At 56.5% G+C, this 55,418-nt stretch carries 58 protein-coding genes (2 of these 58 running past the window's edge); 25 read left to right on the forward strand and 33 right to left on the reverse strand.

What is annotated here, in order from left to right:
* The 5 genes from ccoG to ccoN form a co-directional block, all read right to left on the reverse strand.
* A protein-coding gene (ccoG, locus tag Q0Y21_RS08030; protein WP_297793545.1) for a cytochrome c oxidase accessory protein CcoG crosses the window boundary here: on the reverse strand, positions 1-858 show its 5' portion. 576 nt of this gene lie to the left of the window's left edge; the window shows 858 of its 1,434 coding nt (coding positions 1-858); the start codon lies at positions 856-858; its stop codon lies beyond the left edge, outside the window.
* 131 nt (positions 859-989) lie between these two features.
* Entirely contained in the window at positions 990-1,880 is an 891-nt protein-coding gene (gene ccoP, locus Q0Y21_RS08035; RefSeq protein WP_297793548.1) for a cytochrome-c oxidase, cbb3-type subunit III, read from the reverse strand.
* Entirely contained in the window at positions 1,877-2,062 is a 186-nt protein-coding gene (locus Q0Y21_RS08040; protein WP_297793551.1) for a cbb3-type cytochrome c oxidase subunit 3, read from the reverse strand. Before Q0Y21_RS08040 ends, ccoP begins: the two co-directional genes overlap by 4 nt.
* A 5-nt stretch (positions 2,063-2,067) precedes the next feature.
* Positions 2,068-2,676: a cytochrome-c oxidase, cbb3-type subunit II gene (gene ccoO, locus Q0Y21_RS08045; RefSeq protein WP_297793553.1), complete on the reverse strand. Its 609-nt coding sequence runs from the start codon at positions 2,674-2,676 to the stop codon at positions 2,068-2,070.
* Between the two features lie 15 nt (positions 2,677-2,691).
* Positions 2,692-4,122, reverse strand: coding sequence for a cytochrome-c oxidase, cbb3-type subunit I (ccoN, locus tag Q0Y21_RS08050; protein WP_297793556.1), 1,431 nt, complete (start codon positions 4,120-4,122; stop codon positions 2,692-2,694).
* A gap of 233 nt (positions 4,123-4,355) precedes the next feature.
* On the opposite strand from ccoN, the gene Q0Y21_RS08055 reads away from it, so the two are divergent.
* Positions 4,356-5,012: an alpha/beta family hydrolase gene (locus Q0Y21_RS08055; RefSeq protein ID WP_297793559.1), complete on the forward strand. Its 657-nt coding sequence runs from the start codon at positions 4,356-4,358 to the stop codon at positions 5,010-5,012.
* Here Q0Y21_RS08055 and Q0Y21_RS08060 read toward each other — a convergent pair.
* Entirely contained in the window at positions 5,009-6,850 is a 1,842-nt protein-coding gene (locus tag Q0Y21_RS08060; protein WP_297793562.1) for a diguanylate cyclase, read from the reverse strand. The two genes, Q0Y21_RS08055 and Q0Y21_RS08060, sit on opposite strands and share 4 nt — an antisense overlap.
* Positions 6,851-6,966: 116 nt before the next feature.
* Here Q0Y21_RS08060 and rlmM point away from each other — a divergent pair, with 116 nt between their 5' ends.
* Complete coding sequence (gene rlmM / locus Q0Y21_RS08065; RefSeq protein WP_297793567.1) at positions 6,967-8,043, forward strand: 23S rRNA (cytidine(2498)-2'-O)-methyltransferase RlmM; 1,077 nt, start codon at positions 6,967-6,969, stop codon at positions 8,041-8,043.
* Between the two features lie 14 nt (positions 8,044-8,057).
* On the opposite strand, the gene Q0Y21_RS08070 is transcribed toward rlmM, so the two are convergent.
* On the reverse strand, positions 8,058-8,342 hold the full coding sequence (locus Q0Y21_RS08070) for an antibiotic biosynthesis monooxygenase (protein WP_297793570.1): 285 nt from the start codon (positions 8,340-8,342) through the stop codon (positions 8,058-8,060).
* A gap of 102 nt (positions 8,343-8,444) precedes the next feature.
* On the opposite strand from Q0Y21_RS08070, the gene tusA reads away from it, so the two are divergent.
* Positions 8,445-8,684 carry a sulfurtransferase TusA gene (gene tusA, locus Q0Y21_RS08075; protein WP_297793572.1) on the forward strand — a complete coding sequence of 80 codons (240 nt, stop codon included), beginning with the start codon at positions 8,445-8,447 and terminating at the stop codon, positions 8,682-8,684.
* Here tusA and dsbD read toward each other — a convergent pair.
* A complete protein-coding gene (gene dsbD, locus Q0Y21_RS08080; protein WP_297793575.1) occupies positions 8,665-10,563 on the reverse strand; it encodes a protein-disulfide reductase DsbD in 1,899 nt (632 codons plus the stop codon). The two genes, tusA and dsbD, sit on opposite strands and share 20 nt — an antisense overlap.
* Positions 10,564-10,717: 154 nt before the next feature.
* Between dsbD and Q0Y21_RS08085 the strand changes: the two genes are divergently transcribed.
* From Q0Y21_RS08085 to pdxB, 3 genes are read left to right on the forward strand one after another with little or no spacing between them, the layout of a single operon-like run.
* Positions 10,718-11,296 carry an elongation factor P hydroxylase gene (locus Q0Y21_RS08085; protein WP_297793576.1) on the forward strand — a complete coding sequence of 193 codons (579 nt, stop codon included), beginning with the start codon at positions 10,718-10,720 and terminating at the stop codon, positions 11,294-11,296.
* Between the two features lie 6 nt (positions 11,297-11,302).
* A complete protein-coding gene (locus tag Q0Y21_RS08090) occupies positions 11,303-12,598 on the forward strand; it encodes a DEAD/DEAH box helicase (RefSeq protein WP_297793578.1) in 1,296 nt (431 codons plus the stop codon).
* 20 nt (positions 12,599-12,618) lie between these two features.
* On the forward strand, positions 12,619-13,773 hold the full coding sequence (gene pdxB, locus Q0Y21_RS08095) for a 4-phosphoerythronate dehydrogenase PdxB (protein WP_297793580.1): 1,155 nt from the start codon (positions 12,619-12,621) through the stop codon (positions 13,771-13,773).
* Here the strand turns inward: pdxB and htpX are convergent, their stop codons facing one another.
* From htpX to Q0Y21_RS08110, 3 genes are all read right to left on the reverse strand, one after another.
* Positions 13,774-14,655 (reverse strand): protease HtpX, encoded by an 882-nt coding sequence (gene htpX / locus Q0Y21_RS08100; RefSeq protein WP_297793583.1) that lies wholly within the window; start codon positions 14,653-14,655, stop codon positions 13,774-13,776.
* Between the two features lie 115 nt (positions 14,656-14,770).
* Positions 14,771-15,235 (reverse strand): hypothetical protein, encoded by a 465-nt coding sequence (locus Q0Y21_RS08105; RefSeq protein WP_297793586.1) that lies wholly within the window; start codon positions 15,233-15,235, stop codon positions 14,771-14,773.
* 12 nt (positions 15,236-15,247) lie between these two features.
* Positions 15,248-16,462, reverse strand: a complete 1,215-nt coding sequence (locus Q0Y21_RS08110) for a pyridoxal phosphate-dependent aminotransferase (RefSeq protein WP_297793588.1) — start codon at positions 16,460-16,462, stop codon at positions 15,248-15,250.
* A 235-nt stretch (positions 16,463-16,697) separates the two neighbouring features.
* On the opposite strand from Q0Y21_RS08110, the gene Q0Y21_RS08115 reads away from it, so the two are divergent.
* Together Q0Y21_RS08115 and Q0Y21_RS08120 are read left to right on the forward strand one after the other, a co-directional pair.
* Complete coding sequence (locus tag Q0Y21_RS08115) at positions 16,698-17,180, forward strand: glutathione peroxidase (RefSeq protein WP_297793591.1); 483 nt, start codon at positions 16,698-16,700, stop codon at positions 17,178-17,180.
* A gap of 3 nt (positions 17,181-17,183) precedes the next feature.
* Positions 17,184-17,651 carry a MarR family transcriptional regulator gene (locus Q0Y21_RS08120; RefSeq protein ID WP_297793594.1) on the forward strand — a complete coding sequence of 156 codons (468 nt, stop codon included), beginning with the start codon at positions 17,184-17,186 and terminating at the stop codon, positions 17,649-17,651.
* On the opposite strand, the gene Q0Y21_RS08125 is transcribed toward Q0Y21_RS08120, so the two are convergent.
* Positions 17,602-19,599 (reverse strand): ATP-binding protein, encoded by a 1,998-nt coding sequence (locus tag Q0Y21_RS08125; RefSeq protein ID WP_297793596.1) that lies wholly within the window; start codon positions 19,597-19,599, stop codon positions 17,602-17,604. The genes Q0Y21_RS08120 and Q0Y21_RS08125 overlap by 50 nt on opposite strands.
* Positions 19,600-19,656: 57 nt before the next feature.
* Positions 19,657-20,433, reverse strand: a complete 777-nt coding sequence (locus tag Q0Y21_RS08130) for a hypothetical protein (RefSeq protein ID WP_297793599.1) — start codon at positions 20,431-20,433, stop codon at positions 19,657-19,659.
* Between the two features lie 230 nt (positions 20,434-20,663).
* On the opposite strand from Q0Y21_RS08130, the gene Q0Y21_RS08135 reads away from it, so the two are divergent.
* Positions 20,664-21,674, forward strand: a complete 1,011-nt coding sequence (locus tag Q0Y21_RS08135) for a LysR family transcriptional regulator (protein WP_297793602.1) — start codon at positions 20,664-20,666, stop codon at positions 21,672-21,674.
* Here the strand turns inward: Q0Y21_RS08135 and Q0Y21_RS08140 are convergent.
* The 8 genes from Q0Y21_RS08140 to Q0Y21_RS08175 all read right to left on the reverse strand — a co-directional run bounded on the left by Q0Y21_RS08140 (position 21,663) and on the right by Q0Y21_RS08175 (position 28,711).
* Positions 21,663-22,625, reverse strand: coding sequence for a GNAT family N-acetyltransferase (locus tag Q0Y21_RS08140; protein ID WP_297793605.1), 963 nt, complete (start codon positions 22,623-22,625; stop codon positions 21,663-21,665). The two genes, Q0Y21_RS08135 and Q0Y21_RS08140, sit on opposite strands and share 12 nt — an antisense overlap.
* Complete coding sequence (locus Q0Y21_RS08145; RefSeq protein WP_297793608.1) at positions 22,622-23,773, reverse strand: cupin domain-containing protein; 1,152 nt, start codon at positions 23,771-23,773, stop codon at positions 22,622-22,624. Before Q0Y21_RS08145 ends, Q0Y21_RS08140 begins: the two co-directional genes overlap by 4 nt.
* Positions 23,774-23,790: 17 nt before the next feature.
* Positions 23,791-25,158: an adenylosuccinate lyase gene (purB, locus tag Q0Y21_RS08150; protein WP_297793611.1), complete on the reverse strand. Its 1,368-nt coding sequence runs from the start codon at positions 25,156-25,158 to the stop codon at positions 23,791-23,793.
* 78 nt (positions 25,159-25,236) lie between these two features.
* Positions 25,237-25,881, reverse strand: coding sequence for a high frequency lysogenization protein HflD (hflD, locus tag Q0Y21_RS08155; RefSeq protein ID WP_297793614.1), 645 nt, complete (start codon positions 25,879-25,881; stop codon positions 25,237-25,239).
* Positions 25,878-27,032, reverse strand: coding sequence for a tRNA 2-thiouridine(34) synthase MnmA (gene mnmA / locus Q0Y21_RS08160; protein ID WP_297793617.1), 1,155 nt, complete (start codon positions 27,030-27,032; stop codon positions 25,878-25,880). Before mnmA ends, hflD begins: the two co-directional genes overlap by 4 nt.
* 48 nt (positions 27,033-27,080) lie before the next feature.
* Positions 27,081-27,530, reverse strand: a complete 450-nt coding sequence (locus tag Q0Y21_RS08165; RefSeq protein ID WP_297793620.1) for an NUDIX hydrolase — start codon at positions 27,528-27,530, stop codon at positions 27,081-27,083.
* Positions 27,531-27,532: 2 nt separating this feature from the next.
* Entirely contained in the window at positions 27,533-28,165 is a 633-nt protein-coding gene (locus tag Q0Y21_RS08170) for a pseudouridine synthase (RefSeq protein WP_297793623.1), read from the reverse strand.
* A gap of 219 nt (positions 28,166-28,384) precedes the next feature.
* Entirely contained in the window at positions 28,385-28,711 is a 327-nt protein-coding gene (locus tag Q0Y21_RS08175; protein ID WP_297793626.1) for a cold shock domain-containing protein, read from the reverse strand.
* Between the two features lie 338 nt (positions 28,712-29,049).
* Between Q0Y21_RS08175 and clpS the strand changes: the two genes are divergently transcribed.
* From clpS to Q0Y21_RS08190, 3 genes are all read left to right on the forward strand, one after another.
* A complete protein-coding gene (clpS, locus tag Q0Y21_RS08180; protein WP_012137760.1) occupies positions 29,050-29,409 on the forward strand; it encodes an ATP-dependent Clp protease adapter ClpS in 360 nt (119 codons plus the stop codon).
* 18 nt (positions 29,410-29,427) lie between these two features.
* The gene (gene clpA, locus Q0Y21_RS08185) at positions 29,428-31,698 is read left to right on the forward strand and encodes an ATP-dependent Clp protease ATP-binding subunit ClpA (RefSeq protein WP_297793629.1); all 2,271 of its coding nucleotides are present in this window, start codon (positions 29,428-29,430) and stop codon (positions 31,696-31,698) included.
* A 214-nt stretch (positions 31,699-31,912) separates the two neighbouring features.
* Positions 31,913-32,944 (forward strand): putative solute-binding protein, encoded by a 1,032-nt coding sequence (locus Q0Y21_RS08190; protein WP_297793632.1) that lies wholly within the window; start codon positions 31,913-31,915, stop codon positions 32,942-32,944.
* A 60-nt stretch (positions 32,945-33,004) separates the two neighbouring features.
* On the opposite strand, the gene infA is transcribed toward Q0Y21_RS08190, so the two are convergent.
* The 9 genes from infA to Q0Y21_RS08235 form a co-directional block, all read right to left on the reverse strand.
* Positions 33,005-33,223, reverse strand: a complete 219-nt coding sequence (gene infA, locus Q0Y21_RS08195) for a translation initiation factor IF-1 (protein ID WP_008938619.1) — start codon at positions 33,221-33,223, stop codon at positions 33,005-33,007.
* A gap of 81 nt (positions 33,224-33,304) precedes the next feature.
* Positions 33,305-34,018 (reverse strand): arginyltransferase, encoded by a 714-nt coding sequence (locus Q0Y21_RS08200; protein ID WP_297793639.1) that lies wholly within the window; start codon positions 34,016-34,018, stop codon positions 33,305-33,307.
* On the reverse strand, positions 34,019-34,735 hold the full coding sequence (gene aat, locus Q0Y21_RS08205) for a leucyl/phenylalanyl-tRNA--protein transferase (RefSeq protein ID WP_297793641.1): 717 nt from the start codon (positions 34,733-34,735) through the stop codon (positions 34,019-34,021). It lies immediately after the preceding gene.
* Positions 34,736-34,940: 205 nt separating this feature from the next.
* On the reverse strand, positions 34,941-35,891 hold the full coding sequence (gene trxB / locus Q0Y21_RS08210) for a thioredoxin-disulfide reductase (RefSeq protein ID WP_297793643.1): 951 nt from the start codon (positions 35,889-35,891) through the stop codon (positions 34,941-34,943).
* A 127-nt stretch (positions 35,892-36,018) separates the two neighbouring features.
* Positions 36,019-36,930 carry an AAA family ATPase gene (locus Q0Y21_RS08215; RefSeq protein WP_297793646.1) on the reverse strand — a complete coding sequence of 304 codons (912 nt, stop codon included), beginning with the start codon at positions 36,928-36,930 and terminating at the stop codon, positions 36,019-36,021.
* A gap of 7 nt (positions 36,931-36,937) precedes the next feature.
* Entirely contained in the window at positions 36,938-37,849 is a 912-nt protein-coding gene (locus tag Q0Y21_RS08220) for a carbon-nitrogen hydrolase (protein WP_297793649.1), read from the reverse strand.
* A complete protein-coding gene (locus Q0Y21_RS08225; protein WP_297793651.1) occupies positions 37,846-38,898 on the reverse strand; it encodes an agmatine/peptidylarginine deiminase in 1,053 nt (350 codons plus the stop codon). Before Q0Y21_RS08225 ends, Q0Y21_RS08220 begins: the two co-directional genes overlap by 4 nt.
* An 88-nt stretch (positions 38,899-38,986) precedes the next feature.
* Positions 38,987-39,292, reverse strand: a complete 306-nt coding sequence (locus Q0Y21_RS08230; RefSeq protein WP_297793654.1) for a hypothetical protein — start codon at positions 39,290-39,292, stop codon at positions 38,987-38,989.
* A gap of 114 nt (positions 39,293-39,406) precedes the next feature.
* Positions 39,407-40,006 (reverse strand): PilZ domain-containing protein, encoded by a 600-nt coding sequence (locus tag Q0Y21_RS08235; RefSeq protein ID WP_297793657.1) that lies wholly within the window; start codon positions 40,004-40,006, stop codon positions 39,407-39,409.
* Between the two features lie 113 nt (positions 40,007-40,119).
* Here Q0Y21_RS08235 and Q0Y21_RS08240 point away from each other — a divergent pair, with 113 nt between their 5' ends.
* Both Q0Y21_RS08240 and Q0Y21_RS08245 read left to right on the forward strand, forming a co-directional pair.
* Positions 40,120-41,361 carry a lipoprotein-releasing ABC transporter permease subunit gene (locus Q0Y21_RS08240; RefSeq protein ID WP_297793660.1) on the forward strand — a complete coding sequence of 414 codons (1,242 nt, stop codon included), beginning with the start codon at positions 40,120-40,122 and terminating at the stop codon, positions 41,359-41,361.
* Positions 41,354-42,076, forward strand: a complete 723-nt coding sequence (locus tag Q0Y21_RS08245) for an ATP-binding cassette domain-containing protein (RefSeq protein ID WP_297793662.1) — start codon at positions 41,354-41,356, stop codon at positions 42,074-42,076. The genes Q0Y21_RS08240 and Q0Y21_RS08245 overlap by 8 nt, the downstream gene beginning before the upstream one ends.
* On the opposite strand, the gene Q0Y21_RS08250 is transcribed toward Q0Y21_RS08245, so the two are convergent.
* The gene (locus tag Q0Y21_RS08250; RefSeq protein WP_297793665.1) at positions 42,073-42,597 is read right to left on the reverse strand and encodes a DUF2062 domain-containing protein; all 525 of its coding nucleotides are present in this window, start codon (positions 42,595-42,597) and stop codon (positions 42,073-42,075) included. The genes Q0Y21_RS08245 and Q0Y21_RS08250 overlap by 4 nt on opposite strands.
* Before the next feature lie 80 nt (positions 42,598-42,677).
* On the opposite strand from Q0Y21_RS08250, the gene Q0Y21_RS08255 reads away from it, so the two are divergent.
* The 9 genes from Q0Y21_RS08255 to murB all read left to right on the forward strand — a co-directional run bounded on the left by Q0Y21_RS08255 (position 42,678) and on the right by murB (position 51,512).
* On the forward strand, positions 42,678-45,068 hold the full coding sequence (locus Q0Y21_RS08255) for a DNA internalization-related competence protein ComEC/Rec2 (protein WP_297793668.1): 2,391 nt from the start codon (positions 42,678-42,680) through the stop codon (positions 45,066-45,068).
* Positions 45,069-45,150: 82 nt separating this feature from the next.
* Positions 45,151-45,777 (forward strand): MotA/TolQ/ExbB proton channel family protein, encoded by a 627-nt coding sequence (locus tag Q0Y21_RS08260; RefSeq protein WP_127332786.1) that lies wholly within the window; start codon positions 45,151-45,153, stop codon positions 45,775-45,777.
* 5 nt (positions 45,778-45,782) lie between these two features.
* Positions 45,783-46,208: a biopolymer transporter ExbD gene (locus Q0Y21_RS08265; RefSeq protein ID WP_297793673.1), complete on the forward strand. Its 426-nt coding sequence runs from the start codon at positions 45,783-45,785 to the stop codon at positions 46,206-46,208.
* The gene (gene msbA / locus Q0Y21_RS08270; RefSeq protein ID WP_297793675.1) at positions 46,205-47,980 is read left to right on the forward strand and encodes a lipid A export permease/ATP-binding protein MsbA; all 1,776 of its coding nucleotides are present in this window, start codon (positions 46,205-46,207) and stop codon (positions 47,978-47,980) included. The genes Q0Y21_RS08265 and msbA overlap by 4 nt, the downstream gene beginning before the upstream one ends.
* Positions 47,977-49,005, forward strand: a complete 1,029-nt coding sequence (gene lpxK / locus Q0Y21_RS08275; RefSeq protein ID WP_297793678.1) for a tetraacyldisaccharide 4'-kinase — start codon at positions 47,977-47,979, stop codon at positions 49,003-49,005. The genes msbA and lpxK overlap by 4 nt, the downstream gene beginning before the upstream one ends.
* On the forward strand, positions 48,998-49,186 hold the full coding sequence (locus Q0Y21_RS08280) for a Trm112 family protein (RefSeq protein WP_012137741.1): 189 nt from the start codon (positions 48,998-49,000) through the stop codon (positions 49,184-49,186). The genes lpxK and Q0Y21_RS08280 overlap by 8 nt, the downstream gene beginning before the upstream one ends.
* A gap of 12 nt (positions 49,187-49,198) precedes the next feature.
* Positions 49,199-49,987, forward strand: a complete 789-nt coding sequence (gene kdsB / locus Q0Y21_RS08285) for a 3-deoxy-manno-octulosonate cytidylyltransferase (protein ID WP_297793681.1) — start codon at positions 49,199-49,201, stop codon at positions 49,985-49,987.
* 2 nt (positions 49,988-49,989) lie between these two features.
* The gene (locus tag Q0Y21_RS08290; RefSeq protein WP_297795345.1) at positions 49,990-50,469 is read left to right on the forward strand and encodes a low molecular weight protein-tyrosine-phosphatase; all 480 of its coding nucleotides are present in this window, start codon (positions 49,990-49,992) and stop codon (positions 50,467-50,469) included.
* Positions 50,466-51,512, forward strand: a complete 1,047-nt coding sequence (murB, locus tag Q0Y21_RS08295; protein ID WP_297793684.1) for a UDP-N-acetylmuramate dehydrogenase — start codon at positions 50,466-50,468, stop codon at positions 51,510-51,512. The genes Q0Y21_RS08290 and murB overlap by 4 nt, the downstream gene beginning before the upstream one ends.
* A 27-nt stretch (positions 51,513-51,539) precedes the next feature.
* Here the strand turns inward: murB and Q0Y21_RS08300 are convergent, their stop codons facing one another.
* Entirely contained in the window at positions 51,540-53,273 is a 1,734-nt protein-coding gene (locus Q0Y21_RS08300) for a proline--tRNA ligase (RefSeq protein WP_297793687.1), read from the reverse strand.
* Between the two features lie 277 nt (positions 53,274-53,550).
* Between Q0Y21_RS08300 and Q0Y21_RS08305 the strand changes: the two genes are divergently transcribed.
* Positions 53,551-54,039, forward strand: coding sequence for a TetR/AcrR family transcriptional regulator (locus tag Q0Y21_RS08305; RefSeq protein ID WP_297795348.1), 489 nt, complete (start codon positions 53,551-53,553; stop codon positions 54,037-54,039).
* Between the two features lie 11 nt (positions 54,040-54,050).
* Here Q0Y21_RS08305 and Q0Y21_RS08310 read toward each other — a convergent pair whose 3' ends face one another.
* Positions 54,051-54,548: an Lrp/AsnC family transcriptional regulator gene (locus Q0Y21_RS08310; protein WP_297793690.1), complete on the reverse strand. Its 498-nt coding sequence runs from the start codon at positions 54,546-54,548 to the stop codon at positions 54,051-54,053.
* A 146-nt stretch (positions 54,549-54,694) separates the two neighbouring features.
* Between Q0Y21_RS08310 and leuA the strand changes: the two genes are divergently transcribed.
* Positions 54,695-55,418, forward strand: partial view of a 2-isopropylmalate synthase gene (leuA, locus tag Q0Y21_RS08315; protein ID WP_297793693.1) — the start only. 974 nt of this gene lie beyond the right edge of the window; only the first 724 of its 1,698 coding nucleotides appear in the window; the start codon lies at positions 54,695-54,697; the stop codon falls past the right edge of the window.

Here is a 55,418-nt window from a genome sequence, read left to right on the forward strand (position 1 = left end):
GCAGACCTGGACGCACTGGCCGCAGTCGATACAGTCACCCAGCCCAAGTTCAGCCGGATCGGCGTCCTTCTTGCGTCCGCCCCTGGGTTCACCGCGGTTCGGGTCGTAGGACACTACGCGGGTATCTGGGTCAAACATCACCGACTGGAAGCGGGCATAGGGGCACATATACAGGCAGACCTGTTCGCGCATCCAGCCGGCGTTGAGGTAGGTGGCCAGGGTAAAGAAGCCGACCCAGAAATAGGCCCAACCGTTGGCCTGAAGCGTGAATAAATCGGCAATCAGTTCCCGAATGGGATAGAAATAGCCGACGAACGTCAGACCCGTTGCGAGGGCGATCAATAGCCAGGCGGTATGCTTCAGGGACTTTTTCACCACTTTTTGCGTTGATCGCGGTGATTTGTCCAGCTTCATACGCTTGTTGCGGCTGCCCTCGATCCGCTCTTCGACCCACATGAAAATAAAAGTCCATACGGTTTGCGGACAGGTGTATCCACACCAGACTCGTCCAAACAGGGTGGTGATAAAGAACAGACCGAATGCGGCGATGATCAGAAGGCCCGACAGCAGGAAGAAATCCTTCGGGTATAAGGTCAGCCCGTACAGGTGGAATTCCCGGGCGGGAAGGTCGAAGTGAATCAGTGGCTGGCCGTCCAGGGTGAGCCAGACAAACAGGAAATACATACCCATCAACACCAGCAGGCTGACGTTACGGATACGCTGGAAGAAGCCTTCTTTGACTTCCTTGACGTAGATCTTTTTACGGCTGGCGTATAACTCGACGGTTCCGGATTTATTGTTCTTATCGGAGGGGTCAGAGGACGGGTCAATCTGTTTGACCGGTATCTCGTTGCTCATCGCTACCTCCCGATGAAAATTTGCCGCTGAGGAAGCTCAGGGGCATCAGGGTCTGTTCAAGCCTGTGCCCGCAAGGGCAGACACAGGGTTGAGCAGGCCTGGCCGGGCACCCGCAGGCCCCGGCCAGATGATCAGTTGGACAGGCTGTAAACGTACGCAGCCAGAATCTGAATCTGATCTTCGGAGAGACGCTCGCCCTGTGCAGGCATCTGGTTCTGTCTTCCGTTCATAACAGTTTCCTTGATCCACCCGTAAGTAGATCCGTAGAGCCAGGTGTCGTCTGTCAGGTTCGGCGCACCCATGGCCTGGTTCCCCTTGCCATCACTGCCATGGCAGGCGGAACATGCCTGGGCAAAGACTTCCTCACCAGCTTTCGCTGCTTCAGGATCCTTTGCCCGGTCGCTGAACGACAACACGTAGTTAACGACCTGGTCCACCTGATCGGACGTCATGTTTGGCATCATACCTTTGGCAGGCATATTGCCGTTACGTCCCTGACGCAGGGTTGTCAGGATATTCTCAGGCTCGCCGCCGTAGAGCCAGTCGTCATCGGTCAGGTTAGGAAAGCCGAGGGAGCCCCGACCAGCCGAGCCGTGACAAACTGTGCAATTGTTGGCGAACAGGCGCTGGCCCATTTTCATGGCGTCTTCATTCTCGGCGAGCTCCACAACCGGAGTATCGCCGAATTTGGCATAAAGCTCACCATATCGGGCTTCGGCCTGCTGAACTTCCGCTTCCCACTGATTATATGAGGTCCATCCCAACAAGCCCTTAAAGTTCCCCAGGCCCGGATAAAGCGCCAGATAGCCCAGAGAGAAGACACATGTTGCGATAAAGAGATAGAACCACCACTTGGGCAGTGGGTTGTCCAACTCTTCAATGCCATCAAACGAATGGCCTGTAGTCCGGTCTGTTTCGGTGTCCGTGGTCTGACTTTTGCGGGTTGCCAAGAGCAGCCACCAGCACCCGAAAATAGTACCGAGCACGATCACGCTGACCCAGATGCTCCAGAAGGTACTCATTGCTTTTTCTCCGTTTTTTCCTGTTCAAGAGTACGCTTGTCCACTTCATCATCGTCGAAGGGCAGGTGTGCCGCTTCATCGTTTGCCTTCTTGCGGTGGGCGCTGTACGCCCACCAGACGATTCCCAGGAATACCACCATGACAAAAAGGGTGTGAATACCGCGTAACTCGTTTAAATCCATCGGGATCACCGTTTCTCTGAAATCACTGTGCCCAGTTGTTGCAGGTAGGCTACCAGCGCTTCAATTTCGAATTTGCCTTTCACTTCGGCGGCTGCTTCGGCAATCTGCTCATCGCTGTAAGGCACGCCCAGTGTCTGCAGTGTTGTCATCTTTGCTGCTGTGTCGGCATGGTTCACACGATTTTCAAACAGCCACGGGAAAGCCGGCATGTTGGACTCGGGAACAACGCTGCGGGGATCGTACAGATGCTGGCGCTGCCAGGCATCCGAGTAACGACCGCCCACTCGGGCCAGATCCGGCCCGGTGCGCTTGGAACCCCACAGGAACGGGCGGTCGTAAACGAACTCGCCCGCCACGGAGTAGTGGCCATAACGCTCGGTCTCTGCCCGGAACGGACGAATCTGCTGGGTGTGACATACGTGGCAACCCTCGCGGATATAGATATCGCGTCCTTCCAGCTCAAGCGCGGACAGGGGCTCCAGGCCCTCAACCGGCTCATTGGTGTCCTTGCTGAAAAACAGCGGCACCACTTCGGCCAGGAAACCACCACTGATGGTGAGAATGATCAGTACGATCATCAGACCAAGGTTTTTTTCTACAATTTCGTGTTTCATCTTGATTGTCTCCCGTTACGCCGGCTGAGCTGCCGCGTTGTCCTGTGCGACGGCATCTTTCTGGCGAACGGTCATGTAGGTGTTATAAGCCATGACCAGCATGCCGGAGAGGAAAATTGCACCGCCGATGAAGCGGACAAAGTAACCGGGATAGGAAGCCTCAAGCGCTTCGACAAAGCTGTAAGTCAAGGTGCCGTCCTGGTTTACGGCGCGCCACATCAGGCCCTGCATAATACCGTTTACCCACATCGCAACGATGTAGAGGACGGTGCCCACGGTCGCCAGCCAGAAGTGCACGTTGATCAGGCTGGTGCTGTACATGGCAGGAACGCCCCAAAGTTTGGGAATCAGGTGGTAAATGGCGCCGATACTGATCATGGCAACCCAACCCAGCGCGCCGGAGTGCACGTGGCCGATGGTCCAGTCAGTGTTGTGAGAAAGCGCGTTGACGGTCTTGATAGCCATCATCGGGCCTTCGAAGGTGGACATGCCGTAGAACGACAGAGAAACCACCAGGAAACGCAGGATCGGGTCGGTGCGCAGTTTGTGCCACGCGCCAGACAGCGTCATCATGCCGTTGATCATCCCGCCCCAGGACGGTGCCAGCAGGATCAGGGACATCACCATGCCCGCAGTCTGTGCCCAGTCAGGCAGTGCGCTGTAGTGCAGGTGGTGTCCGCCGGCCCAAACATAAGTGGCAATTAGCGCCCAGAAATGGACGATCGACAGGCGATAGGAGTAAACAGGGCGGTTGGCCTGCTTGGGAACGAAGTAGTACATCATGCCCAGGAAGCCAGCGGTCAGGAAGAAGCCTACGGCATTGTGACCGTACCACCACTGCATCATGGCATCGGTTACACCGGCGTAGGCAGAGTAGGATTTGAAAGCCGTTGCTGGCAACGCAAGGTTGTTACCGATGTGCAGAACGGCAACGGTCAGGATAAAGCCGCCGTAGAACCAGTTGGCAACATAAATGTGCGGTGTGCTGCGCTTGGTGACGGTACCGAAGAAAACCAGAGCATAGGTTACCCAGACCAGGGCGATGGCAATATCAATTGGCCATTCAAGCTCGGCGTATTCCTTGGTGGAGGTCAAACCCATTGGCAGGGTGATAATGGCGGCAACCATGATGGCCTGCCAGCCCCAGAAGGTGAAGGCTGCCAATCCATCGGAGATCAGTCGTGCCTGGCAAGTACGCTGTACAACGTAATAGGAGGTAGCAAAGAGGGCTGAACCACCAAACCCGAAGATAACGAGGTTTGTGTGGAGGGGCCTGAGACGACCAAAGTGGGTCCAGGAAAAGTCGAGGTTCATTGATGGCCAGACAAGTTGGGATGCGATCAGCACACCCATGCCCATGCCAACAATGCCCCAGACCAACGTCATGATGGCAAACTGTCTTACCACCTTGTAGTTGTATGTCAGGTTAGCATTTACTGTGCTCATAGCCTTACCAATGGGTTTAGAGTGGGAAAATATGCGGGCGCAAGTATGGAGAAACCATTAGCGCTTTGCAATGACTCAGATCAACTCAGAACGCCCGTCAAATGCGCCAGAATCAGCAACCTGCAAGGGCGCCTGGGGTTTTCTTTTGGTTTGCAGGGAGCTTAGCAGTAAAGTCGGGCTTTTGTTGTTTACCGCCCCTGATAATAGGGGGGAATGCTCACAAGGTGAATTGGATGGAAGTTTATACTACCAAAGGCGGCAACACCGGCACGGGACCGGTTCTCATTCTTGCCCACGGTGCCGGAGCGCCAGCGGACTCTTCCTTTATGATCAAACTGTCTGAGTCGCTTGCGCATCAGGGAGTGACCACCATACGGTTCGAATTTCCCTACATGGCAAGGCGACGCGAAGATGGCAAAAAGCGCCCGCCCGATCGTCAGCCCAGGTTGCTGGATCACTACGAGCAGGTGATTGCAGAGGTCATGGTAGGGCCGTTATCTGATCGTCCACTGTTTATTGGTGGAAAATCCATGGGCGGGCGCATGGCAAGCCTGTTGGCTGCCGATCCCCGGCTGGAGGGGCGCTTCAAAGGTGCCTTGTGTTTCGGCTATCCCTTTCACCCGCCTGGGAAACCGGACCGTTGGCGGGTGGACCACTTTCCGCAGTTCTGGTGTCCGGTGCTCGTTGTTCAGGGGACCCGTGACCCTTTTGGCAAGCCGGAAGAAGTCAGGGAACGGGTGGCGTCTTCAGAGAGACTGGAAATGGCCTGGCTTGAAGGCGGAAATCACGATTTTCAGCCACTGGCGAGGCAGCCGGAAAGCCAGGATGACCTTATCCAGCAGGCGGCCGGGCTGGCGGATTCATTTATGGTGTGTGCACTAAAGTCCTAATGCGCGATTTCCGTATCGAAGATGGCAACCTGATTCCTGCCGGATGCCTTGGCCTGGTAGAGCGCGTCATCAGCGCGCTGGAAAAACGCCTGCTCATGGTCGCCGGGGCCAAGGACGGCAATGCCGGCGCTCAGGGTGAGGATTACGTCGGTGCCGTCATCGGTTCTGATTGGCGTGTGTCGCATGTCATCCAGAATGTGCTGGCACACGCGGTAGGCGCCCTCGCGGCTGGTTCCCGGTAGCAGCAGTGCGAACTCTTCGCCACCAAAACGGATGGCGATATCCCGTGGGCGTTTGACGTGACGGGTTAGAACCTCTGCTATGCGCTGCAGGCAGACATCACCGAAGCCATGTCCCCAGGTGTCATTGATATTCTTGAAATGATCGGCGTCTACCAGTGCCAAAGTCAGGGAATGGCCGGTGCGTCGGGACTCCGCGCACAGCTCGGGCAGCATGTTGTCAAGGTGCCGCCGGTTATAAAGTCCAGTCAAGGCGTCGTTGAGACTCATGGTTGCCAGTTTCCGATTCGCCTTTTCCAGTTCCTTCATGGTGTTTCTCAGTTGTGCGGTCCTTTCATGGACCTTCAGTTCCAGCTCCGAGCGAGCATTGTGCTCCGCGTGCAGGAGTTTCTGGTTGAGTAGCCGCCAGCGCTGCACCATCGCATAGTTGAGCAGGATGACCTGGGCCCCGATGGCAATCAGCATGAAAAACTCCCGGGCAAGAAAGTCCGTTAGGTAACCGAATGCCGCCAGGGAGTAGATCAGGGTGCCGACCAGCATTACCGACCAGGCCAGTACGTACCAGAGCGCCGGAGCATAGCCCTGACGCCACCTGAAAATGCCAATGACAAACAGACTGGAAATGACAATCAACGCCAAAAGGGTATTGAGCAGGATTGATTTGTTGTATGGCAGCAGGAATGTCATTGCCAGAAGGCCTGCTGACGCCCAGCCAAAGGCTGTTAGAATGGTTGCTGACAGGGTGCCGGGCGAGACCTCCAGAAAAGACCGGCCGAACAGAGTCATTGCCAGGGCGCACAGGGCAATGAGCAATGGGATTGAGGTGTTGGCAAACCCGGTGCTGTCCGGCCAGAAGTATTGATTGGCAAAACCGCCCATGGCGAACAGGAAAATGCCCATGCTGGCCATGTAGAACGCGTTGTGAAAGTAATAAGCCGTGCCCGAACTGATAAACAGAAGCAGGTTGAACACCGCAAAGACCAGCAAGGCACCGTAAAACAGACCGTGGGTCAGGGTAAGGTGATTGCTTTCGGCAATAAGGGTGCCGGGGGTCTCCAGCGACAGTGGAACATTGAGGGCGCCGCTGCTCCGAATTCTGAGGGTGATCTCCTGTTTCTCCCCGGAGCCCAGGGTGACGGGGAGGAGAAAATACCGGTAATCTATGCCCCGCGAGAGGAATGAGCGTTGGTCGCCGGTAATCAGCGTGGAGGAAGCCGACGTGCTGTCTTGCCAGAACGTGACATCATCCAGCAGAGGGTAGTTGAGTTTCAGATACCAGAATCCCCCGTTTTCGCTGGTGTTGGTCAGGTGTAAGTGAACCCAGTACACGGAGTTGGTGTGGCTGAATACCAGGTCATGACCGCCGGCTTCTTGCCAGTCGAGTGAGGCAGGTAACTCATTCGGATTGTCTGCCTGATGGGCCGGTTCATCCGGGGCAGCCACGTGGAAACACACGTGATCCATCAGCGTCGCACGCTGGTGATCCATGCTGGCATCAAGAGTCGGGCAAGGGCTTCCCGGGTGGGCACCCAGTGCCGGAGAAGCACCAACCAGTGCCAGAGCCGTCAGCGCGATAAAAATACGCAGGTAAAGCTGCATCAATGGGTTCCTGCCGGGAAGTAGCCTGTCAGTGTACCGGCAGACTGTGATCTTCACTGTTAAACAGTTTCAAATTCTTGAGGATTTCCGTGACGGAAATCCCTATAAGGTATTCCATGGAACACATGATTTTGTTCTGCCGCCCCGGTTTTGAAACAGAAGCGGGGCGGGAAATGACCGATGCAGCCGCCGCAAGGGGTGTCTTCGGCTATTTTGAGCCTCGCGGCAAGCACGGTTACCTGTTTTTTTTCCTGACGGGGCCGGAAGGGAGCGACGAACTGCTCCGGCGACTGAACCTGGACGATATGGTGTTTGTCAGGGACTGGTTTGTCGGGCTTGCCGAGATAGAATTGCCTGCCGCAGACCGGGTCGGAGCCGTGATTCAGGGGCTCCAGGCATTGCCCGCGGGGTTTCCTAATTGCGCAAGGGTCGAGGTTCGGGTGCCCGAGGACAACGAAGATCGTGACCTGGGGAATTTTGCCAGGAAATGGGTTGCCCCGTTATCGCGGGGCTTGCGTGGTGCGGGCCTGATGAAGCCGGACCCCAATGCCGAAGCACCGGCCAGCCTGGAGATTCTCCTTCCGGAGTTTGGGCGAGCGATGATTGGCGTCAGTCCGTCTGGGAACCGCGCCCGCTATGTCGGTGGGATTCTCAGGCTGCGTTTGCCGGCCTCGGCGCCGAGCCGGTCAGCGCTCAAACTTGAAGAAGCCTGGAAGGTCTTCCTTCCGCCGGAGCAGGCTCTCGACTATCTCGGGGGCGGCAAGCAGGCTGTAGATCTGGGGGCTGCGCCTGGAGGCTGGACCTGGCAACTGGTGCGACAAGGCATGATGGTGGCAGCTGTAGACAACGGCCCCATGAATGAAGAGCTGATGGCCACAGGACAGGTTGAGCATGTCGAAGCGGATGGCTACTTCTGGAAACCACGACGTAGTGTCGACTGGATGGTCTGCGATATCGTCGACCATCCTCGCCGCACGTCGCAGATGGTCGTGGACTGGCTGAAGAATGGCCTGTGTCGCTACTGCATTTTCAACCTGAAGCTGCCGATGAAGAAGCGGTATGACGAGTGGCTTATATGCCGGGAAATCCTTGAGACCGGATTGGCTGAGACAGAGATGGCGTATCGTCTCAGGGCGCGCCATCTCTACCACGATCGTGAGGAAATCACCTGTTTCATTGAGCGGGTGATGTAGAGGTGAGCGGTTGCTCAGCTTTGATAGAGCACCGTGATTGACTCGTCCTGGTCCATCATGGGAACCAGCTCGGCCATCAACTCTTTCCGTTCTTCGGAGTGGTACCAATGGTCCCAGTCCATTTCTGAGCGCCAGTTAGACAGCGTCAGGCGGTGGTTCGGGTCGCGGGCGTCCACCAGGGTTTCACCGGATATGAATCCCGGGGCACTGACAGCTTGCTGCAGCACCTTGCGGGCCCGTTCCTCATAGGCGGATTCAAGAGTCTCTGCGATATGACGTTCAATCAATACCCGGATCATGGCTTACCTCGTAACGTTTTGACTGTTATAAACAATAATTTAGCATGTAACTCTCAGAAACACATGCAGAAACACATGAAATGAACCAACGGAGAATCGGCCTTGGACGAGATAACGTTTGACGGAGAGCTGGACGCCCGGGGGCTGTATTGTCCGGAACCTGTGATGATGCTCCATAACCGTATTAATGACGTGCCCGTGGGGGGGGTCCTGAAAGTGGTGGCCACTGATCCGTCCACGACCCGGGATATTCCCCGGTTCTGTCAGTTCCTTGAGCACCAGCTGGTCCACAGTGAAGAGACCGGGGAGGAGTTTCTGTTTTTTATACGTCGAGGGAGTTGAGGTGGCTCAGAAATTGGTCCCTGTCCATCTCACCAAGCACGCGCGCGCCTGATTGCTCACGTCCATTGCTGTCGTAGAACAGAATGGCGGGCGGTCCAAACAGTCCCAGTTCTTCCAGGAAAGCCTGCTGGGCGGGCGTATTGTCGGTCATGTCGATCTGCAGGAGGTGATGGGATTTCAGAGCCTCTACCACAGTTGGATCGGAAAACACGTTACGTTCCATAACCTTACATGAAATGCACCAGTCCGCATAGAAATCCAGCATGGCGGGTCGGCCCTGTTCATGGGCCTTAACCAGTAGGGCTCTGATCTCATCCGGAGTTTCCACCCGGGTGAAGCCTGCATGCATCTGAGTGGACTGCCCCCCTAGCGTTGTGGCTGTTGCAGTATAGGGCGCCAGCGGGTTCAGGGGATCCTGAGCGCCACCGATGGCGCCTGCAAGCAGGGCCAGACCATAGGCGAACATGACCAGCCCCAGGCCTTTGCGGGTCCTCTCCCAGCCGGCCCTGGCTGCGTCAAACGCACCGAGCTGAACCCCGGTAATGGCGACTAGCAGTCCCCACAGGGTCAGTGCCACCCATGCGGGAACCAGACGTTCAATCAGCCAGATGGCAACGGCCATTAACATCACCCCGTAAAAGGCTTTCACCACATTCATCCAGGGGCCGGTGGATGGCAACAGCTTGCGGCCGCCGACGGCGACCAGAATCAGGGGGACGCCCATTCCAAGGCCTAGGGAGAAAAGCGCAACGCCGCCTATAAATGCATCCTGAGTGGTGCTTATGTACAGCAGGCTACCGGCCAGCGGCGCGGATACACAGGGAGACACAATCAGCGCCGATAGAGCGCCAATGCCGAAAATGCTGAATACGCGGGTGCCCGTCAGCTGGTGGCTGGCCTCGTTCAGGGGTTCCCGGATGAAGCGGGGCAGCTGGATTTCAAACAGGTTGAACATTGACAGCGCAAACACCACGAACAGGGTGGCGAACACACCGAGTACCCAGGGAGATTGCAGGTGAGCCTGGACGTTGAAGCTGGCGCCCAGCATGCCGGTAATAACGCCAGCGGCGGCGTAGGTCAATGCCATGCCCAACACATAGCTGGCAGACAGCAAGAGGGCATGACCCGTTGATTGGGTGTTACGGCTGGACACCAGTGAGGAAATGATCGGAACCATCGGTAGCACGCAGGGGGTAAATGTCAGGCCCAGGCCCAGCAGCAGGAAGACGGCGGCGATGGCAAAGGTTGACTGCTCCGAGAGGAATCCTGCCAGACCTGTCGCTGACTCTGTATTGACGCCTGCCGTGGTACCGGAACCTCTGGTGCCGCCGGGCGCTGAGGCGGCTGTATCTGCTTCGTTGGTGACATTGTCAGTGTTGCTGCCGGCGAAATAGAGAACATCCCGGGTCTGGGGTGGGTAGCACAGTCCGGCTTCGGCACAGCCCTGATACGTCACCTGAAGCTCTGCTTCCTGCACTCCGTCGGGCAGGGATACCGGAACCCGCGCTTCCACCGGTTCGTAGAAGACGGTCACTTCGCCGAAATATTCGTCTTCGGTAGTCGTGCCCTGTTGCGAAAACTGTGGTTCGCCGAGGGTAACCCCGTCGGTCATAGGCTCAATGGAGACCCGGGTCTTGTAGAGATAGTGCCCCGGCATCACATCCCAGGTCAGCACCACACCGTTGTTCTCGGTGATGTAGTTAAACGGGAGCGCCTCATCAACGGGCAGGAAGTCGCCATTGTTTCCAAACAGGGAGTTACCCGAGTTTCCAAGCCCCCAGGATGCAGCGGACATCAGCAGAAGAAAGAACGCCATAATGATGCGGCTCGCCAGGGTGTCCATGCGAACGCGTCCGGATATTGGAGCAAACTCGGTCATAGGGGCTGTCGGTTCCTGAATGGGCATGTTCTGGAATATCGCTGATTGGGATTATACCCTTTTTAAGAGCGGGCTACCGGTTGCAGTGGACAAACATAGCACCCTAAAGTTCCCACTGGCATTGCGGGGTTTAAAGACGCACAATAGCGACCCAATGACTCACAATCCAGACGATCTTATCATGCTATTCAATGACCTGTTCCGGGAAAGCTACCGGACGGTCCTGATCAGGGGCAATGATGAGCCCGAATACCTGCCTGCTGCTGAGACAGGTAGCGCTGCACAGATTATTTTTGCTCACGGCTATTATGCAAGCGCGCTGCATGAAGTCAGCCACTGGTGTATTGCCGGATCACATCGCCGGACCCTGAGGGACTATGGTTACTGGTACTGTCCTGACGGCCGTTCCGCGAGCCAGCAGCAGGCATTTGAGCAAGTAGAGGTTAAGCCTCAGGCACTTGAATGGCTTTTTTCCGTGGCTGCGGGTGTCCGCTTTCATATCAGTGTGGACAACCTCTCCGGCGACGGAGCAGCCGATGAAGACGGCTTTCGCCGCAAGGTAAGGGCGCAGGCCAATCGTTACCTGGAGTGTGGGATGCCGGCACGTGCCCGGGCATTCTTTGATACGCTCAGGTCATTCTATGGAACCGTGGAAACGTTTGAACGAGCCTGGCATGAAGAGTCCCGGCGCATACTCCCCACGGATTCCAAAACAGACACAGAGGTAGACTGAATACATATGACATCTGACCCAAGCGAAACCGGCAAGACGCTGTTCAAGGATCTGAACCTCGATCAGCGTCTGCTGGACGCCATCACCGACATTGGTTTCGAGCATTGCACACCGATTCAGGCTGAGACCCTGCCGTTTACCCTGGTTTGCCAGGACCTGATAGGTCAGGCACAGACCGGTACCGGCAAAACCGCCGCCTTCCTGATCACGGCTATCCAGAGTTTGCTGGAAACCCCCATTCCAAAGAAAGATCGCTTTGCCTCTGAACCCCGTGTGCTGGCCCTGGCGCCGACCCGGGAGCTGGCCATGCAGATTGCCAAGGATGCCGAACAACTCTGCGGCTACACCGGGCATAATGTGGTGACCGTGGTCGGTGGTATGAACTACGACAAGCAGCGGGATCAGCTGCAGAATGAGATTGTTGATATTCTGGTCGCTACTCCCGGGCGTTTGATCGATTTTCTGGGTTCCCAGGACGTGTTCCTGGATCAGCTTGACATCCTGATTCTGGATGAAGCGGACCGTATGCTGGACATGGGCTTTATCCCCGACGTCAAGCGGATCATTCGCAAGTGCACTCCGAAGGAAGACCGGCAGACCCTGCTGTTCAGTGCCACGTTCAATCAGGATGTGCTGAATCTGGCTTCCATGTGGACGCGCAATGCCGAGTTCGTGGAAATTGAACCAGAGCAGAAAACCGCTGAGCGGGTCGAGCAGACGGTTTACCTCGTGGGAGAGGACGAAAAGCTGCCGGTATTGGTGAATTACCTGAAGCGACCGGATGTTGAAAAGGCCATTGTCTTTGCCAATCGACGGGACCAGTGCCGGGACCTGGACGAGGATCTCCGCAACCAGGGCGTGAAGGTGGCTCTGATGTCCGGGGAGATCGCACAGAACAAGCGCCTGAAGACCCTTGATCAGTTCAAGAAGGGCACAATCCAGGTGCTGGTGGCGACAGACGTTGCCGGTCGGGGGATTCACGTTAACGGTGTCACCCATGTCTTCAACTACAATCTGCCAGAGAATGCTGAAGATTATGTACACCGTATTGGTCGAACCGGTCGTGCCGGCAAAACCGGTGTATCGGTGAGTTTTGCCAGTGAGGACGATGCCTTCTCGCTGCCGGCGATTGAGGCCTATATCAGTCAGAAGCTTAAAACCACCGTACCGGATGAAGAGCTGATGACAACCATGCCCAATGCGCCCATCACCAGAAAGCGTGGCGGGCGCCGTCCCCAGGGAAACCGGGGGCAGGGCGGGCGTAGTCAGGGCGGACGTCCCCAGCGACAGCGCAGGAACTAACGAGGCCGGAAGATCAGACCATGTTAATCGTAGCGGATGAAAACATTCCCCTGCTGGATTCGTTTTTTGGGGATATAGGCAATATTCGCCGGGTTTCCGGGCGCACTATGTCGCCCGAGGATGTCAATGACGCGGATATCCTGCTGGTGCGTTCGGTCACCAGGGTCAATGAGGCGCTGCTGAAAGACAGTCGGGTGCGCTACGTTGGTACCTCCACCATCGGCACCGATCACGTGGATCAGGCATGGCTGAAATCCCGGGGGATTGCGTTTTCTGCCGCTCCCGGATGCAATGCCAACAGTGTGGCGGAATATGTGCTGTCGGTACTGTCGCTGTATGCTGAAAAGCGGGGGTTGGATGATTGGGAAACCCTGAGTGTTGGTATCGTGGGTGCCGGTAACGTGGGCAGTGAGCTGGCGCGCAAGCTGGATAAGCTGGACTTTACAGTGCGCCTGTGTGATCCGCCGCGAGCCGACCAGGAAGAAAACAGTGAGCAGGTCTTCTGCAGCCTGGACGAGGCGCTGGAGTGTGATGTTGTTACGCTGCACACCCCGCTCACCAAAGAATCCCCGCATGCTACATTCCACATGCTTGACGCCGCCAGGCTTGACCGGCTCACTGCCGGTCAACTACTGATTAACACCAGCCGCGGGGAGGTTATCGACTCGGTTGCCCTTCAGGAACGCCTGGATGGCGCGAATGCACCCACCGTGGTGCTGGATGTGTGGGAGCAGGAGCCGAGAATCAACCCGCAGCTGTTGGATAGGGTCTGGCTCGCCACACCCCACATTGCGGGTTACAGTCTGGAAGGCAAGGTTCAGGGTACGGAAATGATCTATCAGTCCCTGTGCCGTTTTCTGGGCTTGCCGGTACGCAAGAAGGCGGGGCAGTTTCTGCCGGAACCGGCGTTGAGCAAGCTGTCCTTTACCAGTGCAGCGGAAGAGATGGGGGCCGGCAATATTGCCATGCGTTCCTGTTACGACCCTCGCAAGGATGATGCGCGTCTGAGGCTCACCATGGAGCTGCCACCGGAAGAGCGGGGCAGTGCCTTTGACCGGCTGCGGAAGAACTATCCGGTGCGGCGGGAGTTTTCCAGTGTGAAAATTCAGCTCAAGGGCACCAGCAAGTCCCTCCAGGACACGTTCCGTGCCCTGGGGTTCAAGCTCAAGATCTGATCAGAGGTTTGCCTTTTGCAGGGCTTCAATACGGTTCTCAAGTGGCGGGTGTGTCATAAACAGGGCACTGAGACCCGCTCGGGCACCCCGGTTGATACCAAACGCCTGCAGTGAATCCGGCATCTGGTCTGGTACCTCGCTTTCCTGCTTCAACCTTGCCAGGGCACTGATCATGGCGCTGCGACCAGCCAGTTGCGCGCCGGCAATGTCGGCCCGGAATTCCCGGCGACGGGAGAACCAGAAGACAATGGTGCTGGCCAGGATGCCGAGGACAATTTCCGCCGCGATACTGACCACGAAAAAGCCGATACCGTGCCCGCTCTCATTCTTGAACACGACCCGGTCGACGAATGAGCCGATGACCCGCGATGCAAAAATCACAAAGGTGTTCACCACGCCCTGAATCAGTGCCAACGTTATCATGTCGCCGTTGGCCACGTGGCCAATCTCATGGCCAAGCACGGCGCGAATCTCGTCCTTGTTAAAACGATGAAGCAGGCCTTCGCTAACGGCGACCAGTGAATTGTTCTTGTTCCAGCCAGTGGCAAACGCATTGGACTGGGAGGCGGGGAAAATAGCCACCTCAGGCATTCCGATACCGGCATTTTTTGCCAGCTCCGCAACGGTATCCACCAACCAGCGCTCCGCCGGTGTCCGGGGAGAGTCAATTACCTTGGCCTTGGTGCTCCATTTGGCCATTGGCTTGGAAATCAATAAAGACACTATGGCACCGGCAAAGCCGAACACGGCTGCGAAAGCGAGCAGAGAGCCGTATTGGATACCGTTCTGGGCCAGGTAGCTGTCTACACCAAGCAGGCGCAGGGTGATGCTGGCCACAATGATGACTGCCAGGTTGGTGGCGAGAAACAACAGAATGCGCATATTCGGTTCCTTGGTTGCTTCGTTATCCGCGAGCGTGACTGGTTGTTGATGATTTATATATGGGTAGTCGACCCCGGTTCAACGGGGTTACGCGGATTTAATGGTCTGCTGTTGATTAGCAAATTCCGCCAAAGAATATACCTTGCATAACGCGGCTGATGGTCGCGGAACTGCCTTTGCGTAACGCGTTGCGAATCAGGTGGATGTGGGTTGAAAAATCCTGGCGGACCGACTCGGGCAACCCTTCCATTTCCGCGGGAGGCTGGACCTGGAGGTTGTTCAGGAGCTCAGTGCTGGCGGGGGCACTCAGACGGACAAAGGCTTTTTGGGTAAGTACGGCCTGGTCCAGGGCTTCCTGACGGATGGTATCCACATAGCGCAGCAGGCCTTCTTCCTCGAGCCAGAGCAGGGCGCCAAAGCAGGCCATGTGACGCTTGCTGTGCAGCCCGAACTCGTCCGGTTCGTCTGGACCGGCGATGTCCTCCACGAACAGGTTGGTGCGCCTCGGGAATGCGCCATAAAGCTGAACCAGAGCGATGGCGGTATCTTTGTAAAATTCCTCTATGTGTATGTCAGCCATGAACTGCACCAACTATTGCTGATACGTGGAGAGGAAATGGGCCAGGCGCTTCATGGAGTCCTCCAGGGTATCGACCCTTGGCAGGAACACCACCCGCAAGTGCTGTTTGTCATCAATGTTGAACGCCGAACCCTGCACCAGCAGGATCCTTTCCTGCAGCAGCAGGTCAAGCACCAGCTTTTCATCATTCATGATCGGGAAGCGCTTGGGGTCCAGTTTCGGGAACAGGTAGAGAGCGCCTTTAGGTTTCACGCAACTGACACCTGGAATGTCATTAAGCAACTGCCAGGCGGTTTCGCGCTGCTCATAAAGGCGCCCACCCGGAGCCACCAGGTCATCAATGGACTGATAGCCACCGAGGGCGGTCTGAATGGCAAGCTGGGCCGGCACGTTGGCACACAGCCGCATGTTGGAGAGCATTTCGATGCCTTCGACCAGGTCCCGGGCACGATGCTTGGCACCGCTGACGATCATCCAGCCTGAGCGGTAACCGGCGGCCCGGTAATTCTTTGACAAGCCGTTATAGGTGAAGAAGAGCACGTCATCGGCCAGTGCCGCGGTGGATACGTGTTCTGTCCCATCGTAAAGAATTTTATCGTAGATCTCATCGGACAGGATGATGAGGTTGTGTTTACGGGCCAGCTCAATGACCTGTTCCAGCAGTTCGCGGGAATAAACCGCCCCTGTCGGGTTATTTGGATTGATCAGGACGATCGCGCGGGTTCGGCTGGTGATTTTCTTGCGAATATCATCAATGTCCGGGAACCAGTCCTGCTGCTCGTCGCAGTGATAATGCACGGGCTTGCCGCTGGAGAGCGTGACGGCGGCTGTCCAGAGTGGGTAATCCGGCGCGGGGATCAGCACTTCGTCGCCGGTGTTCAGCATGGCCTGCATCGACATGACGATCAGTTCGCTGACGCCATTGCCCAGGAAAATGTCGTCAATATCGACTTTATCAATGCCGCGTTGCTGGCAGTAGTGCATAACCGCCTTACGGGCGGAGAACAGCCCTTTGGATTCTACGTAACCCTGGGCCAGCGGCATGTTGTAGATGACGTCCTGCTGGATTTCCTCCGGGATATCGAGCTCAAAGGCAGCCGGATTGCCGATGTTCAGCTTAAGGACCCGGTGTCCCTCTTCCTCGAGGCGACGTGCCTCGCGCAGAACCACGCCACGTATTTCATAGCACACGTTATCCAGCTTGGCGGACTTGTAGTAATTCTGCATAGGACCCGGGCTTCCTTAACCTTGTAACAGTTATCAGTAAATCAAAACGACAAGCCTGTATTCTAGCGGAGCATGGCCGCCCGGCAACAGGCCAATTGTGATGAATTGTGGCTTAATCATGGAGATTTATGGCGACAAGTTCATCCTGTCTGTAAATTCGCCCGATAACCGAGACAATCGTTACCGAATAATGTATTGTGCACAACCTAATCGAGCAAAATATAAGGGGAGAGGAATGACGGAAAGCATTTACGATTTCAAGGTGCGGGACATCAAAGGTAATGAGCATGACATGGCAGAGTACAAGGGCAAGGTTCTGCTTATTGTGAATACCGCCAGCAAGTGCGGGTTTACCCCTCAGTTTGAAGGCCTGCAGGGCCTGCATAGTGAGCTGGGAGAAAAGGGGTTGGCGGTACTCGGCTTTCCGTGCAATCAGTTCATGAATCAGGACCCGGCGGATGAAGATACGATCAGCCAATTCTGTAGCTTGAATTATGGCGTTGATTTTCCCATGTTTGCCAAGGTCGACGTCAACGGCACGGAAGCTCACCCGCTTTATCGTTTCCTCAAAAAGGAAGCTACCGGGGTAATGGGGTCAGAAAAGGTTAAGTGGAACTTCACCAAGTTCCTGGTCAACCGGGAGGGCAAGGTGATTCGTCGATACCCGCCGACTTCCAAGCCAGAAGCTATCCGTGCCGATATTGAGAAGTTGCTTTAAGCGATGAGCAATACGGACGATATCCTGGGCCTGGATAACCAGCTCTGCTTTGCATTGTATGCCGCGAACCGGGCCATGACGGCCCGTTACAGGCCGCTGCTGACAGAGCTGGGGTTGACCTATCCCCAGTACCTGGTGATGTTGGTGTTGTGGGAGGCAGCGGCTGCCGCTGACATTGTGCGGGTGTCCGGTCTCGGGGAGCGCCTCAGACTTGATTCGGGTACGCTCACGCCGCTGTTAAAGCGCCTTGAGGAGCGCGGGCTGGTCCGGCGCCAGCGGAGCGTCGAGGATGAGCGAGTGGTGACGGTTGTCGCCACAGCTGATGGCCTTGCGATGCGAGAGCAGGCGAGGTCGATTCCCGAGCGTCTTTTGTGTAGTACTGGTGTGGCCCCTGATCGCCTGATGGCGCTCAGGGATGAGCTCAGGTCGGTTCTGGCCCAACTGGAGAGTCGGGCGCCCAGCGCTCGATAGCCGCTTTCAGATCGGCGCGGTTGTAAGGCTTGGTGATGTAGTCATTCATGCCGGAAGCCAGGCAGTCCTCACGGTCGCCCTGCATGACATTCGCGGTGACTGCGATTACCGGTAGAGTTTGCCACTTCGGATTCTCGCGGATTTTTCGGGTTGCCTCGTAACCGTCCATGATCGGCATCTGGCAGTCCATCAACACGAGGTCGTAGTTCTTTTCTTCGAGGGCTTTCAGGGCCAGTTTGCCATTTTCCGCAAGGTCGACGGAGTGTCCCAGTTTTTTCAGCAGGCTGCTGGCCACCAGTTGATTGACCTGATTATCTTCCACCAGAAGGATACTCAGGCTATCAGTTGACGTGTTGGTGTCGGTGATGGGGGTGGACTCTTCCGGCTGTTGAATGCTTTGTGCGTAGACCGGTAGCGGTAGCGTCACGGTGAAATGGGTGCCCTGGCCGACTTCCGAGTCTACCAGTATCTGGCCATGCATCTGCTCCACCAGCTGGCGGCACAATGTCAGACCCAGTCCGGTCCCGCCATACAGTCGTGTGGTGTCAGTGTCTGCCTGTGAGAACGGGGAGAAAATCCGGTGCAGGCCTTCTTTTGACATGCCGATGCCGGTGTCTACCACGTCAATCCGGAGGTTGCCACCAAAGCGGGCAGCATGAATCCTGACGGTGCCTTCCTCGGTAAACTTGATGGCATTGCTCAGAAGGTTGTTGATCACCTGGCGGGTACGGGTTGGATCACCCAGGAACATGTCTGGCAGTTCCGGGTCGATGTCCGTGATCAGTTCAATATTCTTTGTATTTGCCTGTTGGGCATGGAGTGTGGCGCACTCCTGGATCAGGTTTTTAATACTGAACGGAATGTTTTCCAGGCTCAGCTTGCCGGCTTCGACCTTGGAAATGTCGAGAATGTCGTTCAGCAGCCCTAGCAGGCTTTGGCCGGCTGTGAAGGCGATCTCAAGACGAGCGCGTTGCTCCTGATCGAGGTTGCCTTCCAGGGCCAGCCCCAGCATTCCCAGCACACCATTCAGCGGTGTGCGAATTTCATGACTCATGCTGGCCAGGAAATTGGCTCGCGATCTTGCCCGGCGAACCGCATCTTCCTTGGCTTTGACCAGGGCCCTGTTGCCCCGCTGGAGTGCTGAATTTTTCTGTGAAATCTCCCGTGTACGGTCATCGACTTCCTGTTCCAGCTGTGTGGAATAGTTCTTCATGGCGCTTTCAGCCTGACGAAGCTGAGCCAGGGTGGTATCGATGGTGCTCAAGTGTTGGTTGATGACGCCGACCATGGCGCCGATTTCATCGTCCTGGTGATTGACCGGAACCGGCAGGCGTACTTTTTCCGGTGATTCGGCCTGAACCCGACTGAGCGCGTTGATAACGTTCATCATTGGGCGCGTGAGGATAAAATAGAAAATGCCGAGCAGCGCACCGGAGAGGATAAGGCTCTTGAAGAAGCCGCTCACCAGCGTATAACTCGCTCTCTTGAGAAACAGCAACCCGTAATGGTAGGTGTCTATGGTGACATTCAAGGTACCTAACGGAAGGTCCTCCAGTTGCCTGACTCTCAGTTCGTCGCTGAAGGTGCGGTTTGCTCCGAACAGGGCATCGCTGATCCAGCGATAGGGGGAGGATGGGCTGCTTTTACTGGCAGCGGCCATTGTGTGACCATCATTATCGACGATCCTGGCATCAATGGTGGCCGGGTGCCGGAGTAAGCCATCAAGCAGTTCTTCAGCCAACCGGACGTCGATATTGTAGGCTATTTGTGATGCCGGGCTGTGGCTGATTTCGATAAGCGCACGAACTTCCTTTTCCATGGATTCGCGGGCATTGAAATAGTCCAGGGTTACCTGAACCATATTCAGTACCAGCCCCAGCGCCATGGCCAGCAACACCGTATCACGGGTCAGGCGAAAGGAAAGGCGTTTTCTGAATAGCCTAGTCACCAGTGGTCACAATCCTTGTCTCGGGTAGCTTGTCAGGACAGGCTGGCAAGCGTCGGGTTAATCGTCATAGTCCGCCTTTTTCTTCCACTCGTCGTCATGGAGAAACGTGTCCCATTCACGATCCAGTTTGGACTGTCCTTCCTGTGATCCGGGACCTTTTTCGTTTTCCGGTCCCATGGCTTCAAGTTCCTTGATGCGGGTGCGGAAGCTTTTTACGGCTTTCATCGCTAATGGATTATCCCGGGATTTACCCATTTCGGTACTGGCAAGATGATAGGCGTGAATAGCCTTACGAATCTGGTTCTGTCGCACATAGTCCCTTGCCTGAAACACATGGAGGTCGGCATGGGTCTTGTGGACCAGGAACAAAACGTATCTCAGATTTTTCTTGGCCGTCGAGCTGTCGAGTTTTCCCGCCTTGTGCATGCCTTCAATCATTTTGAACAGACTTTGCAGTAACTCTTTGACATAATTTGATTTTTCTGGGGAGTCGATTTTTACCGGCGGCCGGTTGTCGGTGTTTTCCTGCACCGAGCTTTTCAGTTGCCGGGTCGCTTCGAGCCACTGTTTGACCGGAAGATTCGATTTCAACGCACTCAGTTCCTGACAGGCTTCCTCCATATTCTTGATCAGCAGAAGCTTGAGGTCATTGGTCAGGTAGTGGCCAGGGATTTCATCGAGCAACCGGTGAGCGCGGTTGTACTGGTCTTCCTGGGCCGTCATACGCCGCGCCTTTTCAATCCGGGCCCGCTCCCGCATCTGGCTGCCCACGATAATGACAATGGAGACGGTAACGATGGCTGCGAGTATCAGGACGATCGTAGTGGTGTTCATGTTGGCGGCAACGACTCCGGTTTCGGGCCGGGGTGGTGTATTCCGGCCATAAAAATCACAGTGATTCAGCAAGTACCCGAAAGATTAGCAGAAAACCTGTATTGATTCCGTTTTGAAATGTGAATGTGCGATCTATAGTATTTATTTAATGAATCCTAAGGATAATGTACATTATCCGGGTGAATATTTCCGGTCCTGTTCCAGCAGTACCGCGTTATCAGGAGTGTTGAATGGATATTTCCCGGGTCGACCTAAACCTTCTTGTGTATCTCGATGTACTCCTCAGGGAGCGGAACGTGACCAAGGCCGCTAACCACCTGGGCATCACTCAGCCGGCCATGAGCAATGGTCTGCGTCGATTGCGGGATGTGTTCGGAGATCCTCTGCTGGTGCGCACCAGTGAAGGCATGTCGGCCACCGAACGTGCCAGGGAGTTGCAGCCCCTGGTGAGAGGTATTCTCTCGGATATTGAGCAGGCGGTGCAGGAAAAGACACCGTTCTCCGCTATGGAGAGTCAGCGGGTGTTTCGCATCATGGCCAGTGACTACGCCGAGTCCTGTCTGATGCCACGGGTATTGCGGCGCATTCGTCAGGAGGCACCCCACGTGACCCTGGATGTGTTGACGCCCAGTGACGTCAGCTTTCTGGATGTCGAGCAGGGCCGTCTGGACATGGCAATTAACCGTTTTGACAAGATCCCCCAGTCGTTCCACCAGAAGACCCTCTGGATCGAATATTTTGCCTGCCTGATGAACGCCCGCAACCCGATTCTCAGGGAGCCTTTCACTCTGGATACGTATCTGGATGCCAGTCATATCTGGGTGAGCAAAACCGGCTTCGGCGTGGGAGTTGGCGTCAATCCCAAGGACGTCCAGAGGCTGGGCTGGGTGGATGAGGCCTTGTCACGGATGGGGCGCAAGCGGCAGATTTCGGTTTTTACACGGCATTATCAGGTCGCGATGTTGTTGGCGGAGCAGCACGATCTCGTTGCAACCCTGCCAACGCGAGCGGCCTGGTTGCAGAAAGATAACCCCAACCTGGTGGTCAAAGTGCCACCGTTCGAGATTCCGCCTTTTGAACTGAAGATGGCGTGGAGTCCGCTGTTGCAGCACAACGCGGACCATCAATGGTTGAGAAAGCTGATTGTGGAAGTGGCGGAGGAGGTGGACGCCGAATTTGCTCCCTTCGGGGCACAATTCGAGTCCGCGGAGGTTCCACAGGTCTACCATTCAGAGCGGTAGTTCTCTCAACTCCAGAGAGCTGCGGCTGGTGTCCCACATGCGCTGGAAAGCTTCACCGAGCAGCTTGACCCGCCCGCCATCAGCGAAGTTGGCAAAGCCTTCGGGGCTGTTGAAGCTGTGGCGGTACACAACCCCTTCCCGGTCGGCCAACAGGAACGGTCGTTCTTCGAGCGGATAGTCATCGTTAACCAGTCGCAGTTCTATTCGGCTTGGCAGGCGCTTCATTAATTCCACGATTTGGTGCCGCCGTTTGACCAGTGGCTTGTCGTCGTGGATGAGCAGGCGAACCTCGCTAAGTCGGTGGCGGCGGGCGAGGGCGGACAAGAGTTCACGAAACTGGGTACGGTCGTAGAGATCGTGCTCCAGCAGCCGGTCATACAGCCAGAGCCGCTGATTGGCCTGGCCGGTTATGGAGTCCAGCAGGCTGACCAGGCTGGTTTCCGATTTGAACAGCCAGGAATCCCGGTCCTTGCCCAGTATCATCGGATGTTCACGGTGACTCTCTGGCGCTACCAGTTTCGGTGACAGGCAACGCATATCCACATGTGGAATACCGGCATCGTCATAGAGATCGGAACACACATGAAAACCGGAGCGCTGGTAAAAGGGAATGGCATACTCCTGCGCTGACAGTTTCAGCTCTTCGTACCGGGAAGTCTCGGAGATCAGATGGCGTAACAGAGCTTCGCCCACCCCTTTACCTCGGAACTCTGGCAATACGGCCATGCGGCCTATGTGGGCGGTTTCTTCCAGGGTGGAAAAGACTCGGGCGACCGCGGCCGGTTCATTGTCTTCGGTTATCGCCAGGTAGTGATCCGCAATGTCGTCGGTATCGTCCCATTCCAGCTCGGGAGGAATGTTCTGCTCTTCAACAAAAACGCGCTGCCGTATGGCGCGGATGGACGCAGGCGCCAATTGCCAGCTGTATTTGCGGACTCGTATTCTGGTCATTCGAAATAAACGGATCCCTGGTTGTACAAGTTTGCGAGCAGACCGCAGATTGCTTCGTCCTCGACCAGGGGAGTCAAGGCTCCCATGTCGATACGGGCACCCGCACAGAGCAGGGGAGCCAGCGGGCAGGCATCACCTTTTAACAGGTACTGCTCGCCGTCGACAAACAGCGCGGTCTCTTCTCCAATATCATGATAGGCAAAGCGGGAGCCTTCATTCCAGCGTAATTGCGCACCTTCACGTACCAGATCCCGGAAGACCTCTGGCGCAATCGGCTCGTCCGACGGTACGACGATATCCAAACTCTTGGGCGCTGTGGCGTATTGGCCGAACCAGAGGGACAACTGTCTGCGGCCCGACAGCTTCTCGCGAATGACGGACTCCAGGCGATCAATAACTTCAGGAGCAATTGTCCCCGGATTGTCCTGAACTTTGAGGTCGGGATCGCGGAGGTGATCCGCGGCATCGGACTGACTGCAGAGGAAATCCGTAAAGCCGGTCAGGATGTCGTCAATGGTCGGTGCGCGGAAGCCGATGGACAGGGTTATGCAGTCGTCTTCGGCAATGCCATGATGACCAATGCCCGGTGGTAGGTAGAGCATGTCGCCGGGGGCCAGGGTGACCGTTTCTTCTCCCTCCCAGCTACTCAGGATGCGCAACGGGGTGCCCTCCACCCGGGGAGATGTGTGGTCGCAGTGACCGCCGAACGTCCAGCGCCGGTGGCCCTGAGCCTGTAGAAGAAAGACGTCGTATTGATCATAGTGCGGGCCAACACTTCCACCTTTCGGGGCGTAGCTGGCCATAATGTCATCCAGCCGCCAGTTGGGGACAAAGCGGAAGTTGTCCAGCAGGTCGGCAACGTCCGGTACCCAGTGATCCAGCCCCTGTACCAACAGGGTCCAGTCCTGCTCGGGCAAGGTACTGAAACGGTCGGGGCTGAACGGCCCGTTGTGCAGCTGCCAGGGGGCGCCATCGTCATTCTCGACCACGATGCGGGATTCCACGCCTTCCTCGCAGGCAAGGCCTGCCAGCTCGTCGGCGGACACCGGGCACTGGAATCCGGGAAATGCCTGACGAATCACCAGGGGCTTCTTCTGCCAGTATTCCCTGAGAAAGTCTGCCGCTGAAATGCCGCCAAGCATGTCCATAGTTCCGTATCCTGGTATCAGATGTTTTGCGCCTGGTCGATGGCGTTGCCGATGTAGGAGCCCGGGGTCAGTGCCATCAGCTCGGTTTTCGCGGCTTCCGGGATATCCAGGGATTCCACGAAGTTCTTGATTACCTCGGGGGTCATCGCCTTGCCGCGGGTCAGCGCCTTGAGCTTCTCATAGGGCTTCTCGATATTGTAACGACGCATCACGGTCTGGATGGGCTCCGCGAGGACTTCCCAGGCGTGGTTGAGGTCCTCGTCCAGTCGCGCCGGGTTGATCTCCAGCTTGCCCAGCCCTTTCAGGGTCGCCTCAAAGGCGATCAGGCTGTGGGCGAATCCGACGCCAAGGTTACGAAGGACCGTGGAATCGGTCAGATCCCGTTGCCAGCGGGAAATCGGCAACTTGGCAGACAGGTGGCTGAACAGGGCATTGGCGATGCCGAGATTGCCTTCCGAGTTCTCGAAATCAATGGGATTGACCTTGTGGGGCATGGTGGATGAGCCCACTTCCCCTTCCACGGTTTTCTGCTTGAAGTAACCCAGGGATATGTAGCCCCAGATGTCCCGGTCCAGATCGATCAGGATGGTGTTGAAACGGGCAATAGCGTCGTACAGCTCGGCAATGTAATCGTGGGGCTCGATTTGCGTAGTGTACGGGTTCCAGTCGAGGCCGAGGCTTTCGATGAAGTCTTTGGCGTTCTGGGCCCAGTCGATGGATGGGTAGGCCGAGAGGTGCGCATTGTAGTTGCCGACAGCGCCGTTGATCTTGCCCAGCAATTCAGTCGCGCGAATCTGCTTGACCTGCCGGCGTAGCCGGTAAACCACGTTGGCCAGCTCCTTGCCTACCGTGGACGGAGATGCGGTCTGGCCGTGGGTGCGGGACAGCATCGGCTGTTCGGCGTGGTCATGAGCCAGTTGCGCCAGTTTGTCCACAACACGGTCCATGGCGGGCAGCAGACCGTGATCCAGGCCTTCCCTCAGCATCAGCGCGTGGGACAGGTTGTTGATGTCCTCGGAGGTACAGGCGAAGTGCACGAATTCGGTGACCGCGTGCAGTTCAGGAACCTCGGCGATCTTTTCCTTGATGAAGTACTCAACAGCTTTGACGTCGTGGTTGGTGGTGCGCTCAATGTCCTTGATACGCTCGGCGTCCGGCAGGCTGAATTCACGCACCATCTCGTCCAGGAATGCATTGGCTTCCGGGGAGAATGAAGGGACTTCCTTTACTTCGGGGTGGGCAGCCAGTTTTTGCAACCAGCGGATTTCGACGGTCACCCGGTTCCGGATCAGGCCGTATTCACTGAAAATATCGCGGAAGACGCTGACTTTACTGCCATAACGTCCGTCGACCGGGGAAATGGCGGTCAGGGCGGTGAGTTCCATCGAAAACCTCTCAAATCATCAAAGAATGGGTCAATACTGAATTGGGGATGCCTATGATACACCACCGCAAGACGTGAATCAGTCGTAAACCGAGCGGTTAGCCTTCTCCGCGAGGTCCCGCGCAGTGGCAATCACCTTGCGGCGGGAAAAAATCAGCTGCCAGCGACGTCCGCCACTCTGACGCCAGAGCACCGCAGAGCGGATGCCGGCAAGCAGCAGGGCCCTGACCCGGGCGGCGTTCTCCTCCCGTTGCAGCACAGTGGGATCGCCGGTGACCTGAATGCGCATGCGGAAGGTGCTGATGGTGTCGCCGTAGATCGAAGCCAGATTACCCACCAGGTTGCTATGCAGGTAGCCGAAATGGCTGGCGGTGTGCCGGGCCTGGTCGATCCGGCTGCCAATCACGGCCATCATGTCCTTGTCGCGGTTCAGCTTTGATTCGAGATGGATCAGGTTGAGTGCGTAGCGAAGGACTTCGATATCCTGCTGCTTGCTTTGCTGGCTAAGCACGTTGGCCAGGGTGTTCAGGCCCTCACGCAGGTCCTTGAGTTCGCCGCCGTAGACATCGAGGGTAGTGTCGGGATCGGTCGCAAAAAGGGAGCGCATGGACGTTTCGAAACTGGAGTCGGCGCACTGGCCGGTGTGGGCAACCTGCTGGACCTGGGCGGCCGCCTGGAATACGCCGGCCAATGCCAGGGTCTGATCGTACAGCGATCGGCTCATACCTGTGCTCCGTTAGCGACGGCCCTTTCGGGAAGCGCTTCCCCGTCACGCCATGTCTGTTCGATGACGCCGCCACCCAGGCAAACATCGCCGTCATAGAATACAACGGACTGGCCGGGCGTAACTGCACGTTGGGCCTCATCAAACACCACCGTAACACCGCCGTCACACAGGGTAACGAGACAATCCTGGTCTGGCTGGCGATAACGGGTCTTGGCCTTGCAGCGGAATTCCTCGGCGGGCGCATCGCCGGCCACCCAGTCTATGGGGCCGCTGACCAGCCCACGGGAAAACAGCAGTGGGTGTTGCTTGCCCTGAACGGCAATCAGCACGTTGCGACTCAAGTCCTTTTCGGCCACATACCAGGGATCGTCGCCGAATTCGCTGAGCCCGCCGATACCCAGGCCCTGGCGTTGGCCGATAGTGTGATACATGAGCCCCTGATGGCGGCCGATAACCTGACCGTCCGGTGTTTCAATGTTCCCTGGCTGCGCTGGCAGGTATTGCTTGAGGAAATCCCGGAATTTGCGTTCGCCGATAAAACAGATGCCGGTGGAATCCTTCTTGTCGTGGGTGACGAAACCCTGGGCTTCGGCAATCCGCCGGACTTCCGGCTTTTCCAGCTCCCCGACCGGGAACAGCGTACGCGCAATACGGTCGCCGGACACGGCATGGAGGAAATAGCTCTGGTCCTTGTTGGGATCCAGGCCCTTCAATAGCTGTGCCTTGCCGGAGCCGTCGTTGAGAGGTCGCTGGCGCGTGTAGTGGCCGGTGGCGATAAAGTCAGCACCCAGAGTAACGGCGTAGTCCAGAAACGCGCGGAACTTTACTTCCTTGTTGCACAGGATATCCGGATTGGGCGTGCGACCAGCCTTGTACTCCGACAAAAAATGCTCAAAGACGCGATCCCAGTATTCCGCGGCGAAACTCGCCGTATGCAGGGGAATACCAATGTTGTCGGCCACGGCCTGAGCGTCGGCCAGGTCCGTCATGGCGGTACAGTACTCGGTGCCGTCGTCCTCGTCCCAGTTTTTCATGAACAGGCCTTCGACCTGGTAGCCCTGATCTTTCAGGAGCCATGCGGCGACGGACGAATCCACTCCGCCGGACATGCCAACGATAACTCGGATGTTTTCGGGTGCGTCTGTCATAGCCTAACCGTACTGATCAAAGCGCCGCAGTTTAGCATTGTTGGACCGTCACGTCTCAGCGTCGACGATCACATCGAGGGGGAACCGCCGGCCATTTCGGTAATCTTCTATGCACCGGAGTACCAGTGGGCTGCGGAGCTGTCCACCGAGGCTGGCAATTTCGTCTGGCGTCAGCCAATGGGCGGCGATAATGCCGTCGTCCAGTTGGTCTGTGATCTTTTTTACTGCCCTGGCCGAATAGCAGAAGCGGTAATAGGTCACCCCGTTGGCCGGTGCTTTGTAGGTATAGAGGCCGAGGAAGTGCACGGGCTCCACCTGCCAGCCTGTTTCCTCCAGCGTTTCACGCTTTACGGCATCCAGGATAGCTTCGTCTTCCTCGATATGTCCGGCTGGTTGATTGAAAACCACCAGGCCGCCGCTGACTTCTTCCACCAGGAGAAATCGGCCTCGGTCATCCTCCACAATAACTGCAACCGTGGCATGGGGTGTCCAGGTCATGATCAGTTTCTTCTCCGTGTCTTGTTGCTGCTGCCGCGGCGAGCTTTCAGTGGGCGTTTGGGCTGTGTCGGTGCTGCCGGTACATGAACGGCCAGTTCTTGATACTGGCCCGGTGCAAGATTGTCGAGGGTCCAGTCACCAATACGATATCGAATCAGGCGAAGGGTAGGGAAGCCGACAGCAGCGGTCATGCGGCGTACCTGGCGGTTCTTGCCTTCGGTGATGGTAAGTTCGATCCAGGAGGTGGGGACTGACTCCCGGTGGCGCACCGGCGGTACTCTTGGCCACAAAGGGGGCTCGGGCATCACTTTCACAGTGGCCGGCCGGGTTTTGCCATCCTTTAACTGAACGCCTGCCCGCAATCGATCCAGAGCCTCGTCAGTGATGTCGCCCTCCACCTGGGCCCAGTAGGTTTTTGGCATTTTCTGTCGGGGAGAGGCAATGCGATGCTGTAACCCGCCGTCATCGGTGAGCAGGAGGAGCCCTTCTGAATCAAAGTCCAGGCGCCCTGCCGGGTAGACGTGGGGGATATCAATCCAGTCTGCCAATGTCGCTCGTGCAGTTTTGCCATTGCCGGAATCGGTGAACTGGCTCATTACCCTAAAGGGCTTGTTGAAGAGAATCAGGGTCGCCATGCGGTGCTCTGGGCCATGCTCGGGTGTTTTGATGCGGCGTGACTGAAAGCAGTGAGGGTATCTGAACGGCGGGGAGAGGAAAAGTGAAATTGCGTTGGGCCTAACACAGCTAGCCGAAGGTCGTCACTTTCGGAGTGCCGACAGCGGACTCTGAGGTCGGCCCGAAGCAGGGCCGGCCACAGGGTTAACTAATGCCCGTTGACCCGGCAGGCTCAGGTCTCAGGCGTTGACGGCGCGTGGCTCGTGTTGAAACTCGTCCTCACTGCGGCTGCTCTCAGTGGCGGCGTCAGACTTTTTTTCCGTCATTTTCGCCGTGCTGGCCACGCTTTGTTTCCGCGGTTGCTCCTCGGGAACAATGTTCACCGCGTGGATGCCTTTGTCGCTGGGTTTCTTGTCGAAGGTTACTGTTTGACCGGCCTTCAGAGTCTTGTATCCCTCCATCTGTACCGACGAGAAATGGGCGAACAGATCATCACTGCAGCCATCCTCAATGATAAAGCCGTAACCTTTGGCATTGTTAAACCACTTCACTTTGCCCTTTGGCATGATGAACTCCCCTGTTCTTTTGCTGTCAATCACTGTTATTGGTGTTATTGCCGTACCATAGAGCCGGTACGGGTGATATGAGATTACCTGTTACGAGCGCTTCCGTGGATACATTAAGACCACGCCAATTTACATTATTTTACATTGCACTCTTACTGTTGACCAATATCGTCTTTGAGTCAATACCGGACATTGGGGGAATGTATGGTTGAAGGGGGTCCGGAAGCGGTATCATGATCGTATTGATAACCAGCGCACGTCCGGTAGTCTTGTTGGCTTGAAAACCGGACGACTCACAACCATCTTTAACCAAGGGCACCGACTACCGGTAAAGAATCATGAGGACTATCCAGAATTCTCTACTAGTATTTAATCAGGGGGATGAAGAACAGCCGGGGCGTCAGGATGACCTCAGTGTTGCTCCCGAGAAGCCTGCACTGAAACGCCCTGCGCGTTTTCGGGTAGTGCTTCTGAACGATGACTACACCCCCATGGATTTTGTGGTGGATGTACTAATGAAATTCTTCGGGATGAACGAAGAAAAGGCGACGCAGGTGATGCTGCTCGTCCATACGCAGGGAAAAGCCGTATGTGGGGTATATACCCGTGACATCGCAGAAACAAAGGCGGCACAGGTGAATCAGTATTCTTCGGAATGCGAACATCCGCTCCTTTGCGAGATTGAACGTGCGGACTGATAGACCCAGGGGTGGCCCATGCTGAGCAAAGACCTTGAAATTACGCTGAATACGGCCTTCAAAAATGCCCGCGACAAGCGTCATGAATTCATGACGGTGGAGCATTTGTTGCTGGCCCTGTTGGACAACGAATCGGCAGTGGGCGTTCTGAAAGCCTGTGGTGCAGACCTGAAACGGCTTCAGGAAGAACTCATTGAATTTGTAGATTCCACAACCCCGCTGATCCCGAGCAGTGACAGTGAGCGGGAAACCCAGCCGACGCTGGGCTTCCAGCGGGTACTGCAGCGCGCAGTTTTCCATGTACAGTCCTCGGGCAAGAAAGAGGTGACTGGCGCCAACGTGCTGGTTGCGATCTTTAGTGAACAGGAAAGCCAGGCGGTGTATGTGCTCAAGAAGCAGAGCATCGCCCGGATCGACGTGGTGAACTTCGTTTCTCACGGTATCTCCAGGGTGCAGGGGGGAGAGGACCAGGAAGGTCACGACCAGGCGTCCCAGGAAGAAGTCGGGGAAGAGGGCGGCTCAGCACGACCGCTCGAGAGCTACGCGACCAACCTGAATGAGCAGGCTCGTCAGGGGCGTATTGATCCATTGATTGGCCGTGAGCATGAAGTGGAGCGTGTGGTCCAGATCCTGGTCCGTCGCCGAAAGAACAATCCGTTGTTGGTCGGAGAGGCCGGGGTTGGCAAGACGGCCATTGCCGAAGGATTGGCCAAGCGCATTGTGGATGGCCAGGTCCCCGATATTATCTCGGATGCCGTGGTCTATTCACTGGACCTGGGGGCGTTGCTGGCGGGTACCAAGTACCGTGGTGATTTCGAGAAACGGCTGAAAGGCCTGTTGGCGGAACTCAAAAAAGAGCAGCACGCCATCCTGTTTATTGATGAAATTCACACCATCATTGGCGCAGGTTCGGCTTCCGGCGGAGTCATGGATGCCTCCAACCTGTTGAAGCCAATGCTGAGCTCTGGTGAGATTCGCTGCATCGGATCAACCACTTTTACTGAATTCCGGGGCATATTCGAAAAAGACAGTGCGCTTGCCCGGCGATTCCAGAAAATTGATGTCAACGAGCCGAGTGTTGAGGACACCTACCAGATTCTCAAGGGCCTGAAACCCAACTTTGAGAAGCACCATGATCTGAAGTACACCGACAAGGCGTTGAGGGTGGCGGCTGAGCTGGCGGATCGTTATATCACGGACCGTCACTTGCCGGACAAGGCTATCGATGTCATCGACGAGGCGGGCGCCCGTCAGCGCCTGCTGGCAGAAGGCAAGCGCAAGAAAACGGTGGACGTACGGGACATCGAGGATGTGGTGGCCAATATTGCGCGCATCCCCCCGAAGAGTGTGTCCTCCAACGACAAGGATCTGCTGCGGAATCTCGAACGGGATCTCAAGATGGTGGTCTTTGGCCAGGATCCGGCGATCGAATCGCTGTCCACAGCGATCAAGCTTGCGCGCGCTGGTCTCAAGTCTCCGGAAAAGCCGGAGGGGGCTTTCCTGTTTGCCGGCCCGACGGGCGTGGGCAAGACGGAGGTCACCAAACAGCTTGCCAAAGTGTTGGGCATCGAGCTGGAGCGCTTTGACATGTCCGAATACATGGAGCGGCATACAGTGTCCCGACTGATTGGTGCGCCTCCAGGTTATGTTGGTTACGACCAGGGCGGCCTGTTGACGGAAGCTGTCAACAAGCACCCGCACTGTGTGTTGTTGCTGGACGAGATCGAGAAAGCGCACCCTGAAGTCTTTAATCTGCTGCTGCAGGTTATGGACCACGGCACGCTGACGGATAACAATGGCCGCAAGGCCGATTTCCGTCACGTTATCCTGGTGATGACCACCAATGCCGGGGCCGAGAGCATGGCTCGCCGGTCGATCGGCTTCAGTGAGCAGGACCACAGTACCGACGGTATGGAAATAATCACCAAGACGTTCACGCCGGAATTCCGTAACCGTCTTGATGGCATTATCCAGTTTGCGGATCTGCAGAAAGAAACCATCACCCATGTGGTGGACAAGTTCCTCACCGAGCTGCAGGCGCAGCTGGATGAGAAGCATGTGGTGCTGCATGTGGATGAGGCTGCCAAAGTCTGGCTCGCGGAAAAAGGCTATGACGTCACCATGGGTGCGCGGCCAATGTCCCGTTTGATCCAGGATAAGATCAAGCGCCCGCTTGCCGAACAGATACTGTTTGGGCGGCTGTCTGAAAAAGGTGGAGACGTGCATATTCATCTGCGGGATGATGAGTTGGTCTTTGACTACGAGGACGAGCCGGCCGAAGCTGTCTGACAGTTTCTCGCTCCGGTAACTGAAAACCGCGCTGTAACCGGCGCGGTTTTTTTATGCCCGTCCGTTGCGGATTGACCGCGTTTCAGTCATTTGGCTGCCATTGTCGTCAATTCAATCCATGCCGATCTCTGTCAGTTTATCGGGAATCCACCGACTATCCGAAATGTCGGTGGTAAGACCCCTAATAAACAATAATGACAAGGAATCAGGACGAATGAAGTTACGTGCTGCGCTGCTGGCAGGTTTGATGTCTCTGTCTGCCTGGACCCCATTGTCCGCCAATGAGCGGAAAGAATTCTGTGTATTTGACGTCGCCGGTGCCGGTGGCTTTGTTTACCGGACGCTTCAGGAATACCAACGCAAGGCGGTGGGCTCCGGAGTCAGCCTCTCAATGAGCCCTTACACCGACGAAGACGAAGCGGTGGCTGATTTCAGAGCGGGCAAGTGCGATATTGTGGCAGTTACCGACATGGGTGTCCGGCATTTCAACAGTTTTACCGGTTCAATCAGCGCCATCGGGGCTGTGCCCTTTTATGAGGATCTAAGGGTCTTGATGCATATCCTCTCCAGTCCGAGGGTAGACGAGCATATGTCACAGGATGGCTACCAGGTACTCGGCGTAGCACCGATGGGGGCGGCGTACTTATTTGTGAATGATCGGGCCATTAACGATGCAGATGCCCTGAAGGGGAAGCGAGTCACTGTGTTTGAGGGGCACCACGACGCACGTCATATGCTTGAGTACATTGGAGCGATACCAGTGGACGCGAAGATTTCCAACTTCGCACGACTGTTCAATACCGGGCAGGCGGATATCAGCTATGCTCCTGCGGCTGCCTACGAGTTGCTGGAGATGTTCAAGGGCATGGGTGACAAAGGGGGCATCGTAAAGTATCCGGTCGGCCAGGTATCGATCCATCTTGTCGCGAGGGAAGGGGAGTTCGATGATCGCTTTGTGCGGCGGTCACGCAAGATTATGTCGCGGCTGTACCCTGAAGCCATGCGGATTGTCCGGCAGTATGAAGACTCTATTCCGGAAGAACGTTGGGTCGATATTTCTAAAAAAGCCAGGGTCGGCTACCAGGAGATGTTGCGCAACGTGCGTATCGACATGCAGGAAGCAACCGACGCATCCGGGATGCAGGCAGCCGGTGTCTATGACGACAATATGATGACCATTCTGAGAAAGGTGCGCTGCTATACCAACCCGGGGGCGCTGGAGTGTAGTGCCGAGGATCGCGAGTAGGCAGGCCCGGTAACAAAAAAAGCCCCGTTTCCGGGGCTTTTTCAGATGTCACCTGGGCGATTAACGGGCGCGGTAAACAATACGGCCCTTGCTGAGGTCGTAGGGAGTAAGCTCAACTTTCACCTTGTCGCCGGTCAGGATGCGGATGTAGTTCTTGCGCATCTTGCCGGAGATGTGGGCAGTCACAACGTGTCCGTTGCTCAGCTCAACGCGGAACATGGTATTCGGAAGCGTATCAACAATAACGCCTTCCATTTCAATGACATCTGATTTCGCCATTCAGTAAAAACCTCGTTTGGAATTAACTTGCCTTGATTCTAAATTGCGCAATTCTGCCTGATTTGTTGCCATTTAGCAAAATCAGTTGCGTTTCAGTACCTGCCATTGACCGTCCCTGAGGGCTTCGATGGGGGTGAAGCGGGTTTTATAGTTCATCTTCCGACATTCCCTGATCCAGTATCCCAGATATAGGTGGGGCAACTCCCATGATTTTGCGGCTTCGATCTGCCACAGAATCGCAAAGGTGCCCAGGCTTCGACTCTCGTGAGCGGGATCAAAAACGGTATAGATGGCGGACAGACCGTCGTCCAGCATGTCCACGGCTGCAAGGCCAATCAGCCTCTCTTCCAGGCGTATCTCGAGGAACCAGGAGTCCGTGGCGCCTTCCACCAGAAAGGACGTGAACTGTTCCCGGGACGGCGGGTACATATCGCCATCCGCGTGCCGCTGTTCAATGTAATGGGCGTAAAGCTGATAATAACGCTCACTGAAACTGGCCGGTACCAGCTCACAGGTCAGATCCTTATTCTTCTCAAGCACCCGGCGTTGATTGCGGTCGGGGTTGAAATCGTTGACTTTCAGGCGCACCGGAATGCAAGCGTTGCAGTTTTCGCAGTGTGGGCGGTAGTAATGGGAACCGCTGCGGCGAAACCCCAGGGCGGTGAGCTGGCTGTACAGTCTTTTGTCAATGTGCGCCCGGGGATCGACGAACATTGTGGTTGCTTCACGATCCGGCAGGTAACTGCAGTCGTGTGGGGGCGTGGCGAAGAAAACCAGTGTTCTGAGATTGCTCATTCACACCTCCGGGCCGGGCCATTGCCACTGGATTTGCCAGGAGCTCTGCGTTGGAGAGCGGTCTACACTTGCTCTGAGTATAGATAAAAACTCGCGACGGGGGATAGATCGGGCACCCATTTTTAACAGGTGGCCGTTCTCCACCTGGCAGTCCATGATTTTATACCCCCATTCTGCCAGCTGGTGGGCCAGGTGTACCATCAGTACCTTCGACGCGTTGGTTTCCAGTGAGAACATGGATTCACCAAAAAAGCACTGTCCCAGTGCCAGGCCGTACATGCCACCGACGAGCTTGCCTGCCGGGTTCCAGGCCTCAATGGAGTGAGCGACCCCAAGTTCGTGTAGACGAGTGTAGCTGTGAGTCATGTCCTCGGTGATCCAGGTGCCTTCCCGCTCTCGGGTTTCCGCGCACAGACGTATGACGTTGGTAAAGTCCTTGTCTGCGGTTATTGAAAAGTACTGCCGGTTGAGGGTTCGGCGCAGGCTTCGGGATACGTGTATTTCTTCTGGAAACAGAACGCATCGGGGGTCGGGGGACCACCAGAGGATGGGTTGGTCGTCGCTGTACCAGGGAAAGATGCCGTTACGGTAGGCGAGTATCAGGCGGTCGGTGGAGAGGTCGCCGCCCAGTGCCAGCAGGCCATCGGGTTCGTCCAGGGCTTCCTCGGCGGGAGGGAACCAGAGTTGGTCGGGGTCTATCCAGGGTAGTGAGGTCATCCAGGTCCGCTGTTGCTACTTACCCGTATATCGAGTTTTGGAGTGTCGGCTATTGGGCGGGGTGTTCTGAAACACGCTGTTAATACGTCCCTGTACGCTTGGCTCCGCCATCCATGGCTCCGCACAGTTTCAGAACACCCCGCCCAATAGCCTCTTCAGACTTCTGAGTAGCCTTCGATCAGTACAGGTCAGTTCTCGGTTCAGGTCAATCCTGGTCCAGGAACTTCTCTGCATCCAGCGCGGCCATGCAGCCGAAACCGGCAGAGGTTACTGCCTGGCGGTAGACGTGGTCGGCTACGTCGCCGGCCGCGAAGACGCCGGGAATGCTGCTCTGGGTGGCCATGCCTTCCAGGCCGGAGCGGATTTTGATGTAGCCGTTTTCCATGTCCAGCTGGCCGTCGAACAGGTCGGTGTTCGGTTTGTGGCCGATGGCGATGAAGACGCCTGCCAGGTCGAGTTCCTGTGTGGAGTCGTCCTTGGTGCTTTTGATGCGCATGCCAGTGACGCCGGTGCCGTCGCCCAGAACTTCGTCGAGAGTGTGGTCCCACACGATGTTGACGTTGCCGTTTTTGGCCTTTTCGAACAGCTTGTCCTGCAGGATCTTTTCGGCGCGCAGGCTGTCGCGGCGGTGTACCAGGGTGACTTCGTCGGCGATGTTGGAGAGGTAAAGGGCCTCTTCCACGGCAGTGTTACCACCACCGATGACGGCGACTTTCTGTTTCTTGTAGAAGAAGCCATCGCAGGTTGCGCAGGCAGATACGCCCTGGCCTTTGAACTTTTCTTCCGATTCCAGCCCCAGGTACATTGCGGACGCGCCGGTGGAGATGATCAGGGCGTCGCAGGTGTATTCACCACTGTCGCCTTTCAGGCGGAAGGGGCGGTTGCGCAGGTCGGCTTCGTTGATGGTGTCGTAAACCACATTGGTTTCAAAGCGCTCCGCGTGCTTGAGCATGCGCTGCATCAACTCCGGGCCCTGTACGCCGTCGTTGTCGCCTGGCCAGTTGTCAACGTCAGTGGTGGTAGTGAGCTGTCCACCCACTTCGATACCGGTGATCAGGGTTGGCTTGAGGTTTGCGCGGGCTGCATAAACCGCAGCGGTGTAGCCGGCAGGACCGGAGCCAAGGATGATCAGACGGGAATGTTTGGTTTCGCTCATTGTGGGTCTCTCGTCAAAAACTGAAAGTCTACTGGAAAGTGCTGAAGGCTAACATGAACAGGGCTTCGTGCCAGTTGTTTTGGCTAATTTCTGTCATTAAATGATGCTATTTACTCGATGACTCTCTTTATTCAATGACAGATACGGAGGCAAGAAGTTGCCTGACCCGTTCGGCGCTTTTTCCGGATTCTCCCTGTTCCAGCCGGTGTTCCGCAACTGCGGGAAACACGGCCTGGATGTCGTCGGGCAATACGTGATGGCGTCCATCCATCAGCGCCCAGGCTCTGGCGGCGCGAACCAGGCCAAGACCCGCACGGGGTGACAGGCCATAGAGCAGGCCGGGCATGCGTCGGCTGTGTTCCAGCAGGCGCTGGACATAATCCAGCAGGGCGGGGCTGGTCGTTACCCTTCCGACGGCTTCCTGAAGGGTGTCCAGGTCGGCCTGAGTCAGCAGCGTTTGCAGTTTGTCGGTCAGCATGCGGCGATCTTCGCCTTCAAGCAGTTCCCGCTCAGCCTTGGGATCCGGATAGCCAAGGCGAAGCCGCATGAGGAAGCGGTCCAGCTGGGATTCGGGAAGCGGGTAGGTGCCTCCCTGTTCGATGGGGTTCTGGGTCGCGATAACAAAGAACGGGTGAGGCAGCGGGCGAGTCTCTCCTTCGATGGAAACCTGCCGTTCCTCCATGGCCTCAAGGAGTGCGCTTTGTGTGCGCGGCGAGGCCCGGTTGATTTCATCAGCAAGGACGACCTGAGCGAAGATGGGTCCCTTGTGGAATACCAGTGTTCCGGCTTGCTTGTCGTACATTGAGTAGCCGAGTACGTCGGCAGGTAGCAGGTCGTTGGTGAACTGGATGCGCTGATAACTGAGGCCCATAATCCGGGCCAGGGCATGGGAGAGGGTGGTTTTGCCCATGCCGGGAATGTCTTCGATCAACAGGTGGCCGCGGGCCATCAGTCCGCAGATGGCCAGGCGAACCTGTTGTTCCTTGCCCAGCAGTATGGTGTTGAGTTCGTTAACAACGCTATCAATGATTTTCTTCATGCAGGATTCAGTCCCGTACCCTTTTGAGTATGTCGCTGTAGGCGTCAATGCGTCGATCTCTCAGATACGGCCAGATGCGTCGTATCGATTCGCTGCGGTTACGGTCAATGGTGGCGTGCAGGATGGTTTCCGAGCGGTCATCCGCTCTCGCCAGGAACTCGCCCTGGGGGCCACAGATAAAGCTGTTACCCCAAAAACGAATGCCATTGGAGTAGCCGGATGGGTCCGGTTCGGTACCAACCCGGTTCGGAGCAATCACAGGCAGGTTGTTGGCGACGGCGTGTCCGCGCTGTACGGTGACCCAGGCTTCCAGCTGCCTTGCCTGTTCTTCCGGATCGTCGGTTGTGTCCCAGCCAATGGCGGTGGGGTAGATCAGGATTTCGGCGCCGGCGAGTGCCATCAACCGTGCCGCCTCTGGATACCACTGGTCCCAGCACACCAGGACGCCGAGCTTGCCAGCGGAGGTTTCAATCGGGGTAAAGCCGCTACGGCCATCATTGAAGCTGGCGTCGCCGGGGGTAAAGTAGAATTTTTCATAGAATCCGGGGTCATCCGGGATGTGCATTTTGCGATAGATGCCGGCGATGGACCCGTCTCGTTCAAATACCACCGCGGTGTTGTGATACACACCGTTCATGCGCCGTTCGAAGATCGACCCCACCAGCACGATGCCGAGTTCGGCGGCAAGCGCTGAAAGATGGTCGCTGGTAGGACCCGGGATAGGCTCAGCCAACTCAAACACCGAGGTGTCTTCGGTTTGGCAGAAATAAAGGGTAGCGTGCAGCTCCTGTAGAACAATCAGTTGTGCGCCTTCGGATGCAGCCTGCCTGACCAGCTTTTCACTGGTCGCAAGGCTGACTGCTTTGTCCGGGCTGGAAGTCTGCTGAATGGCGGCTACGTTCAGTGCGGAGCGGGTCATGGGGTTACCACTCCTGCGGGCAGTTGCATGGTGACACAGTGCAGGCTGCCGTGTTGTTGGATCAGTTGCCGACAATTGATGGGAATGATTTCCCGCTCCGGGAACAGGCCCTGCATGATGGCAATGGCTTCGTCGTCCTGAGGCACGTCGTAAACAGGCAGTAGCACGGCGCCGTTGATGATCAGGAAATTGGCGTACGTAGCCGGCAGGCGTTGCCCGTCTTCATCCAGGATGGCTTCGGGCCACGGCAGTGGTGTCAGTTTGTAGGGAGAGCCATCTGCCTGATGGAAGTGTTGTAATTCCTCTTCCATGGCTGCCAGGGCGCTGTAATGTTCATCGGCAATGTCCGGACACGCCACATAGCAGATGTGATCGGATGCGCAGAACCGCGCCAGGGTGTCGATATGACTATCGGTGTCGTCGCCGGCCAGGTAGCCATGGTTGAGCCATAAAACACGATCTGCCCCCAGGGTTTCAGACAGCAGGTCTTCTATGGCTGCACGATCCACTGTCGGGTTCCTCGTGGGGGTCAGCATGCACTCGCTGGTGGTTAGGATGGTCCCCTGTCCATCCGATTCGATGGAGCCACCTTCCAGTACGAAATCCACGGGCGTCATGGGTATAGCCCCAAAAACCCCGGCATTATGGAGGTGTTGATTGAGCGCGTTGTCTTTCTCCCAGGGGAACTTGCCACCCCAGGCATTAAACCTGAAATCCAGTATCGCCATGCCGTTCGGCGTTTCCACCGAAATCGGGCCATGGTCTCTGGCCCAGGTGTCGTTGGCAGGGGCCGGTACTGTGATGACACGACCCGGTAGCCCTTCTTCGCTCGCGTAGGCGGACAACTGCTGGCCCAGTTCCTGTAAGCGGGCCACATGTTCACAGCTGATGATCAGGTGTTCGTGTCTGAGCACCGCTTTGGCGATTGCCATAAACACGGGTTCCACTTCCTTGAGAATGCTGAACCAGTCGGTACCGGCGTGCGGCCAGGTCAGCATGACCGCGCTTTGAGGGGCCCATTCGGCGGGCAAAACACGTCTGGAAGTCAATTTATCGCCACCTATTGCAAAAGGTCGTCATTCTAACCAACGAACGACGTTGCGTCAGGATGTGTATGGAGGAATTCTGTGCTACCGATTAGCGGTCCCGTTTCAACACTGTATGGATCACGTGGTTGCCCTCGAAATAGACGACAAAGCCATCGTAATGCCATTGTGAAATGGGCGGGTCGCCAACGGGACCCCGGGTTTCGCGAGGAGTTCCCCAGGATTCGCGGACACTGGCCTGACTCATGCCAGTGCGGGGAAGGTCAGTTTCCGACCGTTCAGCCTGTGATCCCACCGGTATCTTTACTTGTTCGGCCGTGACTGGCGTCAAGGGGGACAGGCCAAGGGCTGCCAACGTTACGACGGCGCCGAGCAGACGGGTTACAGGCTTTTTCATCGGTATTGTACTCCCTGAAATCGTTATGTGCTGTTGTACAGTAAGACATCTTAAGGACATGGATGAAACGTAATATCCGAAAAACGTTAGCAAAAGTCACACGTTTTCGTCAGTTTACACGTTTTGACGTTGCCGGATTTGCCAGCGCATCACATGTCGGGCAATTTGTTGGCGGTCGCTGTCCTGTATTTCGGTAAACTCGGTATGAACCCTGGCGCCGCCGCTTTCATCGGGTATCGTGTGAAGTACTCGGGCGATGGCCTGGGGTTGAAAGAGTTCGGGAGGCAGCGTCATCCTCACTGCCAGAATATCCCCGCCGGACCAGGCGTTCGTGGCACTGTGAAAGGCCAGTCCACCTTCGCTGAGCGTAACATCCTGCCAGTCCTCAGGTTGCAACGGATTTTGCTCAAAGGCCATAATGCGCGCCAGCGTATCCAGCTTCCCGTTCAGTGACTTGATCAGTGAGGTCAGCAGGCGGTCCCGCTCCGCGAGATTGGCCAGTTGAATCCGTACATCCTGGTCCAGTCGTTTCAGGTCTGCGCGAAGGGCGTCCAGATGATCGCCATTGAAAGGATCGTATCCTTGTTTGGCGTTCTCCGGAACCTTGCGGATTTCCAGACCAATGCGGTCTTCGATCCGGAAAAAATCCCGGCGATCCGAAGCCGTCTCTGACGGAGAGGTATCTGGAGAGGTGTTGGGTGTTCGTGACGGCATCACGGCTCCGTAAGCACAGCAATTTTTTGTTTATGTTGAAAAGTTTAGCAGTTTCCAGGCAGTCGTGTGTCCGGAAATCCGAATGACCCGAAGGTAGCAACAGGCACCTCCTCATGTTCAGACCTTTATCGTTGTATGTTGGTTTGCGATACACCGCGGCAAAGCGGCGCAATCACTTTATTTCTTTCATCTCACTCACCTCGATGATCGGGCTGATGCTCGGTGTTGCGGTGTTGATTATTGTCCTCTCGGTGATGAACGGTTTCGACCGTGAGCTGAAGCAGCGCATTCTCGGCATGGTTCCCCATGCTGTTATCCAGGGCGCGGATCAGCTCCGGGACTGGGAAACCGTCGACGCAAAAGTCGAGGAGCATCCCCGGGTTCTTGCTGCCGCTCCCTTCATTCAGGGACAGGGTATGGTCACCGGTGGCGGTGATGTCCGGGGGGTGATGCTAAATGGTGTGTTGCCGGACCAGGAGCGCAGCGTATCCATCATTGAAAACCATATGCTTGAAGGCAGCCTGGACGACCTGAAATCCGGTGAGTTTGGCATGATTGTCGGCCGGTTAATGGCGTCCAGCCTGCGCCTGCAGATCGGTGACAAGGTCACCGTTGTGTTGCCGGAGGCTTCCGTCACACCGGCAGGTGTGTTGCCCAGACTCAAGCGGTTTACAGTCAAGGGAATCTTCAGCGTTGGCGCGGAGCTTGATGGAAATTACACGCTGATCCACATGGATGATGCGGCAAAACTGATGCGAACCGGCGGTCAGGCCCAGGGGGTGAGACTGCTGGTGGATGACCTGTTCGCGGCTCCGAAAGTCGCCGAGCAGGCGGCCCGTGGATTGGATGGCCGCTACTATATCTCCGACTGGACCCGAACCCATGGCAACCTGTTTCAGGCCATTCGCATGGAAAAGACCATGATTGGGCTGCTGTTGATGTTTATCGTGGCGGTAGCTGCCTTCAACATCGTATCAACCCTGGTCATGGTCGTGACCGACAAAACCGCGGATATCGCAATCTTGCGCACCATGGGGGCAACCCCGGGACGGATCATGCGAATCTTTATCATTCAGGGTGGTGTGATTGGCATCTTTGGCACGCTGGTCGGTACCACGCTCGGCGTTGTCGGGGCGTTGAATATCAGTGCATTCATTTCCTGGCTGGAGGCGGCCCTTGGTCACCAGTTCCTCAGCGCGGACGTGTATTTCATCAGTTATCTGCCGTCGCAATTGCAGTGGCAGGACGTGGCAATTATCAGTGGCGCTGGTCTGGCAATGAGTCTGCTGGCGACCATTTACCCCGCCTGGCGGGCATCACGAATCGATCCGGCGGAGGCCCTGCGTTATGAATGATGTGATCACTCCGACGGCTGGTAAATCACTGGTTATCGACTGCCAGCAGGTGACTCGTACCTACAACGAAGGGCCGGAAAAGCTCACGATTTTTTCCGACATTTCTCTGCAGGTTGCGGCTGGCGAAACAGTTGCAATTGTGGGTAGCAGTGGTGCCGGGAAAACCACGTTGCTGAACCTGCTCGGCGGACTTGACCGGCCCTCTTCCGGCCATATCTCCATTTGCGACCAGGATATTCATCGCATGAGTGAGGCTGGTCGGGCACGGTTTCGTAACCGGCATCTTGGGTTCGTCTACCAGTTCCATCATTTGCTCCCGGAATTCACGGCCCTTGAAAACGTGATGATGCCGTGTGCGCTTGGTGGCATGGACGTGAAGGCTGCCGAGGAAAAGGCCAGCGCTGTGCTTACCAAAGTGGGGCTGGGGGAGCGCTTCAGTCATAAGCCGGGAGAGCTCTCGGGCGGTGAGCGTCAGCGGGTGGCGATTGCCCGGGCACTGGTAAACGAACCGGAATGCGTGCTGATGGATGAGCCGACCGGGAATCTGGATGAGCATACCGGAGAGGGTGTACGGCAATTGATCGAGTCCCTGCGGGACCAGTTGGGAATCGCGTTCGTGATGGTGACCCACGACATGCACATGGCTCGGAGTCTCGGGCGGGTATTGCGTCTGGAGCAGGGGCGGCTATTGGTCGAACACGCCGCAGAAAGCTAACGCTTGCGTCGACGAAGGAAGCGCCGGTCCTGCCAGTCAGAGCGTACTTTGCGACGCCACAGGTACTGGATCAACAGGTAGGCGAGGCAGGCGGACAGAGTGGCGACGATCAGTGAACCCAGGTAGAGCGGTATGCCAATGTCCAGGATCCGTTCACTGATCCACTTCCACGACACCTGGAACTCGAAATTGAGTACCGGTCGGTCCAGAATCCAGGCACCGATCTTGTAATTGAAGTAGAACATCGGCGGCATGGTCAGCGGGTTGCTGATCCAGACCAGCACCACGGACAGGGGCAGGTTGGCATTGAACCAGATGGCAAAGAATGCGGCGGCCAGCATCTGGAATGGCATTGGGATAAAACCCAGGAAAATGCCTACCAGGAAGGCGCGGGAAACGCTGTGACGGTTAATGTGCCATAGGTTGGGTTCATGAAGGATGTCGCCGAGAAAGCGCAGCGACTCCATCGCCCTGACTCGATCAGGCGTTGGTAGGTATCGTTTCATGAACTTCTTTGGCATTTGGAAGTTCTGCCTGCTCAGAATGACAGCCCGGGACACGATGTCTTGCCGGAGCTTGGGAATAATCAGGAGGACATGGATTGTCCGGAAGTCTTGTCGCTTTTGCCTGCGGCGTTATCTTACTTTATACCTTCCCGGTCGTGCCACCTCTGAAGTGGCTGATTGTTGCCCTGTTGTCAGTACTTTATGGGGCTTATTCGTTGCCCTCACGGCGGGTGTCCAGACGGGCTCTTTGGCTCGCCTGCCTGCTTGCAGGCCTGACCTGGTCATCCTGGCACGCATCCGAGCGCCTGCAGCACGCTTTTCCTGTCGAACTGGAAGGTGAGGTAGTCGAGGTGTCGGGCTACCTGTGCGAAATTCCCACAGAAGGAAGTTATAACAGCCTGCGGTTCAGCTTTTGTGTCACCCGCTGGCACCTCCCGACAGGTTACGAGGGAGAAGCCACCGCGTTCCCCTCAAGGATTCGGCTCGCATGGTATGGCCGCGAGGAGCAATCCCTTCCGGGGCAACGGCTCCGTCTGAAGGTTGCGCTCAAGCAGCCCCACGGGGCGATCAATCCAACCGGGTTTCGCTACGAATCGTGGCTGTACCGAAAAGGATTCCGGGCGACCGGAACGATCCGGGGTGTGGATTCCGATTCCTCGGTACCGTGTAACCTGCATTGCGACTATATGGTCTGGCGCCAGCAGTTGGCCGATGCGGTCGGCGTCGCCGTGGGTGAAGCCAGGCATTATCCGCTGGTTGCTTCTCTGCTCATCGGGTTTCGGGGAGAAATGACCCCAGGCCACTGGGAGGTGCTGAAGGCTACCGGCACCATTCACCTGGTCGCCATCTCCGGCCTGCATCTTGGCCTGATTGCTCTTGGCGCAGGGTTTCTGGTCCGCAGGTTGCTTCTCTGGTTGCCGGGACCGTTGCTCGGGCCCCGTCACGGGCGTTATCTGGTCTATGTCTCGGTTGCCCTGGTCAGTATCACCTACAGTCTTGCCGCTGGCTTCACCGTTCCGACGCGTCGGGCATTGATTATGGTGCTGGTCGCCGGCTGGATTGTGATCCATGGTCGCCAGGTATCGCCATGGCAGGGATTGGTGCTGGCCCTGTTTTTGGTGTTGCTGGCGGATACTTTTTCCCCGCTGGATCAGGGTTTCTGGTTATCCTTCGGAGCTGTCACGGTGCTGGTGCTGGTTTTTGCCCGGCGCCTGTCTTCCCCAGGCTGGGGCAGCGCCCTGATGCTTGCGCAGGTTGCGGTATTTGCCGGTCTATGGCCGGTGCTTGCCGTACTGGGGCAGGGGCAACCTGTGTCGGGGCTGCTTGCCAACGTGTTTGCCATTCCCTGGGTATCGCTCGTCGTCATGCCGGTATTGATGGTTGGCGCTGCGCTTATATGGCTGCTACCGCAGAGTCAGATGTGGGTGGTGGAGTGTTTTGATCTGGTGTTGGGGGTGCTGTGGAATGTCCTGGTATGGCTGTCCTCCCTGGACCTGCCCAGTGGCAATCCCGGTGTTGCCGCAACCCTGGGGGTCGCTGTGTTAGCGATCCTTTCGCTGGTTGTTCCTTCGTTGCGGATTCGCGCGGTGGTCGCGATCCTGATGGTGCCCTGGTTGCTGATGTCCTTGCTTGCAGAGCGGGATGATAACCGTTGGGTAGAGGTGCCGGAAGTCTGGGTATGGGATGTTGGCCAGGGGTTGTCTTTGCTTGTTCGTCATCAGGATCAGGTGCTGTTGTATGACACCGGACCATCCATTCCCGGTGTCTTTTCCGCCGTTGAGTCAGTCCTGGTGCCTAATCTCGAGAGTCTGGGGGTAAGGACCATCAATACGCTGGTAATCAGCCACGGAGACAGTGATCACGCCGGAGGGCTGCCTCTGTTGTTTGCTACGCTACCGGTAGCGGAGGTCATTTCCGGAGAGCCGGAACGTGTAGGTGCTCGTTCAGGTAAGTCCGCGCCAGCGCCCGAACCTTGTCGCCCGGGACTGGTCCGTCATATTGGTGAGCTCACCCTGAGCTTTTGGCGGAATCCGGAGGCGGCGGATGTGGATTCGAACAATGCTTCCTGCGTAGTGATCGTTACCAGCCCGGACGGGGCCGCCCAGATCCTATTGCCCGGGGATATTTCTGACGATGTGGAGTCCCGGATGCCGGATCAGCCCCTGTTTTCCGAAGGAGCATATGAAGATGCTTTTCGGGTTGTCCTGGCACCCCACCACGGCAGCAAAACCTCTTCCTCACGTTCCTGGGTCCAGTGGCTCGATCCGGATGTGGTGATATACAGTGCGGGCTATCGCCACAGGTTCGGTCATCCTCACCCATCGGTGGTGGACCGCTACCGGATGGCAGGGAGCCAGCAGCTGAATACGGCGTATTCCGGCGCCATCCGGCTGGTGATGGGTAAAAACGGTATCGGGATAGAGGAGCAGCGCCGGTCAACGCCGTTCTGGATACGGCAGCCCGTAACGGATTGGTGGGCATTGTAAAATACCGTGACACAACGGGTGTGGCCTGCGGCGGCAGCTATGCTAAAGTAGCGCGGCTTGTTAACAATCAGGGAGACCAAGCGTGTTCGAGCTGTTGAAAGCCGGTGGCATTCTGATGGTGCCAATTGTAGCCTGTTCCATTCTGGCACTTGCCATAATCCTTGAACGTTTCTGGACGTTGCGGCCCTCCAGGGTAGCGCCTCCTCAGACCATTAATGAACTCTGGCGCTGGATCAAGAAAAAGGAGCTGAACGGCCGCAAACTCAAGGCTCTGCAGGGTTCCTCCCCCCTTGGCAGAATTCTCGCGGGCGGGTTGATGAACGCCAAACATGGTCGCGAGATCATGAAGGAAAGCATTGAGCATGAGGCCAGCCAGGTTATCCATGACCTTGAGCGTTTCCTTAATCCCCTGGGCACCGTAGCCACAATCACGCCACTGCTTGGTCTTCTGGGAACGGTGATCGGGATGATCAAGGTATTTGCCGAGATCCAGTTGGCCGGAGTCGGTAACGCAGGCAACCTGGCCGGTGGTATCTCAGAGGCATTGATTACAACCGCAGCAGGGCTGAGTGTTGCCATCCCGGCGTTGATTGGCCATCGTTATTTCATTCGTCGCGTCGATGAATTGGTGGTGGGTATGGAGCAGGAAGCCATCAAGCTGGTGGAAGTGGTCCATGGTGACCGTGAAATCGACGTGGAAGGAGCCTGAACGCCGTGAAGTTCAAGCGCCAGAGAAGCCAGGAGGTTGGGGTAGACCTGACGCCATTGATTGACGTGGTGTTCTTGCTGCTGATCTTCTTTATGGTTTCCACCACCTTCACGCGCGAAAGCCACCTTGAGGTAGAGTTGCCGGAGGCCAGTGCCGAGGCACGCGCAGAAACCGAAGTGCGGGAAATTGATGTGGTGATCAATGCTGAAGGGCAGTACATTCTCAACAGTCGCACCCTCGTCAATAATCGCCGTGAAACCCTGGAGAAGGCTGTGCGGGAACTCTCGGAGGGGGACAACTCGTTGCCATACGTGATCACGGCGGATGCCCGTACGCCCCATGAATTTGTGGTCAGGGCTATGGACGTGGCGGGCCGTCTCGGCTTTGCGAAGCTGAGTATAACCACTGAGCGGGAGGCTGACGGGCAGTGAGTGAATCCGCCAAAGCTGACGTCAGTGAATTGCAGGATGCTTCCAATTGGGCCACCTATAAGCGCCTGCTGGCCTACGTCAAACCATTCTGGCTGGCGTTCTCGTTGGCAGTGCTTGGTAACGTAATCTATGCCGCGGCCTCCACCGGTATGGCGGCGGCCATGGAGTACGTCATTGAAGCCATTGAGAATCCGACCGATCAGAACCGCATCCTGCTTACCCTGCTGATTGTTGGCGTGTTCGCCTTCCGTGGCTTGGGTACCTTCCTGAGTCAGTATTTCATCAGCTACGTTGGACGTCAGGTTATTAATGCGCTGAGAACCCAGGTGTTCGACCGGCTGATGACGCTGCCATCCCGTTACTTTGATGACAATGCGTCCGGACGCCTGGTCTCGAAGCTGACGTTCAACGTTGAGCAGGTGGCGGAAGCGACCACCAACGCAGTGACGATCACCCTGCGGGAAGGTCTGACCATAGTTGGTCTGCTCGGTTTCATGCTCTACACCAACTGGAAGCTGACCATTGTGTTCCTCGCAGTGGGGCCCATTATCGGGTTTGTGGTCAGCTACGCCAGCAAACGTTTTCGCAGGATCAGCCAACGGATTCAGGGCTCCATGGGCGATATTACCCATGTGGCGTCCGAGTCCATCTCCGGATACCGCGTGGTGCGAACCTTCGGGGGCGAGGACTACGAACGGGAGCGGTTCCGGGAGGTCAGCGAAAAGAACCTGAAACAGAGCCTGAAAATGGCCTCCACCCAGGCCATCAGCGTACCGGTGATTCAGGTCCTGGTGGCGGTGGCAATTGCTGCGCTGGTCTGGACCATGCTGTCACCCGGCATTCGCGGTGAAATGAGCACCGGCGAGCTGATTGCCTTCATCACGGCCGCCACCACCATGGCCAAGCCGATTCGCCAGGTGACATCCGTGCACGCGAAAATCCAGAAGGGTGTCGCTGCAGCTCTTGATGTGTTTGGCACTATAGATGAAGAGCCCGAGCACGATGATGGCACCTTCAGTCCCACGCGGGTCAACGGCGACATTGAATTTGACGATGTGTCCTTCCGTTATCGGGATCAGCTGGATGACGTGCTGACCGGGATCTCACTGGATATCCCGGCGGGCCAGAGCGTGGCGCTGGTAGGCCGGTCCGGCAGTGGCAAGTCCACTCTGGTCAGTTTGTTGCCCCGGTTTTATGAATACACCGGAGGAGACATCCGCATAGACGGGCACTCCCTCAAGGAATTCAGTCTGCAGGCGTTGCGTGCCCAGATCGCTCTGGTCACCCAGAACGTGGTGCTGTTTAACGACACCATTGCCGCCAATATTGGCTATGGGGCCCTGCGCCATTGCAGCCGTGAAGAGATTCGTGAGGCCGCAGCGAAGGCTCATGCCCTGGAGTTCATCGACCGGATGCCCGAAGGATTGGACACCATGATCGGGGACAATGGGGTTATGCTTTCGGGAGGTCAGCGTCAGCGCCTGGCTATTGCCCGGGCGCTACTCAAGGACGCCCCGATCCTGATTCTCGATGAAGCAACCTCCGCCCTGGATACGGAATCCGAGCGCCATATTCAGGAGGCCCTTGAAACAGTGATGCAGGGCAGGACCACGCTGGTTATCGCGCACCGCCTGTCGACCATCGAAAAGGCCGATCGCATCCTGGTAATGGACGGCGGCCAGATTGTTGAGTCCGGCCGTCATGATGAACTTCTCGCGACAGGCGGCGCATACGCCCAGTTGCATCAGATGCAGTTCAGCGAGCAGGCATGACCACACTGACAGACAGGCTCTGGTACGGTCGTAGCCGGCCCTTGTGGCCGCTCTATCCGCTAGCCTGGCTGTATCGAATTGTGGCTGAGGGGCGACGACGTAAAGCCTGGCAGGTCAAGGATGAGCCGCTACCGGTGCCTGTTGTCGTGGTTGGGAATATCACGGCGGGTGGAACGGGGAAGTCCCCGTTGACAGCACTGCTTGTGACTCTGCTGAGAGAGCAGGGCTGGCGACCGGTGATACTGAGCCGGGGGTATGGTGGCCGTTCCAAGGATTATCCCCTGCGGGTTGAGCCGGAAACCAGTCCTGAAATAGCGGGTGATGAGCCGGTTATGCTGGCGCTGGAAACCGGCTGCCCTGTGGTAGTGGATCCCCAAAGGAAGCGCGGTGCCCTGTGGGCTCTTGAGCAACAGCTTGGCGATGTGCTGATCTGTGACGATGGCCTGCAGCATTACCGGTTGCCCCGGGACATCGAGCTGGCGGTGTTTGATGCTGAGAGAGGCATCGGCAACGGCGCCGGCATCCCCGTTGGCCCATTGCGCGAGCCCGTGGACAGACTTTCGGGAGTGGACTTCGTGGTAACCAACGGCGGGACACTGGAAGAGCTGGAGCATCCCGCGCAGTTCACCATGACCCTTGAACCTGCGGAGTTACGTAACCTGAAATCTGGTAAAACCGCTGCCCTCGACTGTCTTCGTGACAAGCCGGTGCATGCGGTCGCGGGTATCGGTAACCCAGGCCGTTTTTTCGCTACACTGGAAACACTTGGAGCCCAGGTTTCGGCGACAGCCTTCGCTGACCACCATAAGTTTCGTGCCTCGGATCTTCGGGTGGGTGACGGTGATTGGCTGCTGATGACGGCCAAGGATGCGGTAAAATGCCGTGAGTTTGCTCCGGATAATGCCTGGGTACTGTCAGTGCAGGCACAACTGCCAGAGGCTTTTGCTGCGGCATTCCTGGCTCGTGTGCAGGAATGCAAGGATTCTTTAACGATTTATGAACCTGTGAGAGCGCATAATGGATAAGAAATTGCTGGCCATGCTGGCTTGCCCTGTCTGTAAAGGGGACCTGAAACTGAACCGGGAAAAAACCGAACTGATTTGCTATCAGGATGCCATGGCGTTTCCGATCCGTGAGGGTATCCCGGTCATGCTGGCAACCGAAGCCCGCACCCTGTCTACTGACGAGCGCCTCGATAAACGCTGATAGGTGAGTTCCATGTCTTTTACGGTGGTGATTCCAGCCCGATACGCCTCCACACGGCTTCCCGGAAAACCATTGGCAGATATAGCCGGGAAACCGATGATCCAGCACGTCTACGAGCGTGCCCGGGACAGCAATGCCGGTCGTGTGGTTATAGCCACTGACGACAACCGTATCGAAGCTGCCTGCCGCGCGTTTGGTGCGGAAGTGGTCATGACCTCGCCCGACCATGCCAGTGGTACGGACCGGTTGGAGGAAGTGGCCCGCAAGCTGGAGTTTGCCCCCGATGACAGGGTGGTCAATGTTCAGGGGGATGAGCCGCTGATCCCGCCATCCCTGATCAATCAGGTGGCGGCCAACCTGGAGCGTTTTCCCGATGCGGCCATTGCCACTCTGTGTGAAAAAATCACGGATGTGGCCAGCGTGTTCAATCCGAATGTGGTGAAAGTGGTCTCAGATCATCAGGGTATGGCCCATTATTTCAGCCGCGCGCCGATCCCCTGGGCGAGGGATGCCTGGAGTGATGGTGACTGGTCATTGTGGACCGCCAGTATACCGGAGGAAGTGGATTACTATCGTCACATCGGTATCTATGGCTACCGCGTACGGTTATTGACGGATTTTGTCCGCTGGGCTCCGGCGCCTACCGAGATGACGGAATCGCTGGAACAACTGAGGGCGCTGTACAACGGTGCTCGCATTCATGTGGAAGAAGCGACTGAGACACCGCCAGCAGGTGTTGATACAGAAGCCGATCTGGAGCGACTGCGGCAATGGATGGAAGCGGAAACACGGGGCCTATGACCATGCAGAAACCGGTTTACGTTCTTTTTGTCTGTCTTGGCAATATCTGCAGGTCACCCAGTGCCGAGGGTGTGTTTCGACGTGCGGTACATGAAGCGGGGCTGGAAGAGATTATCCATATCGACTCCTGTGGCACCGGAGACTGGCACATTGGCAAGGCACCGGATGATCGCGCTCAGCAAAAAGCCCACCAGCGGGGTATCGATATTTCCGGTCTTCGAGCCCGGCAGTTCCGGGCTAGTGATCTTGAGCACTTCGATTATATTCTGGTGATGGATCGACAGAACCTTGCGGACGTAAGGGATGTCTGGCGTCAGAATGGAGGCACGGAACCCGAGTTGTTCCTGAGTTATGGTCTCAGTGAACACGAGGAAGTGCCTGATCCCTATTACGGCGGAGACAAGGGCTTCGAAACCGTGCTGGATCTCATTGAAGAGGCCAGTGAGGGGCTTCTTGATGAGATACGGAGATACCTGGCTTGAGTCTTCCACCAGCGCTTGAAGAGCACGTCAGTCTGGCGGCGATGAACAGTTTGGCTGTTCCGGCCAGTGCCCGTTGGTTCGCGGAAGTGACTTCGGGCCAGGAGCTCGAATCCCTGCTTGAAGTGGCTGAGCAAAGAGACCTGGCCACTTTGATTCTCGGAGGCGGCAGCAACCTGGTGTTTGCCGGTGATTTTGACGGGCTGGTGTTGCACATGGGGATAACCGGGCGTTGCTGGGAACACGTCGATGGGGATTCAGCCATCCTGGTGCTGGGCGCCGGAGAGAACTGGCATGAATCGGTACTCTATGCTGCCTCAGCGGGTTACCGTGGCATTGAAAACCTGGCCCTGATCCCCGGCACGGTCGGCGCGGCCCCGGTGCAGAATATCGGCGCCTATGGCGTGGAACTGAAAGATACCCTGGTGAGTGTTACCGCTCTCGATCGTAAAACCGGGGAATGGGTGGTGCTGGCCAACGAAGACTGCGGGTTCGGCTATCGGGACAGTCTGTTCAAGCATCAGCCTGGACGCTATGTCATCACCGAGTTACGCCTACGGCTCTGCCGCTCCAGGGAGTTGACCCTGGGGTATGCCGATCTGGCCAATTATTTCGATGGCGCAGGCACCTCGAATCTTAAGGCTCTGGATGTTGCCCAGGCCGTCATGGCGGTGCGTCGACGCAAGCTTCCTGATCCCGAGCAGATTCCCAACGCTGGCAGCTTCTTCAAGAATCCGATAGTGGACCGGAAGGTCTGGGGCGAGCTCAAGTTAGCGTACCCGGACATGCCCGGTTATCCGGGCAATGGCACTGCAAAGCTGGCGGCAGCCTGGCTCATTGATCAGTGTGGCTGGAAGGGCTTCCGTAATGATCGCGTAGGGGTCCACAATCGCCAGGCGCTTGTGTTGATCAATCATTCCGGTGGCAGTGGATCGGATGTGTTGGCGCTGGCGGAGCGCATCCGACAGGATGTCCTGGCGAGATTTGGGGTAGCACTGGAAATGGAACCGGGCGTTATCCCGCCGGATCGTGCATTGGGGCGGTAACCCCAATGCACCAGTCTCGAGCCTTCCTCAGAGACCTTTTCGTGGCGAGGCGTTAATCAGGAAAGGCAGGGCTTCATCCAGCGTGACGTCCTGTTTGTCGTCGTCACGACGTCCCTTGTATTCCAGAGTGCCTGCTTCTATGCCACGGTCAGACACCACGAAACGGTGGGGGATGCCGATCAGTTCCATGTCGGCGAATTTGACGCCGGGACGCTCTTTCCGATCGTCCAGAAGGACATCAAAGCCGGCCTGACGCAGTTGGTTGTACAGCTTCTCCCCGGCTTCCGCGACTTTTGGCGATTTGTGGGCGTTCAGTGTGACCACTGCAACTTCAAAGGGCGCAATCGCCTCGGGCCAGATAATGCCTTTGTCGTCGTGGTTCTGCTCGATAGAGGCCGCTACAATCCGGGAAACCCCGATGCCATAGCAACCCATCTCAAGAATCACACTCTTGCCGTTCTCATCCAGCACCGTGGCGTTCATCGCTGTGCTGTATTTGTTGCCCAGCTTGAAGATGTGCCCCACCTCGATACCGCGACGGATTTCCAGGGTGCCCTTGCCATCCGGGCTTGCATCGCCTTCGACCACATTACGGAGATCCTCGACACGGTCAAGTTCTGCATCGCGCCCCCAGTTAACACCGGTGAGGTGGAATCCTTCTTTGTTGGCGCCACAGACAAAGTCCGCCAGGTGCGCTGCACTCCGGTCAACGATCACCGGTACCGGCAGATTGACAGGGCCGATGGAGCCGGCCTTGCAGCCAGTTGCTTTCTCGATTTCTTCATCGGTGGCCATGGTCAGAGGCTCGGCGACACCGGCCAGATTCTCGGCCTTGATCTCGTTCAGGGTGTGATCACCACGGAGGATCAGGGCTACCAGGCCGGACTCGCCGTTCTCATCCTCGTCGGCTTTAACCAGTAACGTTTTCACGGTGCGGTTGGCGTCGATACCAAGGAATTCCGCCACAGCGTCGATGGTCCGCTGATCCGGCGTTGACACTTCCTTAAGTTCTTCTGAAGGGGCAGGGCGATCACCGGCAGGGGCGACTGCTTCGGCTTTCTCTATGTTTGCGGCGTAGTCACTATCGCTGCTGAACACAATGTCGTCCTCGCCGGATGACGCCAGTACGTGAAATTCGTGTGAGGCGCTGCCACCGATAGCGCCGGAGTCAGCCTGAACCGGACGGTAGTCGAGACCAAGACGATCAAAAATGGCGCAATAGGTGCGATGCATAACTTCGTAGGTTTCGTTCAGGGATTCCGCGTTCAGGTGGAAGGAGTATGCGTCCTTCATGATGAATTCCCTGGCGCGCATGACGCCGAATCGCGGACGACGTTCGTCACGGAATTTGGTCTGGATCTGGTAAAAGTTGGAGGGCAGCTCTTTGTAGCTCTTCAACTCGTTACGAATCACGTCCGTAATGACTTCTTCGTGGGTCGGACCGAAACAGAAATCGCGACCGTGGCGATCATTCATCCTCAGCAGTTCGCCGCCGTATTGTTCCCAGCGACCGGATTCCTGCCATAGCTCGGCTGGTTGCACGGCTGGCATTAACACTTCCTGGGCACCACTCTTGTCCATTTCCTCCCGCACGATACGCTCAACTTTACGCAGGGTACGCAGGCCCATCGGCAGCCAGGTGTATAGGCCAGAGGCGAGTTTGCGGATCATGCCGGCCCGGAGCATCAGCTGGTGGCTGATCACTTCGGCGTCCGCGGGTGTTTCTTTCTGGGTAGCAATCAGGAAACGGCTTGCTCGCATTGTGTCTTCCGTATGAGGTTGTGAAGGTTCTTAGACTAATGGACAGGCCCGATATGGCACGTCCGGACCTTTATTTGTCGTAAAGTGGTGGTTATTGTACGGAGCCTGTCACACAAGGTACAGATCGAGTGGCCATATGACCGCAGACAATACAGAAGCACCCATCAGTGTCACCCCGCGCCGGAAGCCGGTTCAGGCTCGCAGTCGCGAGCGTGTGAATACGATCCTCGAGCATGCAGCCGCCATTTTCCATGAAGTTGGCGTGGACAGCACCAGTATGTCCGCCATTGCTCGCCAATCCGGCATGTCGCTGGCATCCCTGTATCGGTATTTCCCGAACAAGGTCGCGATCGTAAAAGCCATTGCGGAACGCCATGTTGAAAAAATGGAGACCGCATTGCGGGAGCGCCTGGGGGAGGTCCTTCTGGTGGATGCGGTGGATGTTCTGATTGAGCTTTTTTATGAGTTCTACAGGACTGAACCTGCCTATGCTGCGATCTGGAGTGGTGTTGAAGCCATGCCGGAATTGCGCGAGCTTGATCTCCGGGAGCTCTATAACAACGCCAGGGATCTGGATGCCCGCTTGAGCGAGGAATACCCTCATATTCCCGATGAGCGGCGCTGGAATGCGTGCCTGGCGGTGCCCAGGTCCGCCGGGTCTGTTTTGAGACTGGCGGCGACATTACCAGAGGAGCAGGCGCGAGCCCTGGTTTTTGAGCTCAAATGCATGGTGAGAGCCTATTTGAAAGAGCTCATTTGTGAATAATGCCCCCTTTTTCAGGATAAATAGCCAAGCGGCAGTGCCGTGCTGTCAATCACCCGGCGTAGTACGAAACTGGAATGGACACCGCTGACCCCCTGAATGCGGGTAATTCGGTTGAGAAGGAAGTGATGGTAGTGGTCCATGTCCGGTACCACGACTTTCAGCATGTAGTCGGCATCCTGGCCAGTTATCAGATAACACTCCTGAACTTCCGGATACTCCGCCACCTGCTCCTCGAAGGCCGCGAAACGTTCAGGCGTGTGGCGATCCATGCCGATCAGTATGACTGCGGTGAGCGATAATCCCAGCTTCTTGTGATCCAGAATGGTCACCTTCCGAACAATGATTCCGGCGCCCTCCATAGCCCTGACTCGCCGTAAACAGGGGGAGGGTGACAGCCCGACCTTGTCGGCGAGTTCCTGATTGGTGAGAGAGCCGTCCTGCTGCAATTGCTCCAGGATTTTGCGGTCAATTTTATCGATTTTTATGAGGGTTTCAGGCATTGGTGGCATAATATTGCGCCCTGAATGAATTGATGGGCAGAAACGACTAAAATACTAGACTAGAAACGAAAAATAGCAATCATTTGTCCCGGAATCCCGGTTAATCTGTACACCATATAGAGATTGTCCCCAGAGAAGCTCAAGGAAAAGACGTCATGGCATTTGATCATCGCAAGTATGTTGCTTTTAAGCCGGTTGCCAAGAAAGATCGTCGCTGGCCGGATCGCGTGATTGAAAAAGCACCTACCTGGTGTGCGGTGGACCTTCGTGATGGTAACCAGGCACTGGTCAAGCCCATGTCAGTTGCCCAGAAGCAGCGTCTGTTCGATTTGCTGGTGAAGCTGGGCTTCAAGGAAATTGAAATCGGCTTCCCGGCAGCCAGTCAGCCGGATTTTGATTTTTGCCGCAAGTTGATTGAAGAGGACCGCATTCCGTCGGATGTGAAAATCCAGGTGTTGACTCAGGCCCGCCCGGAACTCATTGAGCGCACCTATGAGGCGTTGCAGGGGGCGAAGCAGGCCATTGTCCACGTTTATAACTCCACATCCACCGTTCAGCGTGAACAGGTGTTCGGTCTTGACCGTGACGGCATTCGGGATATCGCAGTGAACGGTGCCCGTGTGGTGCAGGAAATTGCCGCACGCCACCCGGAAACGGATTGGACCTTCCAGTACTCCCCGGAAAGCTTCACCGGCACCGAGCTGGATTTTGCCGCCGAGGTGATTGATGCCGTCAATGACGTGTGGCGTCCGGACCAGGGACAGCCGGTGATTATCAATCTGCCGGCTACCGTCGAGATGGCAACACCGAACGTGTTTGCCGACCAGATAGAGTGGATTTGTGACCGGGTCCGTTACCGTGAACACATCAGCATCAGCG

Origin of the sequence: uncultured Marinobacter sp., assembly GCF_947259545.1 — a bacterium.
Classification (GTDB): domain Bacteria; phylum Pseudomonadota; class Gammaproteobacteria; order Pseudomonadales; family Oleiphilaceae; genus Marinobacter.

What these genes read in the sequence shown, in the direction of transcription:
- ccoP (WP_297793548.1), bottom strand. Translation starts at nt 1,880, where the DNA reads ATGAGTACCTTCTGGAGCATCTGGGTCAGCGTGATCGTGCTCGGTACT.
- Q0Y21_RS08040 (WP_297793551.1), bottom strand. Translation starts at nt 2,062, where the DNA reads ATGGATTTAAACGAGTTACGCGGTATTCACACCCTTTTTGTCATGGTG.
- ccoO (WP_297793553.1), bottom strand. Translation starts at nt 2,676, where the DNA reads ATGAAACACGAAATTGTAGAAAAAAACCTTGGTCTGATGATCGTACTG.
- ccoN (WP_297793556.1), bottom strand. Translation starts at nt 4,122, where the DNA reads ATGAGCACAGTAAATGCTAACCTGACATACAACTACAAGGTGGTAAGA.
- Q0Y21_RS08055 (WP_297793559.1), top strand. Translation starts at nt 4,356, where the DNA reads ATGGAAGTTTATACTACCAAAGGCGGCAACACCGGCACGGGACCGGTT.
- Q0Y21_RS08060 (WP_297793562.1), bottom strand. Translation starts at nt 6,850, where the DNA reads ATGCAGCTTTACCTGCGTATTTTTATCGCGCTGACGGCTCTGGCACTG.
- rlmM (WP_297793567.1), top strand. Translation starts at nt 6,967, where the DNA reads ATGGAACACATGATTTTGTTCTGCCGCCCCGGTTTTGAAACAGAAGCG.
- Q0Y21_RS08070 (WP_297793570.1), bottom strand. Translation starts at nt 8,342, where the DNA reads ATGATCCGGGTATTGATTGAACGTCATATCGCAGAGACTCTTGAATCC.
- dsbD (WP_297793575.1), bottom strand. Translation starts at nt 10,563, where the DNA reads ATGACCGAGTTTGCTCCAATATCCGGACGCGTTCGCATGGACACCCTG.
- Q0Y21_RS08085 (WP_297793576.1), top strand. Translation starts at nt 10,718, where the DNA reads ATGACTCACAATCCAGACGATCTTATCATGCTATTCAATGACCTGTTC.
- Q0Y21_RS08090 (WP_297793578.1), top strand. Translation starts at nt 11,303, where the DNA reads ATGACATCTGACCCAAGCGAAACCGGCAAGACGCTGTTCAAGGATCTG.
- pdxB (WP_297793580.1), top strand. Translation starts at nt 12,619, where the DNA reads ATGTTAATCGTAGCGGATGAAAACATTCCCCTGCTGGATTCGTTTTTT.
- htpX (WP_297793583.1), bottom strand. Translation starts at nt 14,655, where the DNA reads ATGCGCATTCTGTTGTTTCTCGCCACCAACCTGGCAGTCATCATTGTG.
- Q0Y21_RS08105 (WP_297793586.1), bottom strand. Translation starts at nt 15,235, where the DNA reads ATGGCTGACATACACATAGAGGAATTTTACAAAGATACCGCCATCGCT.
- Q0Y21_RS08110 (WP_297793588.1), bottom strand. Translation starts at nt 16,462, where the DNA reads ATGCAGAATTACTACAAGTCCGCCAAGCTGGATAACGTGTGCTATGAA.
- Q0Y21_RS08115 (WP_297793591.1), top strand. Translation starts at nt 16,698, where the DNA reads ATGACGGAAAGCATTTACGATTTCAAGGTGCGGGACATCAAAGGTAAT.
- Q0Y21_RS08120 (WP_297793594.1), top strand. Translation starts at nt 17,184, where the DNA reads ATGAGCAATACGGACGATATCCTGGGCCTGGATAACCAGCTCTGCTTT.
- Q0Y21_RS08130 (WP_297793599.1), bottom strand. Translation starts at nt 20,433, where the DNA reads ATGAACACCACTACGATCGTCCTGATACTCGCAGCCATCGTTACCGTC.
- Q0Y21_RS08135 (WP_297793602.1), top strand. Translation starts at nt 20,664, where the DNA reads ATGGATATTTCCCGGGTCGACCTAAACCTTCTTGTGTATCTCGATGTA.
- Q0Y21_RS08140 (WP_297793605.1), bottom strand. Translation starts at nt 22,625, where the DNA reads ATGACCAGAATACGAGTCCGCAAATACAGCTGGCAATTGGCGCCTGCG.
- Q0Y21_RS08145 (WP_297793608.1), bottom strand. Translation starts at nt 23,773, where the DNA reads ATGGACATGCTTGGCGGCATTTCAGCGGCAGACTTTCTCAGGGAATAC.
- purB (WP_297793611.1), bottom strand. Translation starts at nt 25,158, where the DNA reads ATGGAACTCACCGCCCTGACCGCCATTTCCCCGGTCGACGGACGTTAT.
- hflD (WP_297793614.1), bottom strand. Translation starts at nt 25,881, where the DNA reads ATGAGCCGATCGCTGTACGATCAGACCCTGGCATTGGCCGGCGTATTC.
- mnmA (WP_297793617.1), bottom strand. Translation starts at nt 27,032, where the DNA reads ATGACAGACGCACCCGAAAACATCCGAGTTATCGTTGGCATGTCCGGC.
- Q0Y21_RS08165 (WP_297793620.1), bottom strand. Translation starts at nt 27,530, where the DNA reads ATGACCTGGACACCCCATGCCACGGTTGCAGTTATTGTGGAGGATGAC.
- Q0Y21_RS08170 (WP_297793623.1), bottom strand. Translation starts at nt 28,165, where the DNA reads ATGGCGACCCTGATTCTCTTCAACAAGCCCTTTAGGGTAATGAGCCAG.
- Q0Y21_RS08175 (WP_297793626.1), bottom strand. Translation starts at nt 28,711, where the DNA reads ATGCCAAAGGGCAAAGTGAAGTGGTTTAACAATGCCAAAGGTTACGGC.
- clpS (WP_012137760.1), top strand. Translation starts at nt 29,050, where the DNA reads ATGAGGACTATCCAGAATTCTCTACTAGTATTTAATCAGGGGGATGAA.
- clpA (WP_297793629.1), top strand. Translation starts at nt 29,428, where the DNA reads ATGCTGAGCAAAGACCTTGAAATTACGCTGAATACGGCCTTCAAAAAT.
- Q0Y21_RS08190 (WP_297793632.1), top strand. Translation starts at nt 31,913, where the DNA reads ATGAAGTTACGTGCTGCGCTGCTGGCAGGTTTGATGTCTCTGTCTGCC.
- infA (WP_008938619.1), bottom strand. Translation starts at nt 33,223, where the DNA reads ATGGCGAAATCAGATGTCATTGAAATGGAAGGCGTTATTGTTGATACG.
- Q0Y21_RS08200 (WP_297793639.1), bottom strand. Translation starts at nt 34,018, where the DNA reads ATGAGCAATCTCAGAACACTGGTTTTCTTCGCCACGCCCCCACACGAC.
- aat (WP_297793641.1), bottom strand. Translation starts at nt 34,735, where the DNA reads ATGACCTCACTACCCTGGATAGACCCCGACCAACTCTGGTTCCCTCCC.
- trxB (WP_297793643.1), bottom strand. Translation starts at nt 35,891, where the DNA reads ATGAGCGAAACCAAACATTCCCGTCTGATCATCCTTGGCTCCGGTCCT.
- Q0Y21_RS08215 (WP_297793646.1), bottom strand. Translation starts at nt 36,930, where the DNA reads ATGAAGAAAATCATTGATAGCGTTGTTAACGAACTCAACACCATACTG.
- Q0Y21_RS08220 (WP_297793649.1), bottom strand. Translation starts at nt 37,849, where the DNA reads ATGACCCGCTCCGCACTGAACGTAGCCGCCATTCAGCAGACTTCCAGC.
- Q0Y21_RS08230 (WP_297793654.1), bottom strand. Translation starts at nt 39,292, where the DNA reads ATGAAAAAGCCTGTAACCCGTCTGCTCGGCGCCGTCGTAACGTTGGCA.
- Q0Y21_RS08235 (WP_297793657.1), bottom strand. Translation starts at nt 40,006, where the DNA reads ATGCCGTCACGAACACCCAACACCTCTCCAGATACCTCTCCGTCAGAG.
- Q0Y21_RS08240 (WP_297793660.1), top strand. Translation starts at nt 40,120, where the DNA reads ATGTTCAGACCTTTATCGTTGTATGTTGGTTTGCGATACACCGCGGCA.
- Q0Y21_RS08245 (WP_297793662.1), top strand. Translation starts at nt 41,354, where the DNA reads ATGAATGATGTGATCACTCCGACGGCTGGTAAATCACTGGTTATCGAC.
- Q0Y21_RS08250 (WP_297793665.1), bottom strand. Translation starts at nt 42,597, where the DNA reads ATGCCAAAGAAGTTCATGAAACGATACCTACCAACGCCTGATCGAGTC.
- lpxK (WP_297793678.1), top strand. Translation starts at nt 47,977, where the DNA reads ATGACCACACTGACAGACAGGCTCTGGTACGGTCGTAGCCGGCCCTTG.
- Q0Y21_RS08280 (WP_012137741.1), top strand. Translation starts at nt 48,998, where the DNA reads ATGGATAAGAAATTGCTGGCCATGCTGGCTTGCCCTGTCTGTAAAGGG.
- kdsB (WP_297793681.1), top strand. Translation starts at nt 49,199, where the DNA reads ATGTCTTTTACGGTGGTGATTCCAGCCCGATACGCCTCCACACGGCTT.
- Q0Y21_RS08290 (WP_297795345.1), top strand. Translation starts at nt 49,990, where the DNA reads ATGCAGAAACCGGTTTACGTTCTTTTTGTCTGTCTTGGCAATATCTGC.
- Q0Y21_RS08300 (WP_297793687.1), bottom strand. Translation starts at nt 53,273, where the DNA reads ATGCGAGCAAGCCGTTTCCTGATTGCTACCCAGAAAGAAACACCCGCG.
- Q0Y21_RS08305 (WP_297795348.1), top strand. Translation starts at nt 53,551, where the DNA reads ATGTCCGCCATTGCTCGCCAATCCGGCATGTCGCTGGCATCCCTGTAT.
- Q0Y21_RS08310 (WP_297793690.1), bottom strand. Translation starts at nt 54,548, where the DNA reads ATGCCACCAATGCCTGAAACCCTCATAAAAATCGATAAAATTGACCGC.